The 55,273-nt window shown below is 55.3% G+C and carries 61 protein-coding genes (2 of these 61 running past the window's edge); 37 read left to right on the top strand and 24 right to left on the bottom strand.

The window, feature by feature from the left end:
- The 4 genes in view from ABSE13_RS05105 to ABSE13_RS05090 are tightly spaced (at most 57 nt apart) and all read left to right on the top strand, a layout consistent with a single transcriptional unit that may run on beyond the window.
- Positions 1-188, top strand: the 3' end of a protein-coding gene (locus tag ABSE13_RS05105) for a phosphoribosylanthranilate isomerase (protein ID WP_424027416.1). 391 nt of this gene lie to the left of the window's left edge; 188 of the gene's 579 nt are visible here — the last part of the coding sequence; the start codon falls outside the window, past its left edge; it ends in the stop codon at positions 186-188.
- A gap of 1 nt (position 189) precedes the next feature.
- Positions 190-1,365, top strand: a complete 1,176-nt coding sequence (gene trpB / locus ABSE13_RS05100) for a tryptophan synthase subunit beta (RefSeq protein ID WP_424027415.1) — start codon at positions 190-192, stop codon at positions 1,363-1,365.
- On the top strand, positions 1,362-2,165 hold the full coding sequence (trpA, locus tag ABSE13_RS05095) for a tryptophan synthase subunit alpha (protein ID WP_424027414.1): 804 nt from the start codon (positions 1,362-1,364) through the stop codon (positions 2,163-2,165). The genes trpB and trpA overlap by 4 nt, the downstream gene beginning before the upstream one ends.
- 57 nt (positions 2,166-2,222) lie before the next feature.
- The gene (locus ABSE13_RS05090) at positions 2,223-2,633 is read left to right on the top strand and encodes a putative hemolysin (protein WP_424027413.1); all 411 of its coding nucleotides are present in this window, start codon (positions 2,223-2,225) and stop codon (positions 2,631-2,633) included.
- 19 nt (positions 2,634-2,652) lie between these two features.
- On the opposite strand, the gene ABSE13_RS05085 is transcribed toward ABSE13_RS05090, so the two are convergent.
- Both ABSE13_RS05085 and ABSE13_RS05080 read right to left on the bottom strand, forming a co-directional pair.
- Entirely contained in the window at positions 2,653-3,174 is a 522-nt protein-coding gene (locus ABSE13_RS05085) for a YkgJ family cysteine cluster protein (RefSeq protein ID WP_424027412.1), read from the bottom strand.
- Positions 3,086-3,493, bottom strand: coding sequence for an ArsR/SmtB family transcription factor (locus tag ABSE13_RS05080; RefSeq protein WP_424027434.1), 408 nt, complete (start codon positions 3,491-3,493; stop codon positions 3,086-3,088). Before ABSE13_RS05080 ends, ABSE13_RS05085 begins: the two co-directional genes overlap by 89 nt.
- Positions 3,494-3,727: 234 nt before the next feature.
- Between ABSE13_RS05080 and ABSE13_RS05075 the strand changes: the two genes are divergently transcribed.
- The 6 genes from ABSE13_RS05075 (at position 3,728) to ABSE13_RS05050 (ending at position 7,783) form a co-directional block, all read left to right on the top strand.
- Complete coding sequence (locus tag ABSE13_RS05075; RefSeq protein WP_424027411.1) at positions 3,728-4,150, top strand: cupin domain-containing protein; 423 nt, start codon at positions 3,728-3,730, stop codon at positions 4,148-4,150.
- 12 nt (positions 4,151-4,162) lie between these two features.
- Positions 4,163-5,227: a mercury methylation corrinoid protein HgcA gene (hgcA, locus tag ABSE13_RS05070; RefSeq protein ID WP_424027410.1), complete on the top strand. Its 1,065-nt coding sequence runs from the start codon at positions 4,163-4,165 to the stop codon at positions 5,225-5,227.
- Positions 5,227-5,655, top strand: a complete 429-nt coding sequence (gene hgcB, locus ABSE13_RS05065) for a mercury methylation ferredoxin HgcB (RefSeq protein ID WP_490356171.1) — start codon at positions 5,227-5,229, stop codon at positions 5,653-5,655. Before hgcA ends, hgcB begins: the two co-directional genes overlap by 1 nt.
- 97 nt (positions 5,656-5,752) lie before the next feature.
- Positions 5,753-6,142, top strand: a complete 390-nt coding sequence (locus tag ABSE13_RS05060) for a hypothetical protein (RefSeq protein WP_424027409.1) — start codon at positions 5,753-5,755, stop codon at positions 6,140-6,142.
- Positions 6,143-6,156: 14 nt separating this feature from the next.
- Complete coding sequence (locus tag ABSE13_RS05055) at positions 6,157-6,510, top strand: arsenate reductase ArsC (RefSeq protein ID WP_424027408.1); 354 nt, start codon at positions 6,157-6,159, stop codon at positions 6,508-6,510.
- 58 nt (positions 6,511-6,568) lie between these two features.
- Entirely contained in the window at positions 6,569-7,783 is a 1,215-nt protein-coding gene (locus ABSE13_RS05050) for an NAD(P)-dependent malic enzyme (protein ID WP_424027407.1), read from the top strand.
- Positions 7,784-7,846: 63 nt separating this feature from the next.
- Here ABSE13_RS05050 and truA read toward each other — a convergent pair whose 3' ends face one another.
- Together truA and ABSE13_RS05040 are read right to left on the bottom strand one after the other, a co-directional pair.
- Positions 7,847-8,677, bottom strand: a complete 831-nt coding sequence (gene truA, locus ABSE13_RS05045; RefSeq protein ID WP_424027406.1) for a tRNA pseudouridine(38-40) synthase TruA — start codon at positions 8,675-8,677, stop codon at positions 7,847-7,849.
- Positions 8,632-9,309, bottom strand: a complete 678-nt coding sequence (locus ABSE13_RS05040) for a CehA/McbA family metallohydrolase (RefSeq protein WP_424027405.1) — start codon at positions 9,307-9,309, stop codon at positions 8,632-8,634. The genes truA and ABSE13_RS05040 overlap by 46 nt, the downstream gene beginning before the upstream one ends.
- Before the next feature lie 41 nt (positions 9,310-9,350).
- Here ABSE13_RS05040 and ABSE13_RS05035 point away from each other — a divergent pair, with 41 nt between their 5' ends.
- The 3 genes from ABSE13_RS05035 (at position 9,351) to ABSE13_RS05025 (ending at position 17,711) form a co-directional block, all read left to right on the top strand.
- Positions 9,351-10,763 (top strand): dihydropteroate synthase-like protein, encoded by a 1,413-nt coding sequence (locus tag ABSE13_RS05035; RefSeq protein WP_424027404.1) that lies wholly within the window; start codon positions 9,351-9,353, stop codon positions 10,761-10,763.
- A gap of 839 nt (positions 10,764-11,602) precedes the next feature.
- Complete coding sequence (locus ABSE13_RS05030) at positions 11,603-13,939, top strand: 6-bladed beta-propeller (RefSeq protein ID WP_424027403.1); 2,337 nt, start codon at positions 11,603-11,605, stop codon at positions 13,937-13,939.
- A gap of 106 nt (positions 13,940-14,045) precedes the next feature.
- Positions 14,046-17,711, top strand: coding sequence for a beta strand repeat-containing protein (locus ABSE13_RS05025; RefSeq protein ID WP_424027402.1), 3,666 nt, complete (start codon positions 14,046-14,048; stop codon positions 17,709-17,711).
- Positions 17,712-17,888: 177 nt separating this feature from the next.
- On the opposite strand, the gene ABSE13_RS05020 is transcribed toward ABSE13_RS05025, so the two are convergent.
- Positions 17,889-18,887, bottom strand: coding sequence for a DsbA family protein (locus tag ABSE13_RS05020; protein WP_424027401.1), 999 nt, complete (start codon positions 18,885-18,887; stop codon positions 17,889-17,891).
- A 172-nt stretch (positions 18,888-19,059) separates the two neighbouring features.
- On the opposite strand from ABSE13_RS05020, the gene ABSE13_RS05015 reads away from it, so the two are divergent.
- The 3 genes from ABSE13_RS05015 (at position 19,060) to ABSE13_RS05005 (ending at position 20,355) form a co-directional block, all read left to right on the top strand.
- A complete protein-coding gene (locus tag ABSE13_RS05015; RefSeq protein ID WP_424027400.1) occupies positions 19,060-19,341 on the top strand; it encodes a peptidylprolyl isomerase in 282 nt (93 codons plus the stop codon).
- 190 nt (positions 19,342-19,531) lie between these two features.
- Positions 19,532-19,903 (top strand): Mov34/MPN/PAD-1 family protein, encoded by a 372-nt coding sequence (locus ABSE13_RS05010; RefSeq protein ID WP_424027399.1) that lies wholly within the window; start codon positions 19,532-19,534, stop codon positions 19,901-19,903.
- Positions 19,900-20,355 carry an FAD synthase family protein gene (locus tag ABSE13_RS05005; RefSeq protein ID WP_424027398.1) on the top strand — a complete coding sequence of 152 codons (456 nt, stop codon included), beginning with the start codon at positions 19,900-19,902 and terminating at the stop codon, positions 20,353-20,355. Before ABSE13_RS05010 ends, ABSE13_RS05005 begins: the two co-directional genes overlap by 4 nt.
- 84 nt (positions 20,356-20,439) lie before the next feature.
- Here the strand turns inward: ABSE13_RS05005 and ABSE13_RS05000 are convergent, their stop codons facing one another.
- Entirely contained in the window at positions 20,440-21,582 is a 1,143-nt protein-coding gene (locus ABSE13_RS05000; protein WP_424027397.1) for a cation:proton antiporter, read from the bottom strand.
- Positions 21,582-22,067 carry a cation:proton antiporter regulatory subunit gene (locus tag ABSE13_RS04995; RefSeq protein ID WP_424027396.1) on the bottom strand — a complete coding sequence of 162 codons (486 nt, stop codon included), beginning with the start codon at positions 22,065-22,067 and terminating at the stop codon, positions 21,582-21,584. Before ABSE13_RS04995 ends, ABSE13_RS05000 begins: the two co-directional genes overlap by 1 nt.
- Positions 22,068-22,699: 632 nt before the next feature.
- Here ABSE13_RS04995 and ABSE13_RS04990 point away from each other — a divergent pair.
- The 5 genes from ABSE13_RS04990 to ABSE13_RS04970 all read left to right on the top strand — a co-directional run bounded on the left by ABSE13_RS04990 (position 22,700) and on the right by ABSE13_RS04970 (position 26,304).
- Positions 22,700-23,578 carry a thiamine pyrophosphate-dependent enzyme gene (locus tag ABSE13_RS04990; protein ID WP_424027432.1) on the top strand — a complete coding sequence of 293 codons (879 nt, stop codon included), beginning with the start codon at positions 22,700-22,702 and terminating at the stop codon, positions 23,576-23,578.
- Positions 23,575-24,687 (top strand): transketolase C-terminal domain-containing protein, encoded by a 1,113-nt coding sequence (locus ABSE13_RS04985; RefSeq protein ID WP_424027395.1) that lies wholly within the window; start codon positions 23,575-23,577, stop codon positions 24,685-24,687. Before ABSE13_RS04990 ends, ABSE13_RS04985 begins: the two co-directional genes overlap by 4 nt.
- On the top strand, positions 24,680-25,207 hold the full coding sequence (locus ABSE13_RS04980) for a 2-oxoacid:acceptor oxidoreductase family protein (RefSeq protein WP_424027394.1): 528 nt from the start codon (positions 24,680-24,682) through the stop codon (positions 25,205-25,207). The genes ABSE13_RS04985 and ABSE13_RS04980 overlap by 8 nt, the downstream gene beginning before the upstream one ends.
- The gene (locus ABSE13_RS04975; RefSeq protein ID WP_424027393.1) at positions 25,204-25,464 is read left to right on the top strand and encodes a 4Fe-4S binding protein; all 261 of its coding nucleotides are present in this window, start codon (positions 25,204-25,206) and stop codon (positions 25,462-25,464) included. The genes ABSE13_RS04980 and ABSE13_RS04975 overlap by 4 nt, the downstream gene beginning before the upstream one ends.
- Positions 25,465-25,581: 117 nt before the next feature.
- The gene (locus tag ABSE13_RS04970) at positions 25,582-26,304 is read left to right on the top strand and encodes a hypothetical protein (protein ID WP_424027392.1); all 723 of its coding nucleotides are present in this window, start codon (positions 25,582-25,584) and stop codon (positions 26,302-26,304) included.
- 44 nt (positions 26,305-26,348) lie between these two features.
- On the opposite strand, the gene ABSE13_RS04965 is transcribed toward ABSE13_RS04970, so the two are convergent.
- Positions 26,349-26,711 (bottom strand): hypothetical protein, encoded by a 363-nt coding sequence (locus tag ABSE13_RS04965; RefSeq protein ID WP_424027391.1) that lies wholly within the window; start codon positions 26,709-26,711, stop codon positions 26,349-26,351.
- A 288-nt stretch (positions 26,712-26,999) separates the two neighbouring features.
- Between ABSE13_RS04965 and ABSE13_RS04960 the strand changes: the two genes are divergently transcribed.
- Positions 27,000-27,602: a cupredoxin domain-containing protein gene (locus ABSE13_RS04960; RefSeq protein WP_424027390.1), complete on the top strand. Its 603-nt coding sequence runs from the start codon at positions 27,000-27,002 to the stop codon at positions 27,600-27,602.
- A gap of 213 nt (positions 27,603-27,815) precedes the next feature.
- Here the strand turns inward: ABSE13_RS04960 and thsA are convergent, their stop codons facing one another.
- Both thsA and ABSE13_RS04950 read right to left on the bottom strand, forming a co-directional pair.
- Positions 27,816-29,471: a thermosome subunit alpha gene (gene thsA / locus ABSE13_RS04955; RefSeq protein ID WP_424027389.1), complete on the bottom strand. Its 1,656-nt coding sequence runs from the start codon at positions 29,469-29,471 to the stop codon at positions 27,816-27,818.
- Positions 29,472-29,623: 152 nt separating this feature from the next.
- Positions 29,624-29,830 (bottom strand): hypothetical protein, encoded by a 207-nt coding sequence (locus tag ABSE13_RS04950; protein ID WP_424027388.1) that lies wholly within the window; start codon positions 29,828-29,830, stop codon positions 29,624-29,626.
- A gap of 771 nt (positions 29,831-30,601) precedes the next feature.
- Here ABSE13_RS04950 and ABSE13_RS04945 point away from each other — a divergent pair.
- Complete coding sequence (locus ABSE13_RS04945; RefSeq protein WP_424027387.1) at positions 30,602-31,258, top strand: hypothetical protein; 657 nt, start codon at positions 30,602-30,604, stop codon at positions 31,256-31,258.
- 5 nt (positions 31,259-31,263) lie between these two features.
- Here the strand turns inward: ABSE13_RS04945 and ABSE13_RS04940 are convergent, their stop codons facing one another.
- Positions 31,264-32,448 carry a DDE-type integrase/transposase/recombinase gene (locus ABSE13_RS04940; protein ID WP_424027386.1) on the bottom strand — a complete coding sequence of 395 codons (1,185 nt, stop codon included), beginning with the start codon at positions 32,446-32,448 and terminating at the stop codon, positions 31,264-31,266.
- A 363-nt stretch (positions 32,449-32,811) separates the two neighbouring features.
- On the opposite strand from ABSE13_RS04940, the gene ABSE13_RS04935 reads away from it, so the two are divergent.
- Together ABSE13_RS04935 and ABSE13_RS04930 are read left to right on the top strand one after the other, a co-directional pair.
- Positions 32,812-33,375: a hypothetical protein gene (locus ABSE13_RS04935; protein ID WP_424027385.1), complete on the top strand. Its 564-nt coding sequence runs from the start codon at positions 32,812-32,814 to the stop codon at positions 33,373-33,375.
- Positions 33,372-34,778 carry a hypothetical protein gene (locus tag ABSE13_RS04930; RefSeq protein WP_424027384.1) on the top strand — a complete coding sequence of 469 codons (1,407 nt, stop codon included), beginning with the start codon at positions 33,372-33,374 and terminating at the stop codon, positions 34,776-34,778. Before ABSE13_RS04935 ends, ABSE13_RS04930 begins: the two co-directional genes overlap by 4 nt.
- Positions 34,779-34,887: 109 nt before the next feature.
- On the opposite strand, the gene ABSE13_RS04925 is transcribed toward ABSE13_RS04930, so the two are convergent.
- Positions 34,888-35,811, bottom strand: a complete 924-nt coding sequence (locus tag ABSE13_RS04925) for a transcriptional regulator (RefSeq protein ID WP_424027383.1) — start codon at positions 35,809-35,811, stop codon at positions 34,888-34,890.
- Positions 35,812-35,854: 43 nt separating this feature from the next.
- Here ABSE13_RS04925 and ABSE13_RS04920 point away from each other — a divergent pair, with 43 nt between their 5' ends.
- Both ABSE13_RS04920 and ABSE13_RS04915 read left to right on the top strand, forming a co-directional pair.
- Positions 35,855-37,075 (top strand): TiaS agmantine-binding domain-containing protein, encoded by a 1,221-nt coding sequence (locus ABSE13_RS04920; protein WP_424027382.1) that lies wholly within the window; start codon positions 35,855-35,857, stop codon positions 37,073-37,075.
- A gap of 135 nt (positions 37,076-37,210) precedes the next feature.
- Positions 37,211-37,615 (top strand): hypothetical protein, encoded by a 405-nt coding sequence (locus ABSE13_RS04915; protein WP_424027381.1) that lies wholly within the window; start codon positions 37,211-37,213, stop codon positions 37,613-37,615.
- Positions 37,616-38,034: 419 nt separating this feature from the next.
- On the opposite strand, the gene ABSE13_RS04910 is transcribed toward ABSE13_RS04915, so the two are convergent.
- The 7 genes from ABSE13_RS04910 to ABSE13_RS04880 are packed head-to-tail and all read right to left on the bottom strand — an operon-like array spanning position 38,035 to position 42,611.
- On the bottom strand, positions 38,035-40,452 hold the full coding sequence (locus ABSE13_RS04910) for an Eco57I restriction-modification methylase domain-containing protein (RefSeq protein WP_424027380.1): 2,418 nt from the start codon (positions 40,450-40,452) through the stop codon (positions 38,035-38,037).
- 58 nt (positions 40,453-40,510) lie between these two features.
- Positions 40,511-40,723 (bottom strand): hypothetical protein, encoded by a 213-nt coding sequence (locus ABSE13_RS04905; RefSeq protein WP_424027379.1) that lies wholly within the window; start codon positions 40,721-40,723, stop codon positions 40,511-40,513.
- Between the two features lie 46 nt (positions 40,724-40,769).
- Positions 40,770-41,126 (bottom strand): hypothetical protein, encoded by a 357-nt coding sequence (locus ABSE13_RS04900; protein WP_424027378.1) that lies wholly within the window; start codon positions 41,124-41,126, stop codon positions 40,770-40,772.
- Between the two features lies 1 nt (position 41,127).
- Entirely contained in the window at positions 41,128-41,349 is a 222-nt protein-coding gene (locus tag ABSE13_RS04895) for a hypothetical protein (RefSeq protein WP_424027377.1), read from the bottom strand.
- Positions 41,346-41,663 carry a hypothetical protein gene (locus ABSE13_RS04890; protein ID WP_424027376.1) on the bottom strand — a complete coding sequence of 106 codons (318 nt, stop codon included), beginning with the start codon at positions 41,661-41,663 and terminating at the stop codon, positions 41,346-41,348. The genes ABSE13_RS04895 and ABSE13_RS04890 overlap by 4 nt, the downstream gene beginning before the upstream one ends.
- Before the next feature lie 3 nt (positions 41,664-41,666).
- Positions 41,667-42,050, bottom strand: coding sequence for a hypothetical protein (locus ABSE13_RS04885; protein WP_424027375.1), 384 nt, complete (start codon positions 42,048-42,050; stop codon positions 41,667-41,669).
- A gap of 51 nt (positions 42,051-42,101) precedes the next feature.
- Positions 42,102-42,611, bottom strand: coding sequence for a hypothetical protein (locus tag ABSE13_RS04880; RefSeq protein WP_424027374.1), 510 nt, complete (start codon positions 42,609-42,611; stop codon positions 42,102-42,104).
- Positions 42,612-42,821: 210 nt separating this feature from the next.
- On the opposite strand from ABSE13_RS04880, the gene ABSE13_RS04875 reads away from it, so the two are divergent.
- The 4 genes from ABSE13_RS04875 (at position 42,822) to ABSE13_RS04860 (ending at position 45,768) form a co-directional block, all read left to right on the top strand.
- On the top strand, positions 42,822-43,757 hold the full coding sequence (locus ABSE13_RS04875; RefSeq protein WP_424027373.1) for a deoxyhypusine synthase: 936 nt from the start codon (positions 42,822-42,824) through the stop codon (positions 43,755-43,757).
- Complete coding sequence (gene pyrF, locus ABSE13_RS04870; RefSeq protein ID WP_424027372.1) at positions 43,754-44,386, top strand: orotidine-5'-phosphate decarboxylase; 633 nt, start codon at positions 43,754-43,756, stop codon at positions 44,384-44,386. Before ABSE13_RS04875 ends, pyrF begins: the two co-directional genes overlap by 4 nt.
- A gap of 132 nt (positions 44,387-44,518) precedes the next feature.
- The gene (gene nrdD / locus ABSE13_RS04865) at positions 44,519-44,881 is read left to right on the top strand and encodes an anaerobic ribonucleoside-triphosphate reductase (RefSeq protein WP_424027371.1); all 363 of its coding nucleotides are present in this window, start codon (positions 44,519-44,521) and stop codon (positions 44,879-44,881) included.
- Positions 44,878-45,768, top strand: coding sequence for an adenosylcobinamide amidohydrolase (locus ABSE13_RS04860; RefSeq protein WP_424027370.1), 891 nt, complete (start codon positions 44,878-44,880; stop codon positions 45,766-45,768). The genes nrdD and ABSE13_RS04860 overlap by 4 nt, the downstream gene beginning before the upstream one ends.
- A gap of 226 nt (positions 45,769-45,994) precedes the next feature.
- On the opposite strand, the gene ABSE13_RS04855 is transcribed toward ABSE13_RS04860, so the two are convergent.
- Positions 45,995-46,189: a DUF1858 domain-containing protein gene (locus ABSE13_RS04855; protein WP_424027369.1), complete on the bottom strand. Its 195-nt coding sequence runs from the start codon at positions 46,187-46,189 to the stop codon at positions 45,995-45,997.
- 186 nt (positions 46,190-46,375) lie between these two features.
- Between ABSE13_RS04855 and ABSE13_RS04850 the strand changes: the two genes are divergently transcribed.
- Positions 46,376-47,629 (top strand): nucleotide-binding protein, encoded by a 1,254-nt coding sequence (locus ABSE13_RS04850; protein ID WP_424027368.1) that lies wholly within the window; start codon positions 46,376-46,378, stop codon positions 47,627-47,629.
- Positions 47,626-48,225 (top strand): RPA family protein, encoded by a 600-nt coding sequence (locus tag ABSE13_RS04845; RefSeq protein ID WP_424027367.1) that lies wholly within the window; start codon positions 47,626-47,628, stop codon positions 48,223-48,225. The genes ABSE13_RS04850 and ABSE13_RS04845 overlap by 4 nt, the downstream gene beginning before the upstream one ends.
- 40 nt (positions 48,226-48,265) lie before the next feature.
- Here the strand turns inward: ABSE13_RS04845 and ABSE13_RS04840 are convergent, their stop codons facing one another.
- The 3 genes from ABSE13_RS04840 to ABSE13_RS04830 all read right to left on the bottom strand — a co-directional run bounded on the left by ABSE13_RS04840 (position 48,266) and on the right by ABSE13_RS04830 (position 50,507).
- Entirely contained in the window at positions 48,266-48,772 is a 507-nt protein-coding gene (locus tag ABSE13_RS04840) for a zinc ribbon domain-containing protein (protein WP_424027366.1), read from the bottom strand.
- A gap of 392 nt (positions 48,773-49,164) precedes the next feature.
- A complete protein-coding gene (ribB, locus tag ABSE13_RS04835) occupies positions 49,165-49,845 on the bottom strand; it encodes a 3,4-dihydroxy-2-butanone-4-phosphate synthase (protein WP_424027365.1) in 681 nt (226 codons plus the stop codon).
- Positions 49,842-50,507, bottom strand: a complete 666-nt coding sequence (locus ABSE13_RS04830) for a DUF120 domain-containing protein (protein ID WP_424027364.1) — start codon at positions 50,505-50,507, stop codon at positions 49,842-49,844. Before ABSE13_RS04830 ends, ribB begins: the two co-directional genes overlap by 4 nt.
- 124 nt (positions 50,508-50,631) lie before the next feature.
- On the opposite strand from ABSE13_RS04830, the gene ABSE13_RS04825 reads away from it, so the two are divergent.
- From ABSE13_RS04825 to ABSE13_RS04810, 4 genes are read left to right on the top strand one after another with little or no spacing between them, the layout of a single operon-like run.
- Positions 50,632-51,342 carry a transcriptional regulator gene (locus tag ABSE13_RS04825; protein WP_424027363.1) on the top strand — a complete coding sequence of 237 codons (711 nt, stop codon included), beginning with the start codon at positions 50,632-50,634 and terminating at the stop codon, positions 51,340-51,342.
- On the top strand, positions 51,336-52,385 hold the full coding sequence (locus ABSE13_RS04820) for a hydroxymethylglutaryl-CoA synthase (protein ID WP_424027362.1): 1,050 nt from the start codon (positions 51,336-51,338) through the stop codon (positions 52,383-52,385). Before ABSE13_RS04825 ends, ABSE13_RS04820 begins: the two co-directional genes overlap by 7 nt.
- Positions 52,382-53,548 carry an acetyl-CoA acetyltransferase gene (locus ABSE13_RS04815; protein ID WP_424027361.1) on the top strand — a complete coding sequence of 389 codons (1,167 nt, stop codon included), beginning with the start codon at positions 52,382-52,384 and terminating at the stop codon, positions 53,546-53,548. Before ABSE13_RS04820 ends, ABSE13_RS04815 begins: the two co-directional genes overlap by 4 nt.
- A 1-nt stretch (position 53,549) precedes the next feature.
- Positions 53,550-53,942: a Zn-ribbon domain-containing OB-fold protein gene (locus ABSE13_RS04810; protein WP_424027360.1), complete on the top strand. Its 393-nt coding sequence runs from the start codon at positions 53,550-53,552 to the stop codon at positions 53,940-53,942.
- Positions 53,943-54,455: 513 nt separating this feature from the next.
- On the opposite strand, the gene ABSE13_RS04805 is transcribed toward ABSE13_RS04810, so the two are convergent.
- A protein-coding gene (locus ABSE13_RS04805) for a class I SAM-dependent methyltransferase (RefSeq protein ID WP_424027359.1) crosses the window boundary here: on the bottom strand, positions 54,456-55,273 show its 3' portion. The gene runs 115 nt beyond the window's last position; the window shows 818 of its 933 coding nt (coding positions 116-933); its start codon lies off the right edge, out of view; the stop codon is at positions 54,456-54,458.

The following is a 55,273-nucleotide window of genomic DNA, read 5'->3' as shown; positions in this document are numbered from 1 at the left end:
GCGATGCCGTGGAGCGCTCGACCATCCCGGTCATTCTTGCCGGGGGGTTAACACCGGAGAATGTGAGTGAGGCCGTAAAGAAGGTCCGGCCCTACGCGGTGGACGTGGCCACGGGTGTCGAGACATCACCGGGGATCAAGGACCATGAAAAGATACGAGCGTTCATCGCCGCATCCAGGAGACAGTGAGATGACACGGAAAGGACGATACGGTACATTCGGTGGGCAATATGTTTCAGAGACACTCATGAGTGCCCTGATCGAACTTGAGGACGCGTACGAGAAGGCCAGCAAGGATCCCGGATTTGCCCGGGAACTTGCCGCACTCCAGACAGAATATGCAGGGCGGATGACCCCCTTGACGTTCTGCGGAAATGCCTCCCGGGAACTCGGGTTCAGGATGTACCTCAAGCGCGAGGATCTTGTTCACGGGGGATCGCACAAACTCAACAACACTCTCGGGCAGGCACTCCTCGCCCGGCGCATGGGCAAGAAACGGCTGATCGCCGAGACCGGCGCCGGCCAGCACGGGGTTGCCACCGCAATTGTAGGGGCAGCACTCGGTATGTCGGTCGAGGTCTATATGGGGGAGCTCGACACCCGGCGGCAGGCGCTCAATGTCTTCCGCATGGAACTGATGGGGGCAAAAGTAGTGCCGGTAACTTCGGGCACCCGAACCCTTAAGGACGCCGTAAACGAGGCACTCCGGTACTGGGTAGCGCATGTTGAGGACACCTATTTCCTCTTCGGTTCGGTGGTGGGCCCGCACCCGTACCCCCTCATGGTCCGGGATTTCCAGTCCGTGATCGGGAGAGAGACGCGGGAGCAGGTGATGGAGAAAGAAGGGCGTCTCCCGGACACGATCGTTGCCTGTGTCGGCGGCGGATCGAATGCGATCGGCATCTTCTACCCGTTCCTGAACGACGATGTGGAATTGATCGGCGTTGAAGCCGGGGGGAAAGGAATCGAGACCGGCGAACATTCCGCAACGCTCTGCGCCGGTGAGCCGGGCGTACTCCATGGGGCGCTCTCTTATCTCCTGCAGGACAGGGACGGGCAGGTACTGCCCACCCACAGCATCTCCGCGGGCCTCGATTATCCCGGCGTTGGTCCCGAACATGCAATGCTGAAAGACACTTCCCGGGTGACTTATGCGGCTGCCAACGACGCAGACGTGCTCATAGCGTTCTCCTTCCTGTCGAGAACGGAAGGCATCATCCCTGCGCTCGAATCGGCCCATGCCGTTGCCTGGGTGATGAATAACCGGGACCGGTTCGACCGGGACGATATCGTTATCGTGAATCTCTCCGGGCGCGGTGACAAGGATGTGACTGAAGTGGCTAGGCTGCAGGGACGTGCATTATGAGCCGGATACAAACAGTCTTTGAACAACCCGGGACGACCGCATTCATCGGGTTCACTGTAGGGGGGGATCCGGACGCAGAGACCTCGTTCCGGATTGCGCGGGCGTTGATTGACGGGGGTACGGACATCCTCGAGATCGGCATCCCGTTCTCCGATCCCGTGGCAGACGGCCCAACCATCCAGAGAGCTGACGACAGGGCGCGTGCAGCCGGCACTACACCCACAACGATCTTCGCACTGGTAAAAAAGATCCGGGAATATTCAGAAGTCCCGATCGTCTTCCTCACGTATTACAACATCGTCTACCGAAGGGGAATCGAGCGGTTTTACCAAGAGGCAAAGGAGGCGGGCGTTGACGGGATCCTCATCGCGGATATGCCAGTGGAGGAGTCGGAAGAAGTAACCGGGATCGCTGCCCGGTACGGAATCGATCCAATCTTCCTTATCACGAGGACTACAGATGAGGAGCGTATCGCAAAGATTGCAGGAAAAGCGGGAGGGTATCTCTACCTTGTCTCTGTGCTCGGTGTCACGGGTGTACGGGACACGGTTCCCGAAGAGGCTCTCGATCTCCTCCGCCGGGTCCGGACGCACACGGACCTCCCGCTGGCGCTGGGCTTTGGCATCTCCACTCCCGACCATGCGAGAACATGTGCCGCTGCCGGGGCCGAGGGTATTATCGTCGGAAGTGCAATTGTTGACATTGTCGAGAGGAATCTTAAGGATCCCAGCACGATGGAGCGGCAGCTCAGGGATTACGTGTCAGGAATGAAAGCCGCTGCTCACTCCGGGCAGCGGTAGTAATATCATTCCGACGATCTTTTTATCTGGAGCCTGCTTATGATATGTGGAATTATCATGATGTCAAAAACCAGTATCTTTGTCATTCTCGGAGCCTGCATTATTGCCGGCTTACTTGTTGCAGGATGTACGCAGACGCAGGCACCTGCCGCTGTCCAGACCACCGTTCCGACAATCGCCGAGCCCGTGGCAACACCCGCTGCAACAGCGGCACCCACATCTGCCGGAACTGCCGGCATGGCAAACCCCGCCTCAGTCAACTGTGGCAAGATCGGTGGAACAACCGAGATTAAGACCGCTGCTGACGGCGGTCAGTATGGTATGTGCACATTCACCAACGGAACCAGCTGCGAGGAGTGGGCACTCTTCAGAAACGAGGGCTGCGTGACAAATGTCACTACCCAGGCTACAACATCAGCCAATGCAAGTGCGGGCATGACTGTGACTGCAGTCAATACTTCAACATAATTTTTCTCAAAATTTTTTCTTATTCTACCGGATCTCCATGGAATCCGTGTTCTGCGAGAATTGCGGTGACCTTTTTCACCCATACCGGATCGTTTGCGCCCGGGGGATGCGCATGCGGCAGGCCTGCGACGTGCTCATTCCAGACCTGAGCGAGAGACTCATCGGACGTGCTGATCCCACCGGCCCCGATTACCCTGCCGACCAGCTGCCCTTCCCGGTTATAGAGGAGCATCCGGTAACACTGGAACTCCCGGCAGACGGGAGGCCGGGTGGCATAAACGCCGCAAACAAATCCTTCGCCGTTCTTATTCCGGCAGAGGAACGGACATGGTTTTTTCTCACCCGGTACGATCCCGGTGCCATCGGAGTACCGGTCCGCGATCTCGTCAGCATATTCAGCATCCGTGTGGACCGGGAACACGTCTCCGCTCAGGCTGTACCGGCAGTAGTAGTCACAGTGATTCAGCTGGCGCTCTATCCTGATGAACGATCCATACCCGGCGCAACATTTCCCGCAGCCATCGCAGACAAATTTTGTCATACCGTAATCGTCTCTTAGGCCGGCAGCCTGATAAAAAAATGGGTGGTGAATCACTGGACGCATACAGGCAATAATAGAGGGCCCATATCGAAAGGTACCGGCTGCCGGTCCCGGTGATGCTGTAAATGATCCAGTAGCCGTGGTATTCCCCTTCGATAAGACCGGCATCTTTCAGGATGGTGAGATGGTAGGAGAGTTTTGAGTCGGAGATTCGCATGAACCGGTTGATGACACGGACACAGAGCGGCTGGTCGCGGACAAGATGGAGAGTCGTCAGCCGGAGCGGGTCTGCGAATGCATGATGGATCCGGCTTTTCACTTCAAGCCTGTCCGTGGCGGGGATATGCTCTGCGAGCGCCTCAAATCCGCCGAGCCGGTCGAGGCTCCTCCAAGACCTGGGCCGGAATGACGCTGTCGGCCGTCTTAGCACGGCGCAGCCTGCCACTACAACACGATGACTTTGTGCGAACCATTTCAAATTATTGTGAAATGCAAACCTATTTAATCATCACCCGCTCATGTTGTTTCAATAAAATTTGAAATGATGATCACGATGAATTCCCACAAAAAATCTGCAGCCTTCGGATGCGGCTGCGAAGTCGCACCCTCCCCTGGCCAACTTACGGTTGCACATCATCAGGAACTTCACACGGTTTCCATGCTTCCGTGGAACCCCAACCCGAAATTCACCGGCGTCTCCCTGCGACACCTGATCACGGGTGCTGATACCGGGGGGCGCATGTCCCTGCACCATGTCCGGATCGATCCCGGCTGCTCCATCGGTAATCACACCCATGCAGACATGGTGGAGATCCACGATGTCCTGTGCGGGGAAGGGATATGCATGCTTGAAGGAGTGGACATCCGGTACCAACCCGGCACGATGGGCATCATGCCTGCCGACCAGATCCACAGCATCACTGCCGGGAGAGAAGGGGTGCTCCTGCTTGCAACCTTCTCACCCCCGCTCGTGTAAGGAGGGACAATTGTGACACCAGCACCTGTTTCATCCTGCTCATGCACACAGGAGACAGACCCTGCCCCATCCAACTGCGCGGACCAAGACAGATCATCCCCGGAAATCCTGGTTGCTGACAGCAGGATCACCGCTGCCAACCGGCTCGACCATTTCCTTGCCCGCTGGGCCGTTAACCGTGGCGGGCACAGGATTATGCCGGGATTGTATCGACTCGGGAATCCCGGTCCCGATTCCCCGGTCTTTGCATCGGCGAACTATACGCTGAGTTTCGATGCGCTCCGCTCTGCACTGGCAGGAGTAGATGCCTATATCCTGGTACTGGACACGAAAGGGATCAATGTGTGGTGCGCTGCCGGCAAAGGAACATTCAGCACCGATGAACTGGTGCGGCAGATCGGGACAGCGGGTCTGGCAGGTATTGTCAGGAACCGGCGGATCATCGTCCCCCAGCTGGGTGCTCCCGGCATATCGTGGCCGGACGTACTGCGCCGCACCGGGTTCACCGTAGAGTACGGCCCTGTCCGGGCACGCGATCTACCGGAATATCTCAGGTCACACACGGCGACACCTGCGATGCGCAGGGTGGAGTTCCCCCTCCGGGATCGGGCAGTACTTGCACCGGTCGAGCTGGTTCATGTGCTGCTGCCGGCCCTTGTGGCGGCGATCATGTTCTGGTTCCTTGCCGGGCTCTCCGCTGCCCTCGCCGTGGTCGCGGCCGTAATTGCCGGGACGATCCTCTTCCCAATCCTCCTGCCGTTCATTCCCACGCACGATTTCTCAACAAAAGGGTTTATCCTCGGCGGAATCGTCGCCCTGCCTTTTGCCGTACTGTACGGAACGGATCCCCATCTTGCCGGGTGGCTGGCGATAGCGTGCGCGATCATTCCGCTGCTCATCATCCCTGCCGTGACCGCGTACCTCGCACTCAATTTCACCGGCTCGACCCCGTTCACCTCGCGGACCGGGGTAAAAAAGGAGATCTTCCGGTACGTGCCGGTCATGGCATTCATGGCAGGCGCTGGTGTGCTGCTGGGGATATTGCTGGGTGCAGGCCGGCTTCTGGGGGCGATCTGATGTCCGCTCCGGAAAAAATCCGGCAAACGTCCGGGAAGGAAAAAAATTCATCGGGATTCTTTAATTTCCGAGGAATTAAGCAAAGCAAAGTCCGAGGAGGAGAGGGAAGGCAACTGCTGACCTTCGACTCGTACACTGAGACCACACTTACGTTCTATCCTGACCGGTGCATCAACTGCACCCGTTGCCTCCAGGTCTGCCCCCACGCGGTCTTCTCACCGGGAACAGGTACTGTCCGGCTCGAACACCCGTCCATATGCATGGAGTGCGGGGCCTGTGCCCGGAACTGTCCGGTCCAGGCGATCGAAGTGCAAAACGGTGTCGGGTGTGCCTGGGCAATGATCGGCGCTGCCCTGAGGGGAAAGAATATGGACAGCGGGGAGTGTGGCTGTGGCGGGGAGGGGAGCCCCTGTTGCGGTGAACGGTAGCATCAGTCGGGAACCGGCCCATGGAAACAAACACTTTTTGTATCCCCACGCTGAAAAATTCCAAAAGCGAATAAGAACATTCAACAGGACACCGGGTATGAACGCCAAACTCTCACCGTTTGCAGCTGATGCCCTTTCCCAAGTCAGGCAAATCGCGATTGACGGGCAAAAAGTGGGCATAATCCGGCTCGATGAATCCATCAGTGAAGTGATGGCATTAAATCTTACAGCGGATGCGGACATTCAGGCAGCCCTCCTGCAGCGAATCGCGCAAAACAACTACATTCCCCCGTCTGCCGGGGGCCTATGCGAGATCCCTGATGGCGGAGTTTTATGCGGATCGCATGAAACAGAGGATGAAGATGGCACTGAAGAATTATTCAGCAATAGATCGGGATTGACGATAATAACCGCGTCGGGGCGAGAAACACGACAAAACCACAGGTTCTGTTTATCTGTACGGCAAATGCCGCCCGGTCCCAGATAGCCGAGAGGCTGCTCATGGCAAAATACGGGGACCGTTATGACGTATTCAGTGCCGGTACACGGCAATCGACCGTAAGCCCCCGTGCTATTGCAGTCATACAGGAAATTGGGATAAATATCTCCCATCACCGGTCGAAACAGCTTGACGAGTTCCGGAGTAAGCCCATCGATATCGTAGTTACGGTCTGTGACCGGGCGCACAAAGTCTGTCCGGTTTTCTCCTACGCGAAAAAGACCCTGCATCAGGGTTTTCGTGATCCTCATGCATATGGCGGATCCGACGAGGAGATTCTCGCGGCTTACCGCTCCGTGCGCAATGACATCGCAGCGTGGATCGATACCACCTTTGGCGGTAGGGATCTATCCTGACGTTTGACAACAACATTGATGTCATGTCATCGCGTTCATTGACCTGAGGTGCGAGGGTATGAAACGGGAGAGAACGAAGGACGTGTATGCGGAATCCCTCGAGCTCCACAGGAAGCACCGGGGGGCGATCGAAATCCGGTCAAAAGTTGCGGTCACGAACCGGCATGATCTCTCCCTTGCCTATACCCCGGGCGTTGCCGAGGTCTGCCGGGAGATCCACCGGGACCGGAATCTTGCATACAAGTACACCATCAAGGCCAATACCATCGCCATCGTTACCGACGGGTCACGTGTACTCTCGCTCGGGAACATCGGAGGATATGCCGCGATCCCCGCAATGGAGGGCAAAGCCCTTCTCTTTAAAAAACTGGCCGGGATCGACGCCTTCCCGATCTGTTTTGAGCACTCCCATATGGAATTTGCCGACGACATCCGGAACATTGCACCCGTGTTTGGGGGGATCGCGCTTGAGGATATTGCGGCACCCCGGTGTTTCGAACTCGAGGAGTCACTCCAGGGGATCGGCATTCCGGTCATGCACGACGATCAGCATGGCACAGCGATCGTTGTGCTGGCAGCGCTGCTGAACTCCTGCAAAGTGACGAAGAAACACTTCGAGGATCTCAACATCGTAGTGTGTGGGGCGGGTGCTGCCGGTTTTGCCATCACGAGGATGCTCAGGTGCATCGGGTACAACCCCGACATCTGCAGCAGCGTGCATGATATCATTGTCTGCGATACCCGCGGGATCATCCACCGTCACCGCGAAGGATTGTACGGCAACAAGTACAAATTCATCATCGGCGAGGAGACGAACAGGACGGGCCGGACGGGTTCCCTTGCCGATGCCATGGATGGCGCTGATGTTTGTATCGGCGTATCAGTGCCGGGGATTATCACGCCCTCCATGGTCCGGTCGATGAACAAGGACCCAGTCATCTTTGCCCTGGCAAACCCCATGCCGGAGATCCTGCCAGGTGATGCACTACAAGCGGGGGCGGCGATCGTAGGGACCGGGCGGAGTGATTTTCCCAACCAGATCAACTACGCCCTTGCATTCCCGGGAATCTTCCGGGGCGCACTCGATGTGCAGGCAACCCGGATCTCCGATGAGATGAAAGTCGCCGCGGCCCATGCACTTGCAGACTACGTAAAAAGGCCGCGCAGGGACAGGATCCTCCCGGCAGTCCTCGATCGTAAGGTTGTGACCGCGGTCGCCCGGGCAGTCAGTGAAGCGGCAAAAGCAAGCGGGTGTGCCCGCAACATCGGATAATACCCGGCAATCCGGAGAAAGACCCGGCCCGGTTACATGGTTTCCTGTAGCCGTTTTTTTTCATTATTCCGGTTTCACTGCCTTGCACACATGTTCCATGAGGGCATGGTGCCGGCAGAGATCCCTGACAAATCCGGAGCTCCGCTCATGCGGGGGCAGGGGTTTCCATGCAATCCCGCAATCCGTGTCATGGAGAATCAGCCCTTCGGCAGGGGCGGGCTGGAGGGGGGGTTCCCCGGACGCATCGAGGAGCCGGGCAATTGAGTCCGTATCTGCCTCGCCATTGCTTACAAGGAGCAGTGCCGCCGCCATGCTGCGCACCTGATGCCAGAGGAAACTCTCTGCCATCACTTCAAGACAGACGAACCCGTCTGTTTCCAGCACCGCAATCCGCAGGATATTTCTGAGGGGATTCTTGTTTTCAATGCGTGCGAAGCGGGAAAAATTGTGGGTTCCAAGGAAACTGGCAGCAGCTGCTTTCATGGAGGCAATATCCCGCGGACGTGTGACGTAATAGTAGCGGTACGTCCGGCTCCTTGCGTCAAACCGCGGGTGAAACAGGGGCGCAACTTCGGCGTACCCGGTGCACCAGCAGTCCGGGGGAAGCCGGGTGTTGATGGCCCGGATCGCCCGGTCCGGCGCGGCGGTAGTGAAAGCCGCAACCTGTCCGGTTGCATGGACACCGCGATCCGTTCTCCCGGCAAACAGGAATCCCGCCTCCCGCCAATCGTCGAACAGCCTGAGCTTCTGGCATGCTGCCACAAACTCGCTTTCCACGGTACGGCATGACACCTGCATCTGGGATCCGAAAAACCTGCTTCCCAGGTACGAGACCCGGAATGCCAGCCTTACCGGAGCTGCATGTGCCTTGTTATCCTTTTGATCTTTCTCCATGTGTTGTTGATAGACTGGCGCGTGTAGGTGCGCAGCGGTGTTTTTCTGCCACCGCAGGATACTTTTCCTGCCCGGATCGCCTCGAGGATCGCGGGTACGTTCTTCTCTGCCTCGACAAAGGTCCTGCCAAACCCGACAAACTTCGCGTTGTGGGCATCGCTTCCCCCGACACAGGGTTTCCCCAGCCGCTGGGCGATCCGGGCCGCCTTCTTGTTGGCCGAGCCCACAATGTACCGGCTGTTGAAGGACTCCACTGCGTCGACAACCGACATCCCGACTTTCTTGCGCCGGGCCACCCCGTGGCGCCAGACATGGTAAGGGTGGGGGAGGATCAGCAGTGCACCCATCCGCCGGGCTATATTGACCGTGTCCACCACATCAAGGCCCGGGGGTATGATCTCTGTCACCCCGAGCACGAGGAGATGGCCCTGTTTGGTCGATACCTCAATACCCGGGATCACGAGGACAGATGACGACAGGGTGAGTGCCTTTTTTGCCCCGTCGACAGAGTCGTGATCAGTGATGGCAATCGCATCAAGCCCTGCGGCCTCGGCAGCCCGGAGGATCTCCTCTACGCTGCTCTCGCCATCCTTGGAATAACTGGTGTGTACGTGCAGGTCGCAGGTCAGCATCTGATCATAGTGTTTTTATCTCTCTGGTATTAAGGGAACTTATGCGCATCCTCCTTCCCACCGGTGCCACCACCGAAGAGATGGTCCGGAAAGCAGCCGCCGGGTTCGATGCGGATGTCGTGGTGACCGGAGAGATTGCATCATTTTTAACCCCGCACCGGCTCAGGGAACTGGTGACGAAGGGCACGTACGATATGGTCATCGTTTCCGGCATGAGTACCGCATCGTTCGAACAGGTGGAGCGCGGGACAGGTGTCCCGGTCTACCGCGGGCCCCGTCATGCAGCAGATCTTGCGCTGATCCTCCCGCAACTGGGCTCGATCACGCTCTCGCGTACCATCCCGGCCGACGAATTTCTTGCCAGCGGGAATGCGGCGGATGCGATGCGGCGGATCAACGAACTGGAGCGGGATGCTGACTGCGAATGCATTATCCGCGGAATAAAGATCGGCGGCGGATCCCGGATGAAAGTGCTCGCCGAGATCATGGATGCCCACAAGCGGGACGATATCCGGAATCTCGTTGAATCCTTCTTTTCGGAAGGGGCGGATATCGTGGATCTCGGCTTTGGGTTTGATGCGACACCCGGGGAGGTCATACGGGTATTTGGTGCGCTTGACGGTATCGACCAGCCTCTTGCCGCCGATACCCAGGACCCTGCCCTGATACAGGCTGCCTTATGCCGGGCAGATATCATCCTCAGTTTACAGGAGGAGAATATTCCACTCGTGGGAACTGCGGTCGCAGAAGCCGGGGCTGCCGCGATCATCGTACCGGGGAGGAGCACGCTTACAAAGAATATCGCTATGGCAAAACGGGCGGGGATCCCCTGTATCATCGCCGACCCTCTTCTCCAGCCGGTCGGATCCGGGTTTGTTGGATCTTTGCGACAGTTCCGGAAAAGCAGGTACCCCCTCTTCTTTGGTGCCGGCAATGTGACCGAGCTTCTTGACGCAGATTCACCGGGAATGAATGCACTTCTCGCCGGGATGGCGATGGAGCTGGGCGCAGCCGTACTCTTCACGAGCGAACATTCCGACAAGACCAGAGGGTCCATCCGGGAGATGCGGAAAGCGACCGGGATGATGGCGCTTGCAAAAAGCCGGCCATACCCAAAGGACCTCGGTATAGATCTCCTTATCCTCAAGGAGAAACGCCGGCGGCGTGAGCCCCCGCTGGAGTACGATGCGGTACTTCCCCTTCAGCAGGCTCCGGAGAATATCTCCTATGACCCGAAAGGCAACTTCCGGATCGGGATTGAAGGAGACCGGATCGTTGCCGTGATCCATGGGAAGGCGGCAACCGGCACACGCTGGCAGGATGTGCTGAACACGATCATCGCCCACGGGGATGTATCACTCCTCGACCATGGGGGGTATCTCGGCAGGGAACTATACAAGGCGGAACTTGCGATCCGGTACGGCCGGAGTTTCGAACAGGACGGCGAATTCTAAAAGAGTACGGCTCTTTGTCGTGTATAAGAATTCCAAGTCGAATCGGGAATTTCCCTGTCGTACGACAGTAATCTGCGCAGGAAGAGATCGTCGGGAAAGCGGGATTTTGCAAAGGTTAAAAAATACACACACTCCAGCGGTTTCATTCACGTTTTTATTACGAGGTGTGTATCCGATTTTCCTTTTCCCTTGACATTTCCCTTGAGATCGATCTTCATCCTCATCAATAATTGAGGTAGGCAGCCCGGATATACCTGTGGGATTAGTACAGCGCCATCCGAAAGGCATTTTTTCTTTGTTTGTCCGGACCAGCATAACGCCCCGACGTAGAAAAACCATTTTTAGGGATCGTGTTCTGCCGGATGTCAGACCTCTCCCGGTATCCCGCCGAAACCGGGACTTATATAATGGGTTAAAGATCGTAACCGAACGGTTCCGCGTTTAAACCTGCGCAGTTTTACCAATATATATCCAGATTTTTTAGAAGTCCATGTGCAGATGGCTGCCGTACACCGGCACGCCTCGACCTCTTCGACGGGGACAACGAGATCCCATGGACCGACACATGCAGCACAGGAAAAATGGCGCACCTTTGCATTTCCCCGATGCACTACCGGATTATGCAGATTTGGTGTCCATTCTTATAGTTTTCCGCAAAACCGGTTGCCAATACCCTGGACCTGCCCTGAAGTATCCTGTTCGAAAGCCGATGCCAGGCATACTTTCAAGCGGGAAGCTCATCCCCGATTTCGATAAAGTCAGTCACTCTTTCCTGATGATGTCCCGGGATGGATCTGGCTTCCTGAGGTCCTGCACTATCCTTTAGAGGAGTTTGACTCATGAATACACCACAACATAAGAGACCACATTCTGTTGCACTCACCTTCTGCCTGCTCTTTCTGCTGATCGCAGGAGCCGCAGCTGCACCGGGGTCCGGGCCGGCAAATATCCGCAGCCTGGTCTTCAACGAGGCGGGTACCGGTACGGCGCATGAAACATCGTACCGGGCCATGAACGCGGCCGTATCGCTCGCCGGATCCACGAATCCGTCCTATACATTCCAGTGGGCAGAACCAGGTACTACCAGTATAGATCTCCCCTGGGGCGTAGCAACGGACAGCGCCGGCGATATCTATGCATCTGACAATTCCGATAACACGATCTGGAAATTTAAACCGGACGGCACCCTGCTCACAAAATGGGGTTCAACAGGGACCGGCAACGGCCAGTTCGATACGCCGACAAATATAGCAGTGAACGCCAGCGGGTACGTGTACATTGCCGAATGGGGGAACAACCGGATCCAGGTATTCGACCCGAGTGGTGCCTATGTCACCCAGTGGGGATCGGCGGGAACCGGCAACGGCCAGTTCAGTTCTCCTACAGGTATAGCGGTAAACCCCAATGGCACAGTCTTTGTTACCGATACCCTGAACAGCCGGGTCCAGGAATTTTCCCCGTCCGGGGCATACATTACCCAATGGGGTGGATGGGGATATGGAAATGGCCTTTTCTCGTATCCTACAGGAATTGCCGTTAACAGCTCGGGTTACACCTATGTCGCGGATTACGGTTACGGCATAATTGAGGTCTTTGATCCGAACGGGGCCTTTGTAACCCAGTTCGCATCGTCGGGCAGTGGTAACGGGCAGCTGGCAACCCCTATGGCCCTGTCGCTGGATACCGGTGGCAGAGTGTACGTTGCTGACTATGGCAACAACCGTGTCGAGGTATTTGATCCGAGCGGGGCATACGTAACCAGCTGGGGCTCCGCCGGGAGCGGCAACGGGCAGTTTAATACACTCTATGGTATTGCCGTTGATGGTACCGGGAATGTCATCTGTGCCGACAGCCACAACTTCCGGATCCAGGAATTTACTTCAGCCGGAACATATCTGCGACAATGGGGTTCCGGTGGAAGCGGTAATGGCCAGTTCATTGCTCCTTATGATATCACCACAACCACCAACGGGAATATTTTTGTTGCCGATACCTACAACGACCGGATCCAGCAGTTTACTCCCGATGGAGCATACGTAAGCCAGTGGGGAGCTGCGGGAACCGGTAACGGGCAGTTCAATTATCCCAAAGGAGTGGCAGTCAACAGCAGCGGATTTGTGTATGTTACCGACTGGAACAACAACCGCCTCCAGATCTTCAGCCCGCAGGGCGCGTATACCATGCAATGGGGATCGGCCGGGAGCGGTGCCGGGCAGTTTAACCAGCCCCGCGGTCTGGCAATAAACAGCAGCGGGTATGCCTATGTTGCTGACGGCGGAAATTTCCGGGTAGAGATATTCGACCCCAACGGGGCATATATCTCCCAGTGGGGATCGGAAGGATCCGGTAACGGACAGTTCAACTATCCCGTCAGCATCGCAATAAACAGCACCGGTTATGTCTTTGTGACGGATGGGTACAACAACCGGACCGAGATCTTTGACACCGGCGGGAATTACGTATCCCAGTGGGGTACCGGCGGTGACGGCAACGGCCAGTTCAACTTCCCCGAGAAGATATCGGTTGACAGCAGCGACAACATCTATATCGCAGACTGGGGGAACAGCCGGGTCCAGGTATTCGACCCGAGCGGTGCGTACGTAACACAGTTTGGATCTGAGGGGAAAGGTGACGGCCAGTTCTCTCACCCCATAGGTCTGCAGATTGACAGCGGCGGCAACCTGTACGTTGCTGACACGTATAACAACCGGATCCAGAAGTTCTCATCGACGGTTTTGTCAGGCAGTATCAACGTAAGCTCGGTACCGAAGGGGGCGGAGATCTTTCTCGACGGGAAAGACATCAGCCACGTGACCCCCTACCTGGTGAGCGGTACCAGTGCCGGACAGCACTGGGTAAACCTTACGATGCAGAAATACCTGAACGCGTCGCAGCAGGTCCAGGTATCCGCCGGGCAGACGTCAAACGTGAACCTCACGCTCACGCCTCCGGCTATTCCGGGTGTTGCAAAACCACCCACAGACCCCAATCACGATGGCCTTTATGAGGACCTCAACGGCAATGGCCGGATCGACTTCAACGATGTTGTCCTGTTCTTCCATAACATGGCCTGGATAACTGCCAACGAGCCCGTCACTGCGTTCGATTTCAACCATAACGGCCGGATCGACTTCAATGACATAGTGGTACTCTCGAAGGAGGTGGGATCGGCATGAGCGCAGACGGGTATGCCATGGATCTGTTGAGATGGATGAACACATGGGGATTCCACGATTCGATCGCCATGGAAAACACGGAAAAACAATCAGAGGAGATAAAACAATGAAGAGAATATCCATACTTGCCCTCGCGCTGGTGGCGCTCTCCCTGCTCGTTTCAGCAGCAGCAGCGAGCGTCATCAGCATAGGGGACGGCCAGGTGAATACCATCGGTGGGACTGCGTCGATGAACGTGACGCTGGACTCCGCCTCCACGGGCTTATCCGGCTACGATATTACCATCTCGGCAGCCGACCCGTCAGTTGCGAATATAACCGGGTACTCGTTCCCATCATGGGCGACACTCAACAGCAACACTACGTTCCCGTCGTCCCAGACACGGGTTGTGGGCGTAGATCTGAATGATCAGGTCCAGGCCACGAACGGCCCCGTAACGCTGGGAACGGTCACCCTGCAGGGACTCAAAAGCGGGTCCTCGCAGGTCCAGATCACCGTGAACGAGATCGATGATGATGCAGGAAACATGGTCTCGCCAACGGTCCAGCCGGGTACCTTTTCCGTTACCATAGCCCAGCCTGTCGGGAATATCACGGTCTCTTCGACACCTGCCGGTGCAGCAATCGCTCTTGACGGGACCGACACGGGCCACGTAACACCATTCACTATTGAAAACATCACTCCCGGTGCCCATACAGTCGGCGTGAGCCTTGCGGGGTACCAGCCGGTCTCCCAGACGGTTTCTGTCACCGCCGGCGCAAATACGAAAGCTGATTTTGCACTTGCCATCATTCCACCGCCGATGGGAAACATATCGGTCACATCCACGCCTTCGGGTGCAGCAATCTCCCTTGACGGTACGGACACCGGAAAAGTGACACCGGCAGTTCTTGGGAACATCGTGCCGGGAACACACATGGTAAACGTCAGCCTTACCGGTTACCAGCCATCGTCACAGACAGTCACGGTAACCGCAGGGTTGACAGAAAATGCTGACTTCCAGCTCGTAGCAATCCCCACGAAGGGATCCATCTCAGTCACTTCAACTCCCGCAGGTGCATCCATCAGTATCGATGGTACCGACACCGGAAAGGTGACACCATTCACTGTTGACACTCTTGCTCCCGGTGATCATGTGGTCGCGGTCAGTCTTACCGGATACACTCCGGATTCCCAGACCGTAACCGTCACGGCGGGATCTACTGCAGACGCAGACTTCCAGCTCGTGGCAATCCCTACGACAGGATCCATCTCAGTCACGTCGACTCCGTCGGGTGCCGAGGTTACCATTGACGGGACCGACACCGGAAAAGTGACGCCGTTCACCGCTGATTCCCTTACTCCCGGCACTCACACCGTCGCTATCAGTCTCACCGGATATACTCCGGACTCCCAGACCGTGACCGTCGCGGCCGGATCTACTGCAACCGCTGACTTCCAGCTCGTCCTGGTACTAAAGACCGGATCGCTCTCGGTCACATCGACACCTACGGGTGCAGCGATTGCAATCGATGGTGCGGATACCGGGAATACTGCACCCTTCACGTTCAGCGGGATCGCTGAAGGTGATCATCTCGTGGAAGTAACCCTTGCAGGATATCAGACCGCAAATAGGACCGTTACTATTACGGCCGGATCTACTGCAACTGCGGATTTCACGCTCGTCGCAATCCCCACGACAGGATCCATCTCAGTCACGTCAACTCCGGCAGGTGCTGCCATCAGTATCGATGGTACAGACACCGGAAAAGTGACCCCGTTTACCATCGATAACATCGCCCCCGGCGATCACGTTGTTTCCGTCACCCTGTCCGGGTATAACCCCGCCTCCACGACAATCACGGTGGCTGCCGGAGATACAGCAGTAACAGATTTCCAGCTTGTCCAGGTTCCCCGGACGGGATCCATATCCGTTACTTCGGCTCCGGCAGGTGCTGCCATCAGTCTTGACGGCACAGATACCAGCCAGGTTACCCCGTCAACCCTCGATGCAATTGCACCGGGCAGTCACACAGTAGCAGTAGACCTCTCCGGGTATAACCCTGCGTCCATGACCGTCACGGTCTCGACAGGATCGACTGCAACTGCCAACTTCCAGCTCGTCGCTATTCCTACGACAGGATCCATCTCAGTCACGTCGACTCCCCCGGGAGCGGCCATCAGCGTTGATGGTAAAGGCACCGGAAAAGTGACACCGTCCACCATTGACGGGATTGCACCGGGCGACCACTCCGTAACCGTGGATCTTACCGGATATAACCCTGCGTCCATGACCGTCACGGTCTCTGCAGGATCGACTGCAACTGCCAATCTCGTCCTCAACCAGATTCCAACGGACGGAGCCATTACCGTGACCTCGACACCCGCCGGTGCAGCGATTGTGATCGACGGGACAGGAACGGGTAATGTTACACCGTCAACATTCAGTAAGATCTCGCCCGGTGATCATGCGGTCACGGTGAGTCTCTCCGGATATACCCAGGAGTCGAAGACCGTTACTGTTACCGCCGGGTCGACGACCACTGCCGACTTCACGCTGGTCCCGGTCCAGCAGGGTGGCTCGATCACGGTAACATCGGTCCCTGCAGGCGCCTCGATCAGCCTTGACGGCACCAGTACGGGCAAAATTACTCCTGCCACTCTTGACACCATCTCCGCGGGAACCCATACCGTCACCGTCAGCCTTACCGGATATACCACGGCATCAAAGACCGTGACAGTCTCCGCAGGATCGACAGCCGACGCCAGTTTCAGGCTCACCCGTGCTGCAAAGCAGGCCGATCTCTCGGTTGCCGAAACCGTATCCAACGCAACTGCGTATGTGGGACAGCGGGTGACCTGGACAATGACGGTCACCAACCTTGGTCCTGACACTGCCAGAGATATCGTTGTCCAGAAGGACGGAGGCCGTTCGATGGGTGCAAACAGGAGGGAAATCGGTGCACCCAGTGCCGGATTTGTCAGGGACAACGCCTGGAATATCCCGGAACTCGCAAGCGGCAAGAGCGTAAAAATGACGGAGACTGATGTATACTCCGTTACAGGTATAAAGACCGAATCGGCGAAGATCGTGAGATCTGCAACCAAAGATCCGGACATGTCGAATAACGCAGCCTCGGCCTCGATAACCATTATCGCAAAGCCGGTACCGGCTCCGAAAATTACCGGCATCTCACCATCTTCCGGTCAAGCCGGAAAAACCCTCAGAAATGTGGTGATATCAGGGGGCCAGTTCCGCAGAGGGGCTTCGGTGAAATTTGTGGAATCGGGACAGAATACGATCATCCCGACCCAGGTCCAGGTTGCCGGCACAGGTAAGATCGTGGTAACCCTTGTAATTCCGAAGACTGCTGCGGCAGGTGTCTACGATGTCGTTGTCACCAACACGGACGGACAGTCAGCAACGCTCAGCTCCGGATTTACCGTAACCGTTCCGAAATCCCCGGTGATCACCCGTATCTCACCCACGCAGGGAACAGCGGGTTCGGTTATCCGGGATTTCACAGTCTCGGGACAGAATTTCCAGCGCGGGGCAACAGTAACCCTCACGATGTCTGGTCAGCGTGATGTCATGCTCATGGGAACCACCGTCAACGGTGCAGGAACAATTACCGGCACCCTTTCGCTCCCGCGGGGCACAGCAACAGGGTCATGGGATGTCGTAGTGACCAACCCGGACGGACAGTCAGCAGTAATGACTGCGGCCTTTAACGTTAAGGACACGTACCGTCAGACCCCGACCCCCACACCAACGCCTGGCCACAGGCATTAATCTTCTCTTTTTTCCTCCCCGCACAATAAAAAACCGCAGTCCGATAAGGAGACAGGGTAAATGAGTTCCGTAATGAGCATACGTGAACCCCTAAGATCTTGCACGTGGAAATAAAACATTTCTGAAAACAGGTTTTTTATTGCTCACTAAAAAAGAAGAATATTGGAATCCCGGGACCTATCCGCATCCCCCGGCAGAGCTGGCAACAGCGCCCGTGCTCGTCAGGTTCGTGGCACACTCGGCGGGTGCGGTCGTGAAGCTGTTGCAGATCGCCTCCTTGAAAGCTTCCGGTGATCGGTCACCGGAGTACGTAACACCATTGATGATGAGTGTGGGGGATCCCGAAACACTGTTTTTATCAGAATCCGTTTCATCGGGTTTCAGAAGCGAGACTCCTTCCGGGCCTGATGCGCAGCTTTCGACCGCACTCATATTGATCCCGGCTGCTGTACTCACATTCAGCTCGCAGGACTTCTGGGTATCCGCACTGGCTGATACAGGATAACACGAGGTATCAAACCGGTTGACATAGTCCCAGAGCTTTTCCGGATTGTATTTCTGGATGCAGACCTGCCGGAGATCTTCCTGTACCTCGCCGGCACCGTGAAGGGAGCTGACCGAATCAGCGCTTGTACCGGAAACCGTCGTGATATAGTGCAGATTTATGTCCGCTTTGGATCCCAGCAGATCAACAACGGGTTTCATCGCAGTCTCAGCCTGCGTTCCATACGGGCAGAACGCCATAACGTACAGGTTTGCAACGGGGCGATCTGACTTTACCGCAGGCTGCTGAGCAGCGGCCTGCCGGTTTCCGCTGGCTGAAGTGTTCATATCATAGTAATTGGTGAACAACAGGGTGCAATCCCGCGTTGCATAGAGAGAGAGTGGCTGCGAGTTGTACTGGATTGCCACCTCATACACACCATTGACTTCTGTGACATGGTCAAGGGATGCCAGGGAGCCTTGCTGGGCCAGGTTCTGGTTAATGTACTGGAGAACTTTGTCCCCGCATACTTGGGGGGTGACCGTATGATCGGCACCGGAAGGTAAGAACCAGATCACAAGTGCGATGACCAGTACCGCAACAATTGCTACAACCACTGCAATGGCAGTCTTCCCAAAAAAGGGAGTGTCGCTCTTTGCACCTGACGGTGACTTCCCTGTATCGTCTGTCATGATACCTTCTGAAATAATAATCGGGAACCGGCAGATAAATATCCGCAGGATCGGATTCCTTTAAAATACATACAAGGCGGCAGGTGTTTCCGGGCCTCTTTCACGCTGACGGGGGGAGAAAACCCACCGTGTGCGTCAACACTTTTATTCCAGTACTCCCTCATTCCTATACATGTCAACACAGGCTCGCGCATCCCATATTCTTGTAAAGACCGAAGACCAGGCCAACCAGATCATGAAACGTCTCGCCGACGGTGAGGAGTTCGACAAGGTAGCCCGCAGGTTCTCTTCCTGTCCTTCGGGAAAACAGGGCGGCGATCTCGGCTGGTTCGGCAAAGGAATGATGGTGCCCGAGTTCGAGAAGATTGCCTTTGAAGAGCAGGTCGGCAAGGTTGTGGGGCCGGTCAAGACCCAGTTCGGGTACCACGTTATCAAAGTCACCGGCAGGAAATAATTCTTTTTGCCCGGGGCACCAAGGTACTGCCTGCAACCAGTTCATTCACCGAAGTCAGTCACTCGCAGGATTTAAGCAGCGATCTTGAGAGGGGAGAGAAATAATTTTCTTTTTTTAATGAGGAGAGTTTTTTTGCGATCGACACAAAGAAGATCGGTACAGTACGTCATGTGCTAAAAAGGGCGCTAGTATGAACATACGCGGTATCCGACAGTCACTCCTCTCCCTGCTTATAGAGATGGGGCGCGAGAGCCATCCGAACGAGTTTGTCGGCCTGATCCGCGAGCAGGACGGGATTATGGAAGAATTCAACCTTCTGCCCGGGACGATCGGGCGCGGGGACTCCGCGTCCCTGCTCTACGATATGATGCCGCTCGACACGCATCTTGCGGGCAGCGCCCACAGCCACCCGAACGGTGTTCTCCACCCGTCCGATGCCGATGTCAGATTCTTCCCGCGCACCGGCCGGTATCACCTGATCATCGGGTTCCCCTACCGGAAAAACGACTGGCGCTGTTTCACTGCTGACGGTGAACCCTGCATCATGGACGTGATACCGTGACTGCCGGGCGCATCGTTGCCACCGGCACGTTTGATATCCTCCATCCCGGCCACCTCTTCTATCTTGAAGAGTCCAAGAAACTGGGGGACGAACTCGTGGTGATCGTAGCCCGGGATACCAATGTGAAGCACAAGCCTCACCCGGTTATCCCTGAGGAGCACCGGCTCCGAATGGTAGCGGCATTAAAGCCCGTGGACAAAGCGATCCTCGGGGATAAATCGGACATGTTCCGCCCGATCGAGGAACTCAGGCCCGATATCATCACGATCGGGTTCAACCAGATGTTCGATGAGATAAAACTGGCCGGGCAGCTCAAAGCCCGCAACCTCCCTCCGAAGATTGTCCGTATCGGGAAGTATACCGACGGGGAGCTCTGCAGTTCCCGTCTTGTGGTCCAGCGCATCATCGACAAGCGCTCCCACGACCAGCACCACCCGGCTGATCATTTCTGAAAATACCATACCACCACTGCCGTTTACTCAGCAGACATACTCGGTTCTCTCTTTTAAAAGCCTGATGAGATGAGCCGTGCGCCTTCAACGGCCCAAGTGTCCTCTGTGCGAGGGTGTCTTGCGCCGGCCGATGGAGGTGATTCCCCGGCGCATGAGGGTACTGTATTTTGCTGCAAATGAGCCTATGATCGAGGTTACGATCACCATTGCAGCGATCGTGGTCCCGACAACCGGGGATCCATAGAGTACGGCAAGCGCAATCGAGAATTCCCCCCGCCCGATCGTATTGGCCCAGATCTCAAGACCCGACATTGCCGAGTCGTGAATGACGATCCCCGTGATGAGACCCGAGATGAGCTTACTTATGACTGCGAGGATGCATATGACCGAGATACTGAAAAGGTTCGCCCCCCCGGACAGGTCGATCGTCACCCCGAAAAAGACGAAAAAGACTACGAGAAAGACGTCCTTGAAGGGACGGGCATGCTGCTCGAAGGCATCAGGATCCGTTGTTGCAAATGCCACTCCGAGGGCGATCACCATCATGGTCTCGGGGATCTGAAGCACCAGGGCAAAGGACGCCGTGGTCAGGACCGCAGCAAACGTGAAGATGATAGGCAGTTCATCATCACGATCGAGGATGGAGATGAGGAACTCCTTGCCGTACAGGGCAAGCGCGTAGAGGATGCCAAGCACGCACAGGATCTTGAAGAAGAAGAAGACAAGGTTCTGGTCCCCTGCCGAGATGATTGCAAGGAAGATGATCAGGACGAGATCCTCAAAGACCATGAGCCAGATGATCGTCTCAGACTCGCGGAGCATCAGTTTCCGGTTCTCGACAAGCGATGTGATCGCCATCGCCGTGCTCGAGATGTAGAATGCGGAGGCGATGATCAGGGACTCCGTGAGCGTGAAACCGAGAAGGTATGCGGCGAAAAACCCGATGATCATGTTGACATTGAGGTCGATGATCCCGCTCGTGAGGACAGCCGCCCTGTTAGCCGCGATCCGCTCAGGTTTCAGGCCGAGGCCCATGAAGAAGAGCAGGAAGATCAGCCCCATCTCCGAGAAGAACTGGCTGATCTCATCGGCCTGGACCAGCCCGAGCCCGGCCTTGCCCAGAAGTACTCCGGCAAGGATATAGAAGGGGATTGCCGGCACCGAGAGGTACTTGGTAATCAGCGCCAGGAAAAGGCAGAGGAAAAGCGCGATTACGAGACCTTCCATTACTCCACCATGATTTCGCGCTCAAACTTTTTTATCTGGTCACTCTCTCCGATGACCAGGGCCGCGTCCCCGGTCTCAAAGACAAACGCGGGTGGCGGGTTAATGATATTCCTGTCATGGCGGCAGACAGCAATTACGGTTGCGCCAGTCTTGGCCCGGATCTGGAGATCCTCGATGGTCTTCCCGGCAATGGTTTTCGGTACGTAATACGTGTGGATTGTCACCCGGAGATCCGCAAGGGCGGAAAACGCGATCTCCACGCTCTCCTGATCTGCCTCAATGATCGCGCCCGTAAGTATATTTCCCAGCCTCCGTGCCTCAACCGGGGTCATTTCCGCGGCACTGGAGGTATGGCACCCTTTCTGGAGGGTGTACATCTGGATCAGTCCGGTCTTCGTGAAAAAAATCGCGACGGTATCACCTTTGTCAGTCTCGAATTCATATTTTGTTCCCACACCGGGGAGATTGAGAGATCGGAGAGCCATAGCAGACATTAGAAAAATGATCCTAAAATATATTATGATTGCCCAATCAGGTACCGCCGGCAGCACGTGATGCCTGTAGGAAACAAAGAAAAGAGGGTCTTTTGGTCTGGCCGGAATGGCCAGTGCCTTGCCGGATTCAGCGGGTGAGAGAGGGCATCACTCCCGGGCATAGACCGGCATCAGGGTTTGAGAGGGAGAAGACGCCAGAGCGGTTATGTGGCACCTGACTCTTTGAGAGGGTTTTCGTCCTCCCCACATACTCTATTGGCACATGCCTTGTTTAAACTCCTGACCGGGCGGGGCGAAAGTGATCATTGAACAGTTCCGGCTGCCGGAAACGGGACGCGCGATCGTCGGTCAGGCCCCCCTCTTCTTCATCGGGATATCCCGGAGCCGGGCAGAAGCTGAATACATGGGTAAGACCTGAGAACCTCATCACACAGAACCTCTGCCGTTTACCTACAGCAGGTACCCTAAGACAATCGTGTGATAGACGGAGAGTGATTTGTTCCTGCCCGGGATCCAACAGATCACTTTTTGAGATGCGAAAACGATGATTAGTGTTAAAAACCGCGATCCCATCATCGCCGTCCCTTTCACCTTATTATAAAGTAATTCAGGAGTTGGATACCATCGCCGAAATCCCCAAGGAAGAATATATCCTGAAATGCACGTCTGCCTGTGCCGGGTGCAGCGACTCGCTCGCCCTTCGGTACGTGCTCAAGGCAGCAGGACCCGATACCGTGCTCGTTGTGCCTGCCTGCTGCACGAGCGTCATCCAGGGCATCTACCCGAATACTGCCTTCAACGTCCCGGTCTACAATATCGCATTCGGTGCCGCGGCAGCCTGTGCCTCGGGCATGAGCAACGCGTTCCGGGCTGCCGGGAAGAAGACGAACGTGATCGTCTATGCCGGCGACGGCGGGACGCTCGATATCGGCATTCAGGCCATGTCCGGCGCATTCGAGAGAGGAACCGATTTTCTCTATATCTGCTACGATAATGAAGCGTACGGGAATACCGGTATGCAGCGATCAAGCGGGACGCCGCTTGGGGCAAAGACCACAACCACCCCGGCCGGGAAGACCGACCAAAAGAAGGACATCGATGCGATCATTGCTGCCCACGATCCCCCCTACATGGCAACAGCTGCCGCAGCATATCCCCAGGACCTTTTCAAGAAAGTACAAAAAGCCCTCACGTTCCGGGGTCCGAGCTTCATCCACATCCTTGCTCCCTGCCCGCCCGGCTGGAGGTACTCCACCGAGAAGACGGTCGAGATGGGCAAACTTGCCGTGAAGTCCGGGATGTGGGTGCTCTACGAGCGGGAATATGGGAAAGTAACGATCGGTGCCCAGTCGAAAGCGGCTATGAAAAAACCCCTGCCACTCGAGGAATATCTCGCACCACAGGGCCGGTTCAAGGGCATTGATCCAAAGACGGTGGATATTCTCAGGCAGCGCATTGCAAAGAACTTCGCAAAACTCGCGGCAGAGGAGGCGGCACCATGAAGAAGATCGCAACCGGCAACAAGGCAGTTGCTGAGGCAGTAAAGCAGGTACGGCCTGATGTGATCGCTGCCTACCCAATTACCCCGCAGACTGAAGTGGTTGAACAGATCGCCGAATTCGTTACCAGCGGCGAAATGAAAAGCCGGTACATAGCAGTCGAGAGCGAGCACTCGGCGATGGCTGCCTGCATCGGTGCGAGCATTACCGGTGCCCGTACATTCACTGCAACAAGCTCCCACGGCCTTCTCTACATGCACGAGATGACCAACTGGGCAGCTGGGGCACGCCTCCCGATCGTGATGGCAAACATCAACCGCTCAATCGGGCCCGGCTGGAACATCTGGACAGAGCACACCGATGCCCTGCAGGAACGCGATACCGGCTGGTTGCAGGTTTACGTGAGCACCGTGCAGGAAGCCTACGATACAACCCTGATGGCATTCCGGATCGCTGAGCACAACGACGTGCTCCTGCCGGTGATGGTGAACCTCGACGGGTTCCTCCTCTCCCACATCATGCAGCCGCTCGACACGGTCGAGCCGGGCGACTTCATCCCGCAGCTCCATCTCCCGCACGCCATCGATGTGAAGAATCCGGCCGGCTACGGCGGGCTCACCGGTCCCGACCAGCAGTTTAAATTCCGCTGGGACATCGAGCGATCGATGCGGGACTCAGTGAAAGTGATCGAAGAGACCGGGAAGGAGTTTGCAAAGCGCTTCGGCCGCACGTACGGGTTCACCGAGGATTACCGGTGCGAGGACGCCGATGTGATCGTTGTCGCCATGGGCACCCTCGGGAAAGAGGCGGAAGTTGCAATCGACCTGCTCCGCAATGAAGGGATCACGGCAGGCTCAATGCGCCTGCGCTGGCTGCGGCCATTCCCGAAAATGAACCTGAAAGGTAAACAGATCGTAGTCATCGACCGCGATTATTCCTTTGGCCGCGGCGGGATCCTCGCAACGGAGATCATGGCGCAGACAAAAGAAGAGGTCTTCAGTGTGATCGCCGGTCTTGGCGGCCAGGAAGTAACCTACGAGGACGTAGCAGACTTTGTCCGGAAACGTAGCATGGGAACGGAGTTCTGGTTCGGGGTGAACAGCCATGTTTGAGATCCGCATCCACTCCCGGGGCGGCCAGGGTGGCGTCACCGCAGCCCGGCTCCTTGCCCTCGCCGCAATTCACGACGGCAAATACGCAACTGCCGCCCCGTTCTACGGTGCTGAACGCCGGGGGGCTCCCATCGTCTCGTTCGTCCGGATCGATGACAAGCCGATCAAGGTCTACAGCCAGATCAAAAAACCTGACATGGTGGTCGTCCTTGATGCAAGCGTGATGGACGTGGTCGATGTCCTGCAGGGTCTCAAAACCGGCGGGAAGGTACTGGTCAACAGCCAGCAGAAGAAGGAATTTGCCGGCTACACATCAAACAATGTGGATCTGACCGGTATCGCGCTGAAAGAAAACCTCGTGGTCTCGGGAAGTCCCATCCTCAACACGCCGGTCATCGGTGCTCTTGCGAAGATGGGGATTGTCTCGGCAGACTCGGCGAAGAAAGCGATACGGGAGATGTTCTCGGATGAGCGCAATGTCAAAGCAGCCGAGGCGGCCTATACGGAGATGAGCGCATGACACCACCGGCAAAACGCGAGCGCCTCGCCATGAGCAGGCCAATCCAGGGAGCCGCAGGGAAGACCGGCACATGGCGGGTCTTCCGCCCGGTCGTGGACCGCGAGAAGTGCAACGAGTGCGGGCTGTGTGCCAGCTACTGCCCCGATGCTGCAATCGATGAGGAACTCACGATCGATCTCGAGTTCTGCAAAGGCTGCGGTATCTGTGCCAACGAGTGCCCGAAAAAAGCGATCGCGATGGTACGGGAAGAAAAATAGGGCCACACCCGTTTTTCCTGGCTTGCAGGTACTATTTCCGGCTGTTTTTCTGCTGAAAACATAATTTCACAACCTTTTTCTCCCTCCGGCCAAATATCACCGCATGGAGTTGATCGCATGAATATCCGTTTTTCCGGGGATACCCGCGACCTTTTCAAGTTTGATCTCGTCCGCCACCTCATGAAAAGCTTTCCCGAGCTGGCGAGTTTCACGTTCATTCCCATGCTCACGGACAGGGTGGAACCCACGAAGCAGAAAAAGAGCGCTACGACCGATCTCCTGAAAGCAGCAAAAGCCGGGAAGGCAGGATCACAGAACAGGAGCCTGATGGAACACCTGGGAAAACTCCAGGAGATCGAGGATGACATGGATTATTTTACCGGAATAGAGTCCTATTTCCAGCAGGAAAACATCCTTGTAGACGTACTCCAGAAAGACCGGTTCTCCCACGAGCACCGGACGAATTATTTCAGCAAACTGTTTGAACAGTTCCCGAAAAAATCCCTCGTGTTTCTCGATCCCGATACCGGGCTCGAAGTGAAAAATCCCACGCGGCGACACCTGCTCTTTGATGAAGTGAAAAAGATTGCGGACCACATGGACAACACTTCTATCCTGATGATCTACCAGCATTTTCCCCGGGAGATGCGCAACGGGTATATCCGGAGCAGGTGTACGCAATTATCCGAACTCACCGGCACACAACCGGTTTCCATCACTGACAACGAGATTGTCTTCTTCCTTCTGGTAAAAGAGCCAAAGGTCCGGCGCCGGCTCATTGATATCGTGGCAAACTATGCCAACACGTACCCCATGCTCCGTTCGTGCGCCGATGAATGAGGCCGGTAATCCTGCACCTTTTCTGGGTTACTTATTTTGGTCACTTATAATTTCAGCTCGTCCTTTGCCATGTACTCGAGATCGAATTTATAGAAGTGCGTGAAATGGCAGTTCCGGCACCGGACCGTGAGATGCCGGGAACTGACGACAATATCATGGGGAGCGGTGAGATGACAGTTCCGACAAGCTGCATCCTGCACGAGTTCCCAGACCGGGTATTTCCCGATCTTTGTCAGGAGGCCTGCTTCATCCACATCCTCTATGCGGGGGATGAAGACCCGGGTAGCCCCGCAGTTGTCGCAGGCTACCTGGGCCTGGTACGGCACGGCCTTGATGATCTGGTCTGCATTTGTTTTGCAGTGATAGCATTCCGTGCGGTGTCTTATGAAGATGAACCGGTCACTCATGGGAGATAGTGGATGTGTACGGGTTCATTAACCTGTTGCCGGTCACGATGCCCATGCAGTCCACCATAACACACCCGGAAAGCCGGAGTTCCGTGCCCCAACGCACGTGAACGTGTACCCGGGACCTTTCACAGACCCCGGTTCCGGTACGAGTATTGATCTCATTATTTCCCTGGAACACGAATTTCTGAAGATTTTTCCCGCACAAGGATAATTCTTGGCTCTTGTGGAAAACCCGTCGCGAACGAGTCAGTAAATTTAATTACAAGGCGAAATCAAACTACTTGTATGAAAAAAGTTATTGGACTTCTTATTTTGATCATTGTCCTTGTTGCGGTCAGTGGATGTACCCAGCAGACAAAAACAGCACCCGTGACCACGACTGTCCCGACAACCGTGGCAGCAACAGAGGTAACTACCGTTGCCACAGCCGTTCCGACTACTGAAGTACCGGTGGCAACAACCGAAGTGGCGACAAACGAGACCGTTGATGCTAACGCGACCGCCCCGGCAGAAACAACCATGGTGCCTACCGTAACCCCGACCATGAGCATGACTCCCTCGACCAAGGTAACCCTCATCCACATTGCGAACAACACTTTTACACCCTCAGTTCTCATGGTCCTCCCGGGAACCGGGATCACCTGGGAGAATGATGACAAAGTCGTCCACTCTGTCAAGGCGATTGGCGACAGCCAGGGCATGTTCAATTCCGGAAACATCGTCAGCGGTTCAAGGTGGGGCTATACTTTCAGCGAGAAAGAGGGAACCTACCAGTATGCAGATGGTTACAACATGAACGTGACCGGAACGATCATCATCCAGAGTGGGGAAGCCCTCTACGGTAACCCCGCCACATCGGCAACAGCCATTCCGACAACTACCTCTTAACCCAGCCTCTTTTTTTTATTCTTGATAGTTTTCCGATACCCCGGGGTTTGGATCATGTCTCCCTGAGATTAGGGAGTGCAAGAAAAATCCGTGTCACAGATTATATCTGGGCAGGTATCGCGAAAGAAACAACAATACACAGGATCCGAATACAAATCCTGACTGCCGGAGGTTCCCGGATAAAACAATGGTAAAAAAAGGTTGGTTCTGGGATTAGAAGTCGCCACCCATTCCAGGGGGCATACCACCCATGCCACCCATGCCACCCGGAGGCATACCGCCTTCGGGCATCGGGCTCTTGGAAGAGGCGATAACATCGTCAATGCGCAGGATCATGACCGCTGCTTCTGCCGCAGAGGAGATGGCCTGGGTCTTGACGCGGAGGGGCTCGACAACACCGGCCGCCTTCATGTCAACTGCCTTACCTTCGAACACGTTGAGGCCATAGGTCTTCTTGCCCTTCTCGTGGGCTGCCCGGATCTCGACAAGCATATCGATGGGGTCGAGGCCTGCATTCTCTGCAAGGGTGCGGGGAATGACTTCGAGTGCATCCGCGAATGCGTTGATGGCGAGCTGTGCCCGGCCGCCAACGGTTGCTGCGTACTCGTGGAGACGGAGCGAGAGCTCGGTCTCGGGTGCGCCGCCACCTGCGACAACCTTTTTGTCCTCAACAACGACACCGACAACGCGGAGTGCGTCGTGGATTGCGCGCTCGAGCTCGTCAACTACGTGCTCGGTGCCACCCTTGACGATGATGGAAACTGCCTTCGGATTCTTGCACTGCTCGACAAAGGTCATCTCTTCTCCGCCGACCTTGCGCTCTTCAACGAGTCCGGCCTTGCCGAGCTCATCCTTGCTGATTGCATCGATGGAGGAGACGAGGCTTGCACCGGTTGCCCGGGCGAGTTTCTCCATGTCGCTCTTCTTGACACGGCGGGTTGCAAAGAGCCCTGCCTTTGCCAGGTAGTGCTGTGCAATGTCGTCAATGCCTTTCTGGCAGAAGAGGACGTTTGCACCGCTTGCAACAATCTTGTCAACAATACCCTTGACCATGCGCTCTTCCTCATCGAGAAATGCCTGGAGCTGGTCGGGGCTGGTGATGTTGATCTCGGCGTCGACTTCGGTCTTCTTGAACTCGACTGCTGCGTTGAGCAGGAGAATTTTTGCATTGATGACCTTCTTGGGCATCGAGGGGTGGACGCGTTCCTTGTCCACGAGCACGCCTTCAACGATCTCAGAGTCCTCGATCGATCCGCCGGTCTTCTTCTCGACCTTGATGTTCTCGATGTCGACCTTGCCGTCATCGTCAGTGACCATGGTCACTGCCCTGACAACGAGGTCACAGAGCTTGTCCTTGCTGGCCTCTGCACCCTTGCCGGTCATTGCAGTGCCTGCAATGTTCCTGAGGAGCGCCTTGTCGGTTGGCTTGACATCGAAGGCAATCTCTTTTAAGATCTGCTGTGCCTTCTCGGCTGCCTGACGGTAGCCTGCAGCGATAACGGTAGGGTGGACATCCTGCTCAAGGAGGTCTTCTGCCTTTTTCAGGAGTTCCCCGGCAATGACGACTGCGGTGGTGGTTCCATCGCCGACTTCATCGTCCTGGGTCTTAGCGACCTCGACCATCATCTTTGCGGCCGGGTGCTCGATGTCCATTTCCTTGAGGATCGTGACACCGTCATTCGTGATCACTACGTCGCCAATGGTGTCGACGAGCATCTTGTCCATGCCTTTTGGACCGAGTGTGGTCCTGACGGCAGCTGCCACGGCCTTTGCGGCGGTGATGTTCATACCCTGAGCGTCGCGGCCGCGGGTACGGGTGCTGCCTTCCTTAAGAATAAGAATCTGCTGTCCTCCAAGTTGTTGTGACATAAAAATCACCACTTTTAGCACTAAAATTGGTCTGCGGTTCTATATAAACGTTGTTGAAAACGGTTCTGTTGCGTTGGCGGTGGGTCGTTGCATTTTAAGGCCGCTGTTGCATCGTGGTTGGTGAGCGCAGAAAATAAAAAAAATGGGATTGGTTACGCATCATATTCTTGTATATGACCACAGTCACTACAAGTCATAGTGCCGTGGTTCCCTGCTTCACGTTCAGCAAGATCACCATCGCTTAATCCTTCCCACTCTTCTGAATCAAATTCATCAATTATCATATTGTTACTGCCACACTTTTGGCAAGTATATACTATAGGTTTGATAGATTTTTTATCCGAAACTTTCTTTTTCATTTTATCACTCCCAACGAGTCTATCACGACCCGCATAAACAAAGGTCAGAACGTCTCCTTATAACGATTCCGATAGTCACTTTTTTAGTGCTTCAATCGAAGCCCAATTCGGGCTCCGTTTGATGATTTAAAATTGTACAAAAATAGGAATGTTATAGGAAAGAGAGGCGCGCGGTTTTAATTTATAGAGCGTATTCTGTAAACGTAAAATAATAGGAATTCTTACAAAAAAGTTGTAAGTTTTCCAGTAAACAGAAAAAATACCAAACTAATTTTTCGCGCGGATAAATCTAATTTAAGCAAGATATTTAGAGATTTTATCGATTATAGTATGCGGCATGGTTGCATTTTCAACCAACTGGTTTTTAAATGATAGCCCGTTTTGTATAAAATTGAATGATAAACCGCGCAAAACTCTAATCAATAAAAACGTCTAACTTATAAACAAATGTACAAATATGTTCAATTTTCCTTTCAGAACTTAAAGGAATTACGAGCAAATTTATATATTTAAGATGAGTATCTGATAAGGTTTCAAAACCTAAAGGTTTCATTCAAGGTTTTCGAGGGTTGAGGCACAATGGCAGAAAGCATATGGGATCAAGAGCTTCCCGAAATAAAAATTAATCGGGAATCACTTGTTGAGAATTCAAAACGTTATCGGATTGGTAGCGTGCGCTTAGCTACAGGTAGGGTTTGTACCCAAGAAGATTTTGATGCAGCTAAGCAGAAAATCCTTAGTACACCCCTCCCATAAATTTTTGTGATTTTTATGCCAGATGATCTCTTTTCTAGTGACGAGTTAACCCAATTGAAAGAGATTACCGAACTATACAGTATCACCAAAACCCTCATTCTTTACTCCGAAGAAATTAACAATCTCGAATCGTTTGTTCCCCCCATCAATGAAATTAAAGACTCACATGATCATTTGATGAGAGTTCTATCTGTTAAATTCGGGCTAAACGAGGGTATGCCTACAGATTATACAAAAAAGAATATCGATAAAGTTTTCTCTCATCTTTATAGGGCTGCATTCGAGTCGTTGGATTACATACGAATTTGTCAAAAAGATGCAATAAGTGAAAAATTACGCGACGTATCCAACGATGCATTGGTTGGCGTATTCCCCGAATATTACAATATTATAAGACCCAGATTGGAAGTACTTATTGAGCAGATCCCCACTTATAAAAAAGATAAGGATATTGGGAAACCCGATCTTGAGGCTTTAAGAAAATATAATAGTACAATATTGGAGATCAAAGAGCACATCAAAGTCATAGAATCTAAAAGAGCCTCTTTAATAGATTTTGACGTGCGAAGAAGGGCCGAAAAAACAGCCGACGATAGAAAAATGTTCATTTATATGACGATTTCTGGGGTTATCGGCGCGGTTATTGGTGCGCTTATAGTAGGATTTCTTTAAAATAATTATTTTACCGCCAATCCGATCATCGTTTCCCACCGGTTCCCCGTCAGATTGATCGGGATATTTGCCATCTGTGCCGGTGTCATTCCATCGATCCCCATGTGGGGCCGGATGTAATTGTAATACGTCTGCATCCCAGCGGCAAATTCACCCGCTCCCATCGCGCTGTCGAGGCTCCGCATCACCTTCGTGCGCTCTCGGAAGGTTCCGTTCAACCGTTCAAGAATATTGTTGTTCGGCTTTGTCTCAAAATCCTTCAGCCGGATGTGCGGGTTCTGGATTCGTCCGAGTCCATAATATTCATCCTTGATCGCTTCGCGGTATGCTTGAAGACCATCGGTTACAATCGCGTCCGGCACGTTCAGGGCTGCATCCTTGGCGATCTTCAAGGGTTTGCGTGCATCCTTGACGTAACGGGTCTCTGTGACCTCACAGGCAAGGAGATATCGCGTCTTGGCGTCCATGACGTTCCAAATCCACTGATAGTACTTCTTCTCGCCGTCTTTCTTGATGAAAATCGTTGTCTCATCAGAGTGCCAGATGTTGCCAACGTCAGCTTTGTATTTCTCCGCATATGTCGAGAGCTTCTTCAGATACTTGCGAACCCACCGGAGAATTGTTGCCTGATTAACGGTGACATTCTCAAACTGTGTCAGGTGGTCGGCAATCTTCCTCAGAGAGACGCCCTTGAAGTAAAGATCGAGAGTGAGTGTGATCACCTTCGGGCTGAATTTCATCTGACAGAATCCCTTATCGACAACGAACTTGTGACCGCAATCGTTACAGGAATATCTCTGAACTGTTCCGAAGTTTGTTTTCCGGTTGCCCCACTTTGTAACCTTCTCGCTCTTGCAGACGGGGCAAGAGATCTTGGGTTCTGCCTCGGCAATAGCGGTGGCTGTGCTGTGTTCCTGAACGTCACCGGCAATCTTTAACGAGAGCTGGACAGCGTGAATGTGCTTGCAGATCACGTTGCGCGTTGTGTGGTCGGGGCATGTGCACGTCCATGTTGCCTGCCCGCGCTGCTGTGCATGCCGGTCCTGGAACGCACGGACAACGTGATAGTATGCATCTTTCGATTGTGATCGAACATCCCACTCGTTCTTGTCGGTCTGGATAACCGTATCGGGCTGCGAAAGGATCGCAAGTCCTTTTAATTCTCTGGGGTTGGTTAGTTGTCGGATCATTTTCACTCACTCACTTTATGCTTTAATGTATTTGTTATACATTATTATACGTATTAATACAGTATAAACCTTTCGCTACCGCTTCAATTGAAAAGTATTAAATGGGCAAATGGCGTATTCAAATATTAGATTTGTATGACACAGATACATTCCGCTACATTGAAAGTTATCCAAGGTGGACGAATAACAATCCCGACTGAGGTAAGAGAGCTGGAAAATATCCAAGAAGGGGATTTTGTGAGGATCACAATTGAGAAAGTCGAACGACATTCCAAATAATTAATCTGGCGAAAAGTTCTAATTTATAAAATTTTTAAGTGATATTGGCAAAACTTTTTATACAACATGCGCATATATTTTAAAATGGTCATAAACATGATGTCAAAACTTTCAACATTGAAGTTATCAGACTTAGAGAGGATTGACCTGCCAACGGACGAGATTGATGATTTTACAATTGATAAAGAAGACCGTAAACAGTTTGATCCAGAAGTGAGAGATATTCTAATTCGAGAGAAGATTAGAAGAGCTATCCGAAAATATGGAGAAAACGGACTTAGTATCGATGAAATAATGGAAGTCACCAAATTAAGCAGATATGAGATTACAAAACATCTAGAAAAATTGAACAATCTCAGAGAAATCTATTCACAAAGAAAAAATGCCAAAAGTGTTCAATATTATCCCAATGGAAAACCCCTCCATCAGCTCGGAATAAAAAAGATTGGTGATGGGAATCCCCTGTTAGAGATTTGTATTGCACAGGGAGCTAAAGAGTCGTTATTTTTCTATATTGTTGAAAAACGATATACGATTTTAGATGGTGAAGTTGCCGAAGGGGCCGTTATGATTCCCTTTAATAAAATCGATGAATTCATTCGTTCTTTAATGGAGTTGAAACAGAGTGTCGAGGTTGATAATCTATGATGCCGATGCAATTTCTAAAAGAAGATGAGCCTTTAAAACGCACTATGAGTTATCTTGTGGGGAACTCTTGGGTTCAAGCACCATCTTTCATCCCAGAAATTAAAGGTGAAGAGGATGTCGATGTTCTATTAAGACATACAAGTGCCCAACCTCAAAATAATCCCGTTATTGTACCTGCAAACAAGTGGTTGAAGATCATAAATAACCCAAAGTTTGTTATCGGTGATACATCTAGAGGAGTTCAACCAGCACAACTTTTCTTACAGAACCACCCGATAATTTTCTTTGATCCCCCCGAATTTTTCCGTTATACGATGGGGAATGAACTTTTAAAGTATTCACTTAAAGGAGACAAAAAATTAAAATCTTCATTTGTAAATCTATTAAAGAAAAACGATAGAGAAAATGCTTTAAAATTGGTCGATCCCTTTTTTAGACCCTTTATTGAGAGACAATGGAATACTATCTTTCAAGATCTTAAAATCAATTCAGAGGATATCCCCAACGAAGAGAATTCGGGTCATATTGAAAAAGCATGGCTCGATCCCCGTGTTGATGAATCGTATATCCAATATATGCTAAACATTGGAAATAATGCAATTAAAATGCCCAATTCCACAATAATTCCCCCAGTCCCTCCACTAACGAAATCAAGCAATCGGGCAGTCATTTCGCGTATCGTCTCATCAAATAATGCGGCGTCGGTTGCATGTCAATATTTATCAAACGAGTCAAAAACGAAATATATTCTCCCGTATTTCCATTTGTATATTGATTCTGACATAGTTGAGAATTCAAACGGTAATAACATTAATACCGCTCTCAAAATCTTGGAAGACGGTCTAAACAAGAATACAAGCCAACAATTTTCGGGCATCGCAATCACGGTAAATGGATATGATAAATTGTTCGATAGCAACCATCTTACAAAATTCAAGATGTTGATTAACGATGCCATTATGATCGGTAATAGTCATAATATCCCTACAATTCTTCCTAGATCGACATATTATGGTCTTCCTTTATTGGATTATGGGATACAGGGGTATAGCTCCATGATGAGTGGATCTATAAAATATAGAAAAGGTGGATTTTCAGATGATCCCGATGATAAATTTGGGAAGGTATATTTAATCGACCAGTGTGTGGAGTTGAAAAAACGCGATGTAGTGGATTATATTCGTAAAAATGGTCAATTTCCTGCAATAACCGGCTTGCCATTATCTCCAACATCCGAAGAATTGAAACACGATAAATTATATCGGTTAAACTGGTCTAAGCCACGCAAATTATCATGCATCGAAGAAGCAAAAAGAATAAGGGTGGCTCAAGAGAAAGGGACTGTGAACCCAGCTAAGCTGTACATCAATCGTTCGTCAAATAAAGATTTGAATCGTATATAAACAGGCCCTGCCAACTCTTTTTAAGGATTATCTGCGCGTTGCCAACCTCCACGCAACACCAACCGTTTGCACAGTTGATCAACCGCCAACGCAACAGAACCTTGAAAACCTACTCACCCAGCAGGTCGAGCAGTTCAAAACCGTCTTCGATTTTGTGCAGGCGCTGCTCGCTGATCACAAGCGTCCTGCCGATCTTCTTCTCCTTTGTTGAATCGGTGATGATGCACATCGCGTGCTTCTTTGCGATCTGTGAGAGGTTGCCGATCAGCGCCGCACGCTTTACGACTTTCTGCGCCGGGCCGTACCCGGTGAGGATCGTATGCTTGTCGAACGTGAGAAGGGCCTGGAATGGGGCGCCGTGGAGCGTGTGGAGCCGGACCCCGATCTGCTCGAGGAACTCCATCGGGTTCTGGAGGTACGAACTAGTCTTCTGTTCGGCTTCCATCGCCTTTGGCAGCTCGTGCCGGATCAGATCAATCGATTCGACAACCCCTGTGTTGAAGAACTCCTCGATCCGGATCGCGACATCGAGGGTTGTGCCCATCCCGCCCTCGTACTTACTGATCGTGCGCCGCGAGACCCCAAGCACGTTTCCGAGATCGCCAAGCGACATGTTCCGTTTCTCGCGGAGATCCTTGAGCGCATCCCCGTCGATGTTGACATACAGCCCGCCGGGCGAGGCGTACACGAGGGGTGGGATCTTCTCCACGAAATAATCGTAGAGTGTTGATGGGCTGACCGCGTAGATCCCGTACCGGACATAGACCGCCCCCCGCTCTAGTTCCGCATCCCGGGCTCTCTCGCCGACAATGAGGGGTATCCCACCCAGCAGGCGCGAGATCAGTTCGATGTCAAAGGCCACCTCCTCGCTGACGGAGTCAATGTGCGAGACCACCTTGATGACGAGAAGCGTCCCATCGTTCCGTGCTATGAGGTCGAAGCTGCGCGGGCGCAGGGTGAAGCGCTCGGAGACATCGAAACCTGCCGTGATCATTACGCTGGTGACCAGCTGGAGCTGGCGGTCCTGGGACATGTGGATACAAATGGATGGAGCGCTCCCATATATTAATATAGACATGCTGATCGGCATTGATGACACGGATTCGCCAGAGGGTATGTGCACAACCTACCTCGGGGCCGTACTCGCACGCAGTCTTATCCGGGAGCATATGCAGGTACGCGAGGCCCGGCTCGTCCGGCTCAATCCGAATGTCACATTCAAGACCCGGGGGAATGCTGCGGTTATGCTGGACGTTGAAGGCGACCCGGACCGTGCGTTTGGGATGGCATGTGCATTCGTGGAGGAACTCGCGGACTTCTCGTGCGCAAACACAAATCCCGGCGTGGTTGTTGTTGACCGTCAGCTCAATCCGACGTTCTATGAGCGGGCGGTAAAAGACTTCTGCGAGATCGAAGATGCTGTTCATATCCTTGACAGGGCAGGTGCCCGGTACCGGGGCTGGAAGAACCGGCGGGGGCTGATCGGTGCTACGGCTGCGGTATCAAGCAGGCTCGAAGACCGGACTTCCGAGATCCTGGTATACCGCGAGCCCGGCCGGTTCGGCACGCCCCGATCAGTGGACCGGGCGAGCCTGTTTGCTGCGGAGGCTGCCACATTCCCGCATACATGGGACACGGTGGATCGCGTAAACGATGTCGTGGTCTGCGTACCGCATACGCCCGACCCGGTCCTCTTCGGGATCCGGGGGGAGAGCCCGAAGTGGGTAATGGCCGCCCGCAAGCTCGTTGCATCCGAACAACCCGGCCTCGAACAGATCTGGGTGACGAACCAGGGAACCGATGCCCACCTGGTCGACGGGACCATCGGAGCATTGAGCGAGGGGCTCTCGTACCGGGTCCGCGGGATTGTAGGGGGAGCGCCAGAGACCGGCACGGGCGGGCATGTTTCACTCCTGATCCGGGACGGCGATCATGAGGTACGGTGCATGGCCTACGAACCCACGAAGAATTTCCGGCAGATCGTCCGCCGGCTCGTGCCTGGCGATGCAGTGATCGCGTGTGGGAGCTACAAGAAAGGGAGCATCAATCTGGAGAAGATGCGGGTTATAGCGCGGGCTTCGACAATTTCAACGCGCCCGCCGGTCTGCACTGCATGCAACAAGCGGATGACCAGCGACGGCAAGGCCAAGGGCTGGAAATGCAAAAAATGCGGGGCCCGGACAGATGCGCCAGACGTACAGGAGATTCCCCGCACGCTGGAGACTGGATGGTATGAGGTCCCTCCGACAGCGAGACGACACCTGGCCAAACCATTATGCCGTGGGCTGCCTGAATAATTGGCTGCCGGAGATCGCCCCCGGTTTTAAAGCGGAACCTTCGAAGCGGGAAAGCCTTTAACATTCCGGTTCATTCTCTTAGAGAAATATTTCAGAGTGAATTTATAATACGCGATGAACTGGAAGTGAAATGTTATGCGGGGACGAAAGGCAGCCAGCCTGAAGGATGAAGCGAAAAAATGCGCAGAACGCATGGGCTACCACTGGACGGACAATACCGATCCGTCCGTAAGTTTTGACGGGTTTATGTACAGGCCATCAATCATGTTTGCGGTGAAACTGAAAAAACACCGGTACGGGCTCAGCTATGATTGTATCATTGAACAAGAATTCCCGGAGGATGTCGCGGATTTCCGGGCGCTTCCCATTCCGCCGTACATTCCCCGCGAGCTCTGGGTCCGGACCCAGAACGAGCGGGCTTATCGCCGGTTCTACGTTCCTGCCCGATACCACTGCGGAGATCGAAGAGAACACAGCGGAAAACTACCGGAACACCCACTACCGGGAAGAGTACTGGAAGAAGGCCCCGTACCGGATTGACATACCCCTCCGTAAGGAGGGGGACAAGGAGGGATGAAGTCAGATAAGCCCGTAAAACGCTCCTTTTGCCAAACGGACGAAGGTCATTTCCGGGCGGAGTGGAAATGATGTCCACGCCAATGAAAAATCCTGTGTATCACACGATTCCGCAGGAATAAAAGGAGAAATGGCGCTTTTGAACCTGCAAAATAGCGGGCTTGCAGCAGCCCCCATTTTTTGCACATAGTTCAGGAGGTTTGAAAAAAGAGGCTGCCCGGAGGCTGATATGACCGTTTTGGAGGGGGGCCGTGACGGAAAGACACTGTCACGACCTCTGTCGAAGAACCCTGCCGGGTTCTTCTCATGACCCGGGTCTGATGACCCCCGCACATCGCAGAAATTGGAATTTCCTCTCCATCCACTCCAGCCTGCTCTGCCGTTCAGGCAGAGTTCGCTTCAGCCACTGCAATCTCCTCTTCACTCAGCCCGTAGAGTTCATACACGATCCGGTCGATCTTCCGGTCGGCTGCCTCAATTTTTTCCCGGAGTGTCCCGCATTGTTCATCCGTCTCTGCACGCGAGACCTGCTTCTTGAGATCCAGCACCCTGGTCACGAGCGAAACGATCCGGTCGTGCCGGCCAGCATCAGCCGGGTCATCGAAATCCGGCGTGTAGACCGGGAGGTACCGGAGATCGTCCCATGAGTACTCCGCCCGTTCGCGTCCGGACATGCTCGCAGTTTTCGCAAACACGAACGCGATCAGCCGGCTGTTCAAGACACCGGCAAGGTACGGGCCGGACGCCGGGAGCGCAACAGCCCCGCTGCCGGGGATTGCCAGGCCGCCATCATAGAAAAATGCAGGCTGCCTAAACCTTTCCCGGAAAAAGATTTGCGGGGATTTTTCCCGGAAGCTGTCATCTTCACACGCGGTCTCCCACCAGCAATCCCCGGGACCAGCCGGCTTCGTTTTCGTTCCGCCACCGGCATGCGCTGCCTGACCGATCTGTTCTTTGAGGAGCCGGGCCAGTGCCGGGTGCCGTTTCTTAAACCAGCGCCAGGGGTTGGCCACTGCGGCCGGGTGGCCAATAGTCCAGCCATCTGGTATGAAGATCCTATAAAAACCCAATAACGCCGGCTCGTACCGCCCGATCGCAGCACCGTCAATCACCGGCCGCAGGAAGGATTTGCACCGGGGGTCCGCGCTGACCAGTGCATTCCGGGCCCGGGCATCGATCACGAATCCCGGGCCCGGAATGCACCCGGTTCCCGTATGCAGTTCCCCCATCACGTACTCTTCGAGCGGAGTGCCAGCCTGCCGGATTTTCTCAACGATCGCCTCCGCCCGGGTATCCCGCAACGACCAGCCGCCCTCGCCGAGCGCTTCGTGGTCTACGGGAAACGCATACCTCACCACGAACTCTTCAATATTTCCCACAAACCCCGCATCCACCAGCGCCACGCGGGGCCGTCGGGACGGGGGCTGGTTGATCACCCGGATAATACAAAGCCCGGGTCCATCAGGATCCCCGCCAGTACCGGCAATGCAGGTAACCTCATCGATCTGGTGTGTTATGAGCAGCGAGCGGAGCGATGTGCCGGTACGGCCCCGGAGCCAGCGATCGGTAGTACACATGCCAAGGGTCCCGCCGGACCGGAGCAGTGTGAATCCCTTCTCGATGAAGAATGCAGACCGGTCGGCTGCCGGATCATAGACTGCGTAATACCGCTGGAGGTAACGCTGGATCCACTCTTTCTGCTCGATCAAGCCCCCGGGTGGGTTCCCGATCACCGCATCGAATCCCCCGGAGGCGAAGATCTCCGGGAATTCCACGTGCCACGCAAAGGCATGGATCGTGTGACGTTCCCGCGCCGGGCAGAACGCCCATGACTCGTCGTCCACGATATCCGGACCGATCAGGGCATCCCCGCACCGTATCATATGCCTGAGTTCCCGAAAGATCCCTGCGGAAAAGCCGAGGAACTGTGCCTGCGGGACCGGCCTGTCACCTTCGCAGAGCATGAAGAGGAGGAGCATCGTGGTTGCGGTAACTGCGTGCCGGTTTGAGTCCACCCCGTGGAGCGAGCCCGTGAGGATCGCGTGCCGCTCCTCAAAGGTCAGCCGTTCTCCGCCACGGGAAGAAAGAAGGTACCGGAACGCGGAGAGCAGCACCGTGCCGGTCCCGCAGGCGGGATCAATTACCCGGACCGGCAGCAGTTCATGCTTCGACCGGCCTTCTTCGGCCGCACGCAGGGCATTCCCGGCGAGATACCGGATCACGGGGGGCGGGGGTACCTGACTGCCACAGGAGAGTACCGTGTCATGAGTATCGACCACGTCAGCCTGGTGCACAGCAGACCGACGGATCGTGCGGGCAAGGTACCGGGACAGCACCTCTGCAATGGTTTCGGTCTCCATAACGGCGAACCTGTACGGCCGGCCCGTGGAAAGGAGACGGGTAAGGATGGCATGGACCACGCGATCTTCAATTACCAGTGTCCCTATCGGCACTGCACCGTGAGGGGCCGCACCCGTCTCCATTTCAAAGAGCACAGCAAGCGGGGCCGCGATCTCGAGCAGCTGCCCGTACCGGTCTGCGTGATCTGCTATTTCCTGCAGGGTGCCTTCCCCAACAAGGCCCCTGTCCTCCGCAATCCGCAGGAAGAGAAACGAGAACAGGATCCGGTTCGTGGCAGCAGCGATCCCCCCGCTCCTGAGGGCAAGGTTGTTTCGTGCTATGCTCCGGGCAAGCTGCTCCCGCCAGTGCGTGAGATCGTGGAAGAGGGCGTTTGCCGCCCGGTCTGGATCTCCGGAGGGGGCATCCGACCTTTCCGGTGCTGCAGGATCCAGGCACGACATTGTTGTAGTACTTCGTGAGAGGAAAAATAATCATATGGATGGAAAAAAGCGGGGAAGATTATCCTTTGCCCGTCAGCGAATGGATCTTTATCAGCCCGGCACAGGACCTGCAGGTGTACAAATCCTCCTTCCAGCAGGCATCGCACGCCCAGCGCCCGCAGAGCACGCACTGGCGGAGCTCTGATACCGGGTGGGGCGTGCTGCAGAGATCACACGTGTACTGCGCGAAGCTATGGGGATCCTTTGCCGGGGGTTCCCCCTGTTTCCGCATCACCGTAACCTCTTTTTTCAGCTCGCGAAAGCGATCGGGGGAGTCCTTACTTTTTTGTGCTTCCTTTCCCGGCAAGCTCTTTTTCCAGAGTGTCAAGTCGTGCCTCCAGCGATACCAGCATGGTCTGCATCCCGGACTCGTAGTTCTTCAGATCAGCAAGGCGTGCTTCATTCTGCTCAATCTCCGGGGTCCTTTGTTCCCTGAACGTCTGGAGTTTCGGGTGGGAGACCAGCTGCCATTCCTCCACCATGCTCTGGAACCTGCGGTCAAGGTATTCATCTACCCGGCTCTCCACCGGGCGGGTGAGCGATATATTCCCTTTTGCGCCCCGGAAAAAATAATACACCAAGAACACGGTGACACAGAGGATGAGGACGAGGATTATGAATTCCAGTATGTCCATGTCAGATCCTCCCTTTCAGTTTGCCGGCACGGTTTTCCAGCTCGGTCAGTTTGTCCGATGCTGCATGCTCAAAGGCTTTCATGCGGGGGATCTCCTGTTCGAGTGCATCCAGCCGGTTCGTAAAGTCAATAAGATCCGCCCCGGTCGAGAGATCCCATTCGTCAACTATGTATTTCATCCGGCGATCCACGTAGGCATTGAGATACGTGTTCATGCCAATCATAGCGATCTCTCCAATGATGCGATCAGGTCATCCAGCTGTTTTGCCCGCGCTTCGATGGTCACTTTTCCTGCATAAAAACCACTGATCTCATCGGTTACCCGTGTCAGCCGGCTTTCGAGCCGGTGGAGATCGCTTTCGGTCACGAGGTCCCATTCCTCGATAATGGCAGCAAAGTGCTGGTCGAAATAGGCATCAAGCGATTTATCGAGTGTCGGGACCCTGGATTCGATCGTCCCGGGGACTTGGGAGAACTGGTCCCAGAACGAACCGCCCGTCAGATTCTGGTCCGGGTTCTGGTTGACAACAGGGTACATGGTTTACTTCACCTTCTTTTCCTGTTCCTGGACATTACTGAGGAGGTTATCCAGTTTTCTCGTTTTCACGAGGTTCTCAAGCCGGGTTAAACGCATCTCAAGGAGTTTTTCCTTTGCATAGAGAGTCGTTTCAAGGTCTGTGTTCTCATCTTCGACCTGTCTGATCGCAGCGGTCTGCTCTGCAGAGAGCCGGGTAAATGAGAATACCCTGGAGGCTTCGTGCTGCTGGAGGAGTTTGAGTTTATCCTTCTCCAGTTCCAGTTCGGTCGTACGGTTGGAGGTCTTCATGATCCGTATCTCACGGATGATGAGATACACGACTGCCATACCGAGAACGACAAGGATTCCCACAAGAACGGTGTCGGTGATTACTGCATCTGGTGCCATTGATTCTCCCTGTTACCGGATTGTTATCCCTTTCTTTTTAAACCGGTGCTATTACCGGTTATCCCTGGATCCTGTTGCCTTCTTCACGGTTTTCTTAACGGTACCGGCAGTTTTTACTGCCGCCTTTCCGATGCGGTCCGATACTTTCTTTGTCTCTTTTTTTGCAGAAACTGCAGTTTCTGCTGCTTCGGTCTTTACCCCGCCCGCAGTTTTCCTGATCGCGTCATCCAGTTTACCGGCACTCTTTGAGAGGGATGTGCCTGCATTGGCTGCCGCCTTTTTGATCTTTTCCTGCAGAGGGGGGGTTTTCCTGACAAGAACTTCATCGTCATCATTGAGGCCAAGCGCTTTGAGATCCTCTTCGCTCACGCGGACCTGCCCCTGCCGCACCATGGTATCAGCGATGACCGTGGTTGTGACGGATTTTTTGGTAGTTTCATTGATGAGATCGACACGATCCCCTTCAAGTATTCCCAGATCGGGGAGGTGCGCGATATTGAAGCGCACCCGTCCCTGGCTCGGAAATGCCCTCTTTCTGAGGGTTAGCCGGACTTCCTGCATAGTGGAAAGACCATCCCGAAAGGGTATATACCTTCCTGAAACCGGTACAAAAAATATATCCATCTGGTCGTTGTGTAATACGTGGCAGAGAATTCCGGGCGATTCCATAAGGACAGGGGAGATTCGTTCAATCGGGTCATGACGTGATTCTTCCTGAAACACTGTTATCAGCCAAGAAGATCAATACTCCTGCACCAAGTGGGGAGAATCATGACGCAACCATGCGATGAGCCGGTCACCCAGCTCCATGTGAAGCCGGGCATGACGGTCAACGAACTGGTGGAGGCAATGGGCGGGGCCGGCGCTTACAACGGCGGGGCGCTGTACCGGGCTGCCAACATCTGCGAGCAGATGCTGCGCGACCCCGAGGCTACGAAGTTTTTCGGGCTGGCCGGGGCAATGGTGCCTGCGGGAATGGGCGGGATCGTCTCGGACCTGATCCGGGCAAAACACATCGACGTGCTCGTCTCGACCGGCGCCAACCTCACGCACGATGTCATCGAGGCGATCGGGTGCCACCATTTCCATGGCACCGCGTTCTGCAACGACATCGAGCTCCGGCACGATGAGATCAACCGGATCTACGATGTCTACCTCCCGAACGAGGCATTCGAGCACTTCGAGGCGTTCATGCAGGAAGTCTTTGGCGAGCTCGAGCCCGGAAGCACAATCTCCATCTCCGCACTCCTTGAACACATCGGGAAGCACGCGAAATCCGGCATCCTGCACACCGCGGCCCGTAACCATATTCCGATCTACTGCCCTGCCGTGCAGGACTCGATGATCGGCCTCCAGTACTGGCTCTTCTCGCAGACGAACAAGGTGACCGTGGACGCATTCGCCGACATGCCGGCCCTCATGGACCGCTGCTTCTCGGTGAAAAAGGCCGGTGCACTGCTCGTTGGCGGCGGCGTGCCCAAGAACTTCATCCTCCAGAGCATGCTCATGACCCCGAACGGGTTCGATTACGCAGTGCAGCTGACGGGCGACCGGCCGGACCTCGGCGGGCTCTCGGGCGCAACGCTGGACGAGGCCCGGTCGTGGGGCAAGATCACGGAGGAAGCGCAGGCTGTGACTGTCTATGGAGACGCGACGATCACCCTCCCCATGCTGGTCGCCGCTGTCATGGAGCGGATGGCGAAATGACAGAGCTGATTCTTGCGCTGGACGTACCCGTAAAGAGAGAGGCGCTTGCAATCGCCGAACTGTGCGCCCCGCATCTCGACGCGATCAAGCTCGGTTACCCGCTCGTTCTCTCGGCCGGCCTCTCCATAGCGCGGGATCTCGAGGCGCTGGACCTCCCGCTCATCGCGGACTTCAAGCTGGCCGACATCCCCAACACGAACCGGCTGATCGCCGAGCAGGTCTTCGATGCCGGGTTCTCCTCGATCATCTGCCACGGTTTCACCGGGGGCGATGCAGTGCAGGCCTGCGTGGACGCGGCCGCCGATTACGGGGGCGCATGCTTCGTAGTGGCGGAGATGAGCCATCCCGGGGCCACCGCATTCTTCCATAGCGGGACCGCGGAGAAGATCGCGGAGCTCGCGGTCTCCTGCGGTGCCGACGGGATCATTGCCCCGGCCACCCGGCCGGAGCGCGTGAAAATCCTTCGGAAGATCGTGGGGAACCGGAAGATCCTCTCACCGGGAGTCGGAGCCCAGGGCGGGGACGCAGCAGCGATCGCACAGATCGTGGACGGGATCATCGTGGGACGGGCAATTTACGAAGCAAAGGACCCGGTAACCGCGATAAAGACGTTTTCATCTGTCCGGTAAGGAGTAAAGATTTATTAATATACTCCAAATCCTGACCAGATCCGCATATGAGCGTTTTATATACGACGAATTGCGGATTGGTCGAACCTGAAGGTTCTAAAAATTTATTAAGGACTTCTGCAATGTTATAGTATGGACTGGACCGCAGAACACCGGAAGCTGGCAGAGAAATACAAGAAATTAACCGATATCCCGGAAAGCGAACGCAAGTACAAGTGCCACACCTGCCACCTCATCGTTGAGGAGAACCCGTGTCCGAACTGCGGCGAGACTCACCTCGAGCTGATGTGTCCGCTCGACCACTGCCACTGCACCCATGAAGTGATCTCGGGGATCGAGTACTGCCCGCTCTGCGGCCAGGCGGTCTGCCCCGAGTGCGGCTCCCATGACGTCACCCAAATCAGCCGGGTCACCGGGTACCTGCAGGACGTCTCCGGCTGGAATGCCGGCAAGCAGCAGGAGCTCAAGGACCGTACCCGATATTCCGTTGCATGAGATATTACCTCAATACCAATACTCTTTTCATCCGCGGAACGTTCCGCGCTGCCAGCACCGGCATCGCCGGCGGCATCCGTTCCGTTGCCACGCTCTTCAACCACACCGTGCCGCCCGGCTGGGATGATGCGGACCCGGGAAAGGAGATAGAGCTTGTTGCTGCTGGCGCCGGGATCGGCAGCGAACTCTTCGGGCTCCTGACTGCGATCCCCGTCAACCAGACGTGCGTGCTCCAGTACGACTGCATCACGGTTTTCATCACTGCCGGCATCCGGCGTGAACCCCCGTCCGGTGCCGGCACGATCAACATCATCGTGCACAGCAGAGAGGGGATGGAGGACGCGGCCCTGCTTGAACTGATCATGGTGGCTACGGAAGCCAAAACCGAGGCGCTGCTTGCTCTCGATCTTCCGCTCACCGGGACACCAGCGGACGCCGTGATCACTGCCTGTGAGGGTGAGACCCGGCACCGGTACGCCGGCAGGCTCACGGAGCCCGGCCTCCGGGTACGCGAGGCAGTGCTCCACGGTATCCCCGAGGCTCTCCGGCGCCATGATGCGGGCGTATCGTCAGGAAGACCCGCCTTCTTCGTCTACAGCCGGCTTCAGGGGGGGCACTGGATAGAATGGTCCCCGCACGAATGCCCGTACTATCCCTGTCACTTCAAGGGACAGTCCTGCGACTTCTGTTACTGCCCGTTCTATCCCTGCCAAACCGAGTCGCTCGGCCAGTGGGTGGAGAGCTCGCATGGCGGCCGGGTCTGGAACTGCGCGGGCTGCACGCTCCTCCATGCACCGGCAGTTGCAACCTATCTCAGGAAATACCCCGGGGCATCACGCTGGGAGCTGATGAAGTTCGCTGCAGCACATAAGGGAGAAATACCGTAATCCTGTGGCAGTGATCATTGGCTGCTGCCGGTACAGGAGTCCCGTTACGGCATATCCCGTGACCTGTATTTTTCCTGGTTTTAATGATCCGGATCCCGGATGCAGAGACAGGATAGTGTACTTCAATTATCCAATACCAATGCAGAGCCTCAGGCCCACATAAAAAAAAGTATTTACTCCTTGATGCTCGTGCGGTTTTACTGCACGACTAAAAGAATATTGTAAATTATTCTTTTACGCCAAGGGCAGAGAGGAGTTCGGGGAGGGGGATGCCGTGGGCCTCGGCGGCTTCACGGATGGTCTCGCCGCGGGCGATCGCACACCCGACACAGCCCATGCCGAACTTGAAGAGCGCTTCGGTGGCCTCGGGCTTTGCCTTGAGGAGTTCATAGATGGTGCTGTCAGCAGTGATCTCAGTCATAGTATCTCTTAGTCGGTTTTCAGGTCAGATAAATCTCTCCATAGTGGCTACAAGCAGCCGGCCCGGTTCGGGCAGGTGAGGTAATCCGGCACCTGCGATCCCGGATGCAAAGCAACACTTTCATTCCGCATGGTAGCACACTTATACCCTAAGTAATTTTTGAATTATAGTTGGAGATGTATGAAAATGGATTATTCAGAAGCAGCAGACAGAATCTCCCGAAAATTTGCAAAAGGCGGCCAGACCCCCGACGTAAAGAAGATCGAGGGAAAGCTCCGCAGGCTCGTGGATGAATTCGGCGTCCAGCCCTCCGAGGCGGAACGTAGTGTAACAAACGAACTCGCAAAGGAGTACAACCTCCCCGTCCCGGGATCCGGCCTCAGTCCGGCCGGCGGAAAAGGTGGCGGGACGGAAGAGAAGAAGATCGCAGAGAGCGTTCCCGGGGAGTGGGTAACCATCGAGGGCAAGGTTGTAGGTCTCTCCCAGCCAGCCTCCCCCTCGATCGCACAGAGCGGGATCATCGCAGACGAATCAGGAGCAATCCGGTTCGTGGTCTGGGCCAAGTCGAACGCCCCCGCAATGGCCGAAGGCTCGTGGTACCGTATTGAATCGGCGGTCGTGGACGAGTTCAAGGGGATCGCAAACCTCAAGATCCATTCCGGGACCACGATCAAGGAGATCAACGATGACAGGTCACTCATCCCGACACCGACACCGATCAAGGACCAGCACCCCGGGATCGGCTGCGTGCGGGCAAAATTTGTCCAGGAGTGGGACGCCTCCCACGACCGGATGCTCCAGTCCGGCCTGCTGGGCGACGAGACCGGCACGATCAAGTTCGTGATGTGGAAGGAGCCCGGCAAAGAGAAACTCGTGCCTGGCGCTGTTTACAATATCTTTTATGCCGGTGTTGACGAGTTCAACGGCCGGCTCTCCCTGAACCTGAACACGGCGACTATCCTGCAGGAGGAGGGCGAGATCGAGGTCAGCGGAGGTGAGGCGGAGGTGACCGGGGCGATCGTGCATATCGCGCCAGGGTCCGGCATTATCAAGCGCTGCCCGGTGGAAGGCTGCAACCGTGCCCTCTCGCGCCAGAACTACTGCCCGGTCCACGAGATCCAGCCGAAGTTCGTATACGATCTCCGGATCAAGGGCTGGCTCGATGACGGGGAGAAGACCCACAACGTCCTGCTCCAGCGGGACGTGGTGGAGTCGCTCACCGGCATCACCCTTGCGGGGGCGCAGGAGATCGCGGAGAACAACCCGCTCGGCATGGACGAGGTCTTCCTCCAGATGCGGGATAAGGTGCTCGGCCGGTATATCACCTGCCACGGCAGGGAAATCGAGAACCGCGTGCTCGTCAATAAATGCGAGAAAATTACGTTCAGCACGGCGGATCATACGGCCCTGCTGAACCGCGCCGGGGGGGCACCGTCATGAGCACGAATGCAAAGGACATGGGACGCAGGGAAGGCGCCTTCGAGCGCGAGCCCGCACGCCGGGTCTTTGCCGCGGAACTCCGGGAATGCCGGTACCAGTTCAAGGACGGCGAAGACGAGAAGAGCCCGACATTTGTCCTGCTGCCAAGCGGCGAACGCTCGAACCGTATATTCATTGTCGGAACACTGACCGAGAAGACACGGCAGGGCGAGCAGAACATATTCTACCGGGGTCGCGTGGTCGATCCGACCGGCACGTTCTTCATCATGGCCGGCAGCTACCAGCCCGAGGCAATGCAGCAGCTGGCGAAGATCGAGACGCCGGCATTCGTTGCCGTTATCGGCAAGCCCAACCTGTACCAGAAGCCGGACGGAACGTTCATGGTCTCGGTCCGGGTCGAGTCGATCACGGTTGTCGATAAGGACACCCGCGACCTCTGGGTACTGGATGCAGCAAAGCACACGCTGGACCGGGTCGACGCGTATGCAAAGGAGCCGACACCGGATATCCTGAAGGCAAAGGAGCAGTATCCCACGATCGACCCGTCGGTCTTCCGGAAGATCGCCTACGATGCGCTGGCGCAGATCAAGATATAACTTTTTTTAAGTAATCCGGGTATTTTTTAAAAGGGGAGAATCAGAGAGCCGCATTCTGGAATATCACGCTCTCTGCACCGTTCGCGTATTTCGCCACAACAATCACGTTATTGGTGCCTGAAGTACCGTCAAACGTTTTGCTCGCGCCCGCGTTTGTGCCAAGCGTACCTTTCTGTGCCCCGTTGAGAGTCACCCTGAGCTCGGAAATATCGCCTGAGCCGCATTGATTGGTCATAACCCGGAGCTGGACAGATGAGGGCGGGACTTTCGACCCGGTGATCGCAATTATGCAGGACGGGGCCTGCGGAGCGGACGCAGCCACTGCAGTAGGCGGGGTGGTAATCGCCGGGTCCGGTATGGTCACCGGTTGAGGAGCGGAACTCATGAGGAGCACCGCGGCAACAAGGATCACGACGACGATAATGCCAACTATGATGAGATACGGTGCCAGGGAACTCTTCTCCTTCATGAGGACACGGCAGTTCGGGCAGACGGTACGACTGGATTCCACGGGTGCGCCGCAGTTCGGGCAGGTTTTCATTGCCATCCATTTCAGCTGTTTTATTTCATGCGTTATATGCGTTGTCAAATTAAATTCCGGATTATTGCATAATGAAGGGATAGTGATACGTTCCGGAAAAGTCCGGATAAAAGGCGCGATTGAAAAATGTTCAGAAATTTTGCGATCGCGATTTTTTCTGAAAAATCCGGATCCGGACAAAAAGTCAACGCCGGAGAGAGAGCTGGCGTTAGTTGTACATCCGTGTAGCGGATAATTATCCGTGTCACGGTTGGTTAACTGACACCTTGTGATCGCGTTTGAAAATGTCTGAAACTTCCAGACGGTTTCAACAGCCGCTTAGAAGCGGCTTTTTCAAACGGACATTGCTTATGATAAGCCCACCCGGAATATTGTAAAAGAAGAAGGTATTCAGTGTTTTATTTCCGCACTTTCTTCTCCTGTTCCCACCGCTCCAGGACTTCGCTCCCTTCAATAAAGACGAACCCGTGTTTGCGGGCATAGAGCTTTGCGTCCGCCTTCGAGAGGGCATAGCCGGACTCGTCGTCCAGCATCTCGCAGATCGTGACCGAGGGTGTAATGCCGGCCATCTCGGCCATCGCGATCGAGAGCTCGGTCTGGCCTTTCCGGACATCGAGGAGCCCATCCGCAGCCCGGAGGAGCGCCATGTGACCCGGCGTCCGGAACGTTTCGTGGAAGTTCACGCCGCCGCCGTTGAGGGCACGCTTTACCTGCTCGGCAATCGCGTTCACGGTGAGCGCCCGGTCCCGGTCGGTGATGCCGGTGAAGGTGTTCCGGTGGTTCACCCAGAGCGAAAAGGAGGAGTGATTCTTCCGGTCGTACGGGATGTCGCCTTCCCGTTCGGCAACCGCTATCGCCCGCAGGGCATCGCTTGCAAAAGGCAGGCCGAGGCGCTGGGCCGCGACCGGGTGGACCGCGGTGCATATCAGGCCGCCGCCGTCCTTGCGCATCCGGACAATATCCTTAGGCGTAACCGCATCAGACCGGATCGCAAAATCGGTCTCTCCCTCGCGGTCGTCAAAGTCGTAAAGGAGGATAAACTTCCCGTCCCGGAGGGCCGCAAGGGCATCGTCAATCATAGCCCCACCTCGACATTGACGCTGTCGTTGTCCTCGACGCCAAGCTTCCTGCGGAGAGCAATAGGCGCGATCACTTCGACAAGATCGTCCGGGTAGTGCGTCCTGCCGGGTACCACGATGCCGCACTTGATCGTCCCGATCCGGCATGGGATGCACCGGGCATCGCCGAAGGTCCTGCCATCCGTAGAGAAACCCTTGATGCGGATCCAGTCGAGAGCATCGATCTTCTTGCGCACGGTCATGCTCGAAGGGGCGAGCCGGATATTGAGGGTCCCCGGGTACGGCTCGAAGCCAAGAGCGGCAGTGAACTGCTCCTTGTATGGCCCGAGGCTCATGTAATACTTGCCTTCGCCGATACCGCTGACCACAGTACCGTTCAGAAGATAGGTCTTGCCGCCCTCTGAAAAAATCCGGCAGTACTCCTGGTATTCCTTCCGCAGCACTTCCTCACCAGACTTGGTCACAGTGACATGCTGGCCGTCCGCGGCCATCGTTCTTGTGATGAAACCCGCTGTTTCAAGCCCCTTGAGCCGTCGCGACGCCGTCTGCTGGCTGATCGCAAGCATCTCGCCGATGCTCTGGGTGGAGACGAAGACCGGACCATGGCACCCGCCCCGCACTGCAATCGCCTTGAGACACTGGAGATCCTCCGCTGGTATCATGCTTATCAAAATTGAGATGCTTATTATTTATGGGTTGCTCTCCGGGAAATACTCCGTCGTGGTTCGCTTTGTGTCGAATGCATGTTCGTTAATTATATAACACCCGGGCTCCTTGATCATGAGCATGAAATCCGGATTGCGGAACCAGCTTGCCGAGAAGATGGCAGGTGAAATTACGCTGTCGGACTCACCGGGACATGCGCTGAAGAAGTGGCGTATGAACTTTGAGATCGCGCCGGGCGTCCTTTCGGATCGCCTCGCGGTCTCCCCGTCTGTCATCAGCGATTACGAAAGCGGCAGACGGAAAAGTCCCGGCACCGCCGTTGTCGGCAAGATAGTCGACACACTCCTCGCTATTGACGAGGAGACCGGCGGGAAACACATCCAGAAATTCTCAACCATGCTCTTTTCGAATGTCGAGGATGACGTGATCTACGATCTCCACGAGTACGGGAATGCAGTCCCCTTAAAAGACTTTGCCGATGCGATCAACTGCACCCTGCTCTGCGGGTCGGACGACCAGCTCATCTTCGGCTACACGGTGGTGAACAGCCTGAATGCGATCATGCAGCTCTCATCCGATGAGTTCAACCGCATTTATGGCTGGAGCACCGAGCGGGCGCTGGTCTTCACCAACGTCTCGACCGGCAAATCGCCGATGGTTGCGATCCGCGTTACTCCGTTCAAGCCGCGATGCGTGGTGCTGCAGGGAATCGATGCTCCTGACGTACATCCGATTGTGGCAAAGATGGCAGAACGCGATCGCATCACCGTATTCTGTACGAGCATGGATGTAGACAAGATCGTGAGTACCCTGAGGGAGAAAGAATGGTAGGCATCATTACCTACGGTGTGTATATACCGAGATACCGCATTAAGGTCGAAGAGATTGCCCGTGTGTGGGGCGCAAACGCGTCCGACATCACCGGCGGTCTTGGCGTATTTGAGAAGTCCGTTCCCGATATGGACGAGGATGCGGCAACGATCGCTGTCGAAGCGGCCCGCAATGCCCTGCTCCGCAGGCATGTGGACCCTGCAGAGATCGGCGCCGTGTACGTTGGCAGCGAGTCCCATCCGTACGCCGTCAAACCGACCGCATGTACCGTGGGCGAGGCAATTGGTGCCACGCCGAACATGACCGCAGCGGATTACGAGTTTGCCTGCAAAGCAGGCACCGCAGCGATCCAGACCTGCATGGGCATGGTGAAAAGCGGGATGATCAAGTACGGGGTTGCAATCGGCTCCGATGTCTCGCAGGGTGCGCCGAGCGATGCGCTCGAGTACACTGCGGCAGCGGGCGGTGCGGCCTTCGTGATCGGGAACGACGACCCGATCGCCACGATCCACCACACCTGCTCGTTCACGAGCGACACGCCCGACTTCTGGCGCCGCGAGGGCCAGGACTATCCCCGCCACGGCGGCAGGTTCACCGGCGACCCCGGGTACTTCAAGCACGTGAAGGGCGGAAGCAACCTCCTCTTCGAACAGACGAAGAAGACGGCGAAGGACTTCACCTACGCGGTCTTCCACCAGCCCAACGCGAAGTTCCCGCAGAAGGTGGCAAAGGACCTCGGCTTCACCACAGAGCAGATCAAGCCGGGCCTTGTCGTCCCGCGCCTCGGCAACACCTACTCGGGGGCATCCCCGATAGGTCTTGCAGCAACGCTGGACATCGCTAAGCCTGGCGATACGATCTTCGTCTGCTCGTTCGGCTCCGGTGCTGGTAGCGACGCGTTCGACATCGAAGTGACCGATGCGATCAAGGATAAAATCAACCGCGAGGCAGCTCCAAGCGTGGAGAGACTCCTCAAGGACCCCATCTACCTGGACTATGCACGGTACGCGAAACACAAGGGAAAACTGGTGATGCAGGTATGAGAGACGTAGCAGTAATCGGTGTAGGTTGCACCAGGTTCGGGGAGAAGTGGGAGAGTTCGTTCCGCGACCTCTTCGTCGAGGCAGGGGCACTTGCCCTTGAGGATGCCCAGCTCTCCGGTGAAAAGATCGATGCAATGTACGTCGGCAACATGAGTGCAGGCCGGTTCATCGAGCAGGAGCACATCGGTGCCCTGATCGCGGACTACGCAGGAATGGCCACCCGGCACATCCCCTCGACCCGTGTCGAGGCGGCCTGCGCATCCGGCGGTCTTGCCTTTCGTCAGGCCGTGATCGCGGTCGCAAGTGGTATGGAAGATATCGTTGTCGCAGCCGGTGTCGAGAAGATGACTGATGTCGAGCCCGGTGCAACCACCGACGCTCTCACCGGGGCAGCGGACCGCGAGTGGGAAGGGTTTGTCGGCGCGACATTCCCCGGCCTTTACGCGATGATCGCCAACGACTACATGCATAAGTACCACATGACCCGCGAGCAGCTGGCACAGGTGGCCGTAAAGAACCACTACAACGGTGCACGCAACCCGATCGCCCAGTTCCCGCAGGAGATCACGCTGGAAACCGTGTTGCGATCCACCATGGTCGCCGATCCCCTCCGGCTCTTCGACTGCTCGCCCATCACGGACGGGGCAGCTGCGGTCATCGTTGCACCGCTTGAGCGGGCACGTGAGTTCACGGACACACCGATCAAGGTGCTGGCCACCGCACAGGCAAGCGACTCCATCGCCCTCCACGACAGGCGCGATATCTCGACCCTTGACGCGACCGTTGCCGCAGGGCAGCGGGCGTTCAAGATGGCAAAGCTGACGCACAAGGACATCAACATGGTGGAGGTGCACGACTGCTTCTCTATCGCCGAGATCTGTGCCATTGAGGACCTCGGGTTCTGCAGGAAAGGCACGGCCGGCAAGTTTACCGCAGACGGCGAGACCGCGCTCGGCGGGAAGATCCCGGTCAACACGAGCGGCGGCCTCAAGGCCTGCGGCCACCCGGTCGGCGCAACCGGTATCAAGCAGGTGTACGAGATCGTCCAGCAGCTCCGCGGCGACGCGGGCAGGCGGCAGGTCGAGAACGCGAAGATCGGCATGACCCATAACGTGGGCGGCACCGGTGCAACAGTTGCCGTGCACATTCTCGGGAGAGTGTAACATGACGGTAGCACGATTCTGGAGAAAGATCCCCCAGCGCTACAACCTGATCGGCACGAAATGCGAGACCTGCGGAAGGCACTTCTTCCCCCCGCGGACATTCTGCCCTGACTGCCGCAGGACCGGCAAGATCGTAGACCACAAGTTCTCCGGGAAGGGAACCGTGGTGACCTACACGATCATCCAGACTGCACCCGACCAGTTCTCCTCCCCCGGGCCGTATGTGCTCGCCATCATCAAGCTCGATGAGGGGCCCCAGATGACCACCCAGATCATCTGCGACCCCAAAGACGTGAAGTTCGGCATGCGGGTCAAGAGTGTATTCCGCCGGATCGCCACCGATGGCGAGAGCGGCATCATCCACTATGGCACGAAGTTCGTGCCGGTGGAGTAACCTCTTTTTTTGTTTACGACGTGGGAAAGTTCCCGACCGGCATACTGATGATCCGACCCGGTCGGATGAAATCCATGTAAAATACCGGCTTTTAACATCAAGGGGGGGTACCCACCCCTCCCGTTTCATAAGCGGGGGTCGGGGGGTGCCATTAAAAACGAAGGGGGGGAGGGGGTAGCTACCCCTCCCACTGAGAGAGGGGTGGGTACCCCCCGCCGTTGTGATGTATGAAGATGTACGTTTGCCGACGGGAACGATCTGGTTTCGATAGCAAAAATGGCATGTGGGGGGTACCCCCTCCCCCCATGGGGTTGGCAGAATCCGCCTTTCATGGGGTGGATGAATGAGAAATTCAGGAGAGATTTAACGCTCAAGGGGGCTCCGTCCCCGCCACGTGGATGCCCCCGGTTGCGAGATGTCCGAAAAGGTAATGAGTGGCGCAAAACCCGACGAGGCGTTTTGCGCGTAAGGCATCGTAAACGTAACAACAGCGCTAGGTAACAAATTAATGAATTATCCGCAAACCCGCACATCATACACCGCATGCCACTGCCCAGGCGAGTACGACCGCACCACCCGCTCGGAAAGCACCGTTCCACCCAACTCCTGGATCCGGGCGCAGTGCATCCCTTCCGCAGAAACCAGCGAGTAGAAATGGATCGTCCCACCCGGCCGGCAAAGCCGGAATGCTTCCGGTAAAAATTCCGTGCCGGACAATGGCAGGTTCATCACAATCCGGTCAAATTTCCATGGCAGGATACGATCGAGGTGCCGGGCATCCACGAGCATGGAGAGGATATTCTTCGCCCGGTTCTGTGCGATATTCTCCAGCATCAGCTCAATCGCCTTCGGATTAAGGTCCGAGGCAACAACAAGCGAGGCGGGTTTCGCAAGCGTGATCGCAAACGGCCCAACCCCGGCAAACATATCGAGGATGACCTCCCCTTCGTGGACCTGCGCAAGGATCCGCTGGCGCTCGGTAGAGAGCCGGGCCGAGAAGTACGCGCCGGCAAGGTCCACCGCGAACGTGAACCCGTGTTCGGTCACCTGAGTACGGGTCGTGGGTATACCGGCAAGGACCCTGAACTCCCGGGTCCGGTACTCGCCGTGAACCTCGCCCTCGGCAAAGACGACCGTGTGGAGCGAGGGCCGGGAAGCGAGTAACTTCTGCGCACCGCCCGGATCATCATCCTGCATGATCGCGATCCCGCCGACCAGCTCGTGCCGGGGCTGGGACTCCCGGCCCGGGTGTGCCTGGAACCCGCACCACTCCGCACCCTCACGCTCCTCCAGCACCGGCAGGATGAGCGAGTCCCCGTCATGGATAAGCT

Origin of the sequence: Methanoregula sp. (assembly GCF_049518935.1) — an archaeon.
Classification (GTDB): domain Archaea; phylum Halobacteriota; class Methanomicrobia; order Methanomicrobiales; family Methanospirillaceae; genus Methanoregula.
Note: the sequence above shows the minus strand (reverse complement) of the source record. Positions and strands in the feature narration are given on the sequence as shown.

Bases quoted from the DNA above. Each gene is read 5' to 3' on its own strand.
- trpB (WP_424027415.1), top strand. From the start codon at position 190: ATGACACGGAAAGGACGATACGGTACATTCGGTGGGCAATATGTTTCA.
- trpA (WP_424027414.1), top strand. From the start codon at position 1,362: ATGAGCCGGATACAAACAGTCTTTGAACAACCCGGGACGACCGCATTC.
- ABSE13_RS05090 (WP_424027413.1), top strand. From the start codon at position 2,223: ATGATGTCAAAAACCAGTATCTTTGTCATTCTCGGAGCCTGCATTATT.
- ABSE13_RS05085 (WP_424027412.1), bottom strand. From the start codon at position 3,174: ATGACAAAATTTGTCTGCGATGGCTGCGGGAAATGTTGCGCCGGGTAT.
- ABSE13_RS05075 (WP_424027411.1), top strand. From the start codon at position 3,728: ATGAATTCCCACAAAAAATCTGCAGCCTTCGGATGCGGCTGCGAAGTC.
- hgcB (WP_490356171.1), top strand. From the start codon at position 5,227: ATGTCCGCTCCGGAAAAAATCCGGCAAACGTCCGGGAAGGAAAAAAAT.
- ABSE13_RS05060 (WP_424027409.1), top strand. From the start codon at position 5,753: ATGAACGCCAAACTCTCACCGTTTGCAGCTGATGCCCTTTCCCAAGTC.
- ABSE13_RS05055 (WP_424027408.1), top strand. From the start codon at position 6,157: ATGGCAAAATACGGGGACCGTTATGACGTATTCAGTGCCGGTACACGG.
- ABSE13_RS05050 (WP_424027407.1), top strand. From the start codon at position 6,569: ATGAAACGGGAGAGAACGAAGGACGTGTATGCGGAATCCCTCGAGCTC.
- truA (WP_424027406.1), bottom strand. From the start codon at position 8,677: ATGGAGAAAGATCAAAAGGATAACAAGGCACATGCAGCTCCGGTAAGG.
- ABSE13_RS05040 (WP_424027405.1), bottom strand. From the start codon at position 9,309: ATGCTGACCTGCGACCTGCACGTACACACCAGTTATTCCAAGGATGGC.
- ABSE13_RS05035 (WP_424027404.1), top strand. From the start codon at position 9,351: ATGCGCATCCTCCTTCCCACCGGTGCCACCACCGAAGAGATGGTCCGG.
- ABSE13_RS05030 (WP_424027403.1), top strand. From the start codon at position 11,603: ATGAATACACCACAACATAAGAGACCACATTCTGTTGCACTCACCTTC.
- ABSE13_RS05025 (WP_424027402.1), top strand. From the start codon at position 14,046: ATGAAGAGAATATCCATACTTGCCCTCGCGCTGGTGGCGCTCTCCCTG.
- ABSE13_RS05020 (WP_424027401.1), bottom strand. From the start codon at position 18,887: ATGACAGACGATACAGGGAAGTCACCGTCAGGTGCAAAGAGCGACACT.
- ABSE13_RS05015 (WP_424027400.1), top strand. From the start codon at position 19,060: ATGTCAACACAGGCTCGCGCATCCCATATTCTTGTAAAGACCGAAGAC.
- ABSE13_RS05010 (WP_424027399.1), top strand. From the start codon at position 19,532: ATGAACATACGCGGTATCCGACAGTCACTCCTCTCCCTGCTTATAGAG.
- ABSE13_RS05000 (WP_424027397.1), bottom strand. From the start codon at position 21,582: ATGGAAGGTCTCGTAATCGCGCTTTTCCTCTGCCTTTTCCTGGCGCTG.
- ABSE13_RS04995 (WP_424027396.1), bottom strand. From the start codon at position 22,067: ATGGCTCTCCGATCTCTCAATCTCCCCGGTGTGGGAACAAAATATGAA.
- ABSE13_RS04985 (WP_424027395.1), top strand. From the start codon at position 23,575: ATGAAGAAGATCGCAACCGGCAACAAGGCAGTTGCTGAGGCAGTAAAG.
- ABSE13_RS04980 (WP_424027394.1), top strand. From the start codon at position 24,680: ATGTTTGAGATCCGCATCCACTCCCGGGGCGGCCAGGGTGGCGTCACC.
- ABSE13_RS04975 (WP_424027393.1), top strand. From the start codon at position 25,204: ATGACACCACCGGCAAAACGCGAGCGCCTCGCCATGAGCAGGCCAATC.
- ABSE13_RS04970 (WP_424027392.1), top strand. From the start codon at position 25,582: ATGAATATCCGTTTTTCCGGGGATACCCGCGACCTTTTCAAGTTTGAT.
- ABSE13_RS04965 (WP_424027391.1), bottom strand. From the start codon at position 26,711: ATGAGTGACCGGTTCATCTTCATAAGACACCGCACGGAATGCTATCAC.
- ABSE13_RS04960 (WP_424027390.1), top strand. From the start codon at position 27,000: ATGAAAAAAGTTATTGGACTTCTTATTTTGATCATTGTCCTTGTTGCG.
- thsA (WP_424027389.1), bottom strand. From the start codon at position 29,471: ATGTCACAACAACTTGGAGGACAGCAGATTCTTATTCTTAAGGAAGGC.
- ABSE13_RS04950 (WP_424027388.1), bottom strand. From the start codon at position 29,830: ATGAAAAAGAAAGTTTCGGATAAAAAATCTATCAAACCTATAGTATAT.
- ABSE13_RS04945 (WP_424027387.1), top strand. From the start codon at position 30,602: ATGCCAGATGATCTCTTTTCTAGTGACGAGTTAACCCAATTGAAAGAG.
- ABSE13_RS04940 (WP_424027386.1), bottom strand. From the start codon at position 32,448: ATGATCCGACAACTAACCAACCCCAGAGAATTAAAAGGACTTGCGATC.
- ABSE13_RS04935 (WP_424027385.1), top strand. From the start codon at position 32,812: ATGGTCATAAACATGATGTCAAAACTTTCAACATTGAAGTTATCAGAC.
- ABSE13_RS04930 (WP_424027384.1), top strand. From the start codon at position 33,372: ATGATGCCGATGCAATTTCTAAAAGAAGATGAGCCTTTAAAACGCACT.
- ABSE13_RS04925 (WP_424027383.1), bottom strand. From the start codon at position 35,811: ATGTCCCAGGACCGCCAGCTCCAGCTGGTCACCAGCGTAATGATCACG.
- ABSE13_RS04920 (WP_424027382.1), top strand. From the start codon at position 35,855: ATGCTGATCGGCATTGATGACACGGATTCGCCAGAGGGTATGTGCACA.
- ABSE13_RS04915 (WP_424027381.1), top strand. From the start codon at position 37,211: ATGCGGGGACGAAAGGCAGCCAGCCTGAAGGATGAAGCGAAAAAATGC.
- ABSE13_RS04910 (WP_424027380.1), bottom strand. From the start codon at position 40,452: ATGTCGTGCCTGGATCCTGCAGCACCGGAAAGGTCGGATGCCCCCTCC.
- ABSE13_RS04905 (WP_424027379.1), bottom strand. From the start codon at position 40,723: ATGCGGAAACAGGGGGAACCCCCGGCAAAGGATCCCCATAGCTTCGCG.
- ABSE13_RS04900 (WP_424027378.1), bottom strand. From the start codon at position 41,126: ATGGACATACTGGAATTCATAATCCTCGTCCTCATCCTCTGTGTCACC.
- ABSE13_RS04895 (WP_424027377.1), bottom strand. From the start codon at position 41,349: ATGATTGGCATGAACACGTATCTCAATGCCTACGTGGATCGCCGGATG.
- ABSE13_RS04890 (WP_424027376.1), bottom strand. From the start codon at position 41,663: ATGTACCCTGTTGTCAACCAGAACCCGGACCAGAATCTGACGGGCGGT.
- ABSE13_RS04885 (WP_424027375.1), bottom strand. From the start codon at position 42,050: ATGGCACCAGATGCAGTAATCACCGACACCGTTCTTGTGGGAATCCTT.
- ABSE13_RS04880 (WP_424027374.1), bottom strand. From the start codon at position 42,611: ATGCAGGAAGTCCGGCTAACCCTCAGAAAGAGGGCATTTCCGAGCCAG.
- ABSE13_RS04875 (WP_424027373.1), top strand. From the start codon at position 42,822: ATGACGCAACCATGCGATGAGCCGGTCACCCAGCTCCATGTGAAGCCG.
- pyrF (WP_424027372.1), top strand. From the start codon at position 43,754: ATGACAGAGCTGATTCTTGCGCTGGACGTACCCGTAAAGAGAGAGGCG.
- nrdD (WP_424027371.1), top strand. From the start codon at position 44,519: ATGGACTGGACCGCAGAACACCGGAAGCTGGCAGAGAAATACAAGAAA.
- ABSE13_RS04860 (WP_424027370.1), top strand. From the start codon at position 44,878: ATGAGATATTACCTCAATACCAATACTCTTTTCATCCGCGGAACGTTC.
- ABSE13_RS04855 (WP_424027369.1), bottom strand. From the start codon at position 46,189: ATGACTGAGATCACTGCTGACAGCACCATCTATGAACTCCTCAAGGCA.
- ABSE13_RS04850 (WP_424027368.1), top strand. From the start codon at position 46,376: ATGGATTATTCAGAAGCAGCAGACAGAATCTCCCGAAAATTTGCAAAA.
- ABSE13_RS04845 (WP_424027367.1), top strand. From the start codon at position 47,626: ATGAGCACGAATGCAAAGGACATGGGACGCAGGGAAGGCGCCTTCGAG.
- ABSE13_RS04840 (WP_424027366.1), bottom strand. From the start codon at position 48,772: ATGGCAATGAAAACCTGCCCGAACTGCGGCGCACCCGTGGAATCCAGT.
- ribB (WP_424027365.1), bottom strand. From the start codon at position 49,845: ATGATTGACGATGCCCTTGCGGCCCTCCGGGACGGGAAGTTTATCCTC.
- ABSE13_RS04830 (WP_424027364.1), bottom strand. From the start codon at position 50,507: ATGATACCAGCGGAGGATCTCCAGTGTCTCAAGGCGATTGCAGTGCGG.
- ABSE13_RS04825 (WP_424027363.1), top strand. From the start codon at position 50,632: ATGAAATCCGGATTGCGGAACCAGCTTGCCGAGAAGATGGCAGGTGAA.
- ABSE13_RS04820 (WP_424027362.1), top strand. From the start codon at position 51,336: ATGGTAGGCATCATTACCTACGGTGTGTATATACCGAGATACCGCATT.
- ABSE13_RS04815 (WP_424027361.1), top strand. From the start codon at position 52,382: ATGAGAGACGTAGCAGTAATCGGTGTAGGTTGCACCAGGTTCGGGGAG.
- ABSE13_RS04810 (WP_424027360.1), top strand. From the start codon at position 53,550: ATGACGGTAGCACGATTCTGGAGAAAGATCCCCCAGCGCTACAACCTG.